This is a genomic window from Flavobacterium sp. FG139 (genome assembly GCF_057809695.1).
Genome location: NZ_JBMDKL010000004.1, coordinates 1 through 57671, shown reverse-complemented (window position 1 = coordinate 57671; position 57671 = coordinate 1). Strand labels below are relative to the sequence as shown.

Here is a 57671-nt window from a genome sequence, read left to right as displayed (position 1 = left end):
AAATTGGTCTTGCATACATTCTGTAGTCAGGACGCAAGCGGTACATGTAAATTCTGCCGTACGTTTCTAACTCAGCTTTGAATTCAGGAATTAATTCGGCGTGATGCTTTGGTTCGAAATAGCGTAAGGCATTTTTTAATGCTAATTTTTTTTCGTCGTTAGAAAGTATTTCTTTGCGTTTTGGTGCGTGATTTATTTCAGTTTCATAAGGTTTCGGATTGGGTAATACCGATGGAATCCCTTGAAGTATTTGTTCTTGAAAAGTCATATTTTGTTAGTTCGTTGGTTTGTTATTTTGTTGGTGTTTTAATTGTTCCAGTTTTTTTGTCAAATCCATAAGGACAATGCCGGCAACCACTTTTGCAACAATAGCCTCTTTTTAGGTGGTATTTTTCAGTAAAGCATCTATAGCCTTCTGGAGTGAGATAATAATCTTCACCTTCTTTTAAATTTTTCGGATTTAAATCGTCATTCATAGCTACAAATTTAGCAACTTTGTAGCATATGATATTGATTGTTTTTAAATATTTAACGCCTAAAGGTTTTAGAGGAATTACTTTTTTTCCATTTGTTTTTATGGTTGATGCTAAAGATAAATCAAATCCTATTTTTATTAATCACGAGAAGATTCATATTAGACAGCAAATGGAGTTGTTGGTGGTGCCTTTTTTTGTTTGGTATTTTGTAGAATATGGTTTCCGACTAATTCAATATAAAGATAGAAAGAAAGCGTATTATAGTATCTCATTTGAGCGAGAAGCGTATGCCAATGAAAAAGACCTTGCGTATTGTAAAACAAGGTCTTTTTGGAGTTTTTTAAAATATCTGTAAATTTAAAAAATTACTTTTTGGGTGATTGTAATTCCGTTTTTTAATTTCACTTGAATGAGAAGTGCTGTGTTATTTTTTTCTAAATTGGTTATTGTAAATTCATTGGATTCAACATTGGTATAATGACCTAATTTTCTTCCTAGTATATCAAATACAGTTACCGAATCAATGGGTTCTAATGTTGAGTTGATGGTAATAAATTCTTTAGCGTAAACTCTAACAGAAGTATCAAATGAATGGTTTGAAGCGGCTAGTACATTGTTCAAATACACAATTTTAAAGCGCTCATTAATGGTGCCTGCTGAAGTGTAAAAGCGATATGGTGCTGCTTTGATGTCATAGGTAATATCCAATAGTTTATCTCTAAGATAAATATTTTGTGAATTAAATAAGCCATCCACTCCAGCTATAGCTATAGAGTATGAGCCAGCAGTTTGTATGTGTATTCCAATTGGAACTTCATCGTTTACATCAAATGGTAATTCTCTTCCTTGAATTAGATATTTGTCGGTGTTACTCGTTAACGAGTAAATGGACATTGAGCCTGTGTTTAATGTATTACTATCAAAAAAGCTATCTCTTCCCATAGTAGCCCCTTCAATATATCCAAATAACGTTCTGTCGGATTGATTGTTTGTATTGATTAAATCCAGCCAAATTCTATTTCTTTCAATGGTGTTAACATTAAAGGTTGTATTGGTAGCATTCAAATTTGAAAAACGATAAAAAGAGCTGTTGTCATATGTGTAGCTTCTTAAATTGTTATTGAATGTTACTACATCAGAAGCCGCAGGACCATCTTTCATTTGAACAAAGAAACCTTGTGCCGCACCAATAAAAAGATCGGCATTAGCAGCAGGACAGCAGCTGGTACCAGTGAAATTATAGGTTAAATAATCGCCTGGGCTGTAGTTGTAAGTAAAGGTATTGTAGAACGGACTCGCAATTTGAGAAGGTAAGGTTCCGTGTGTCCAAAGTTTAATATTTCCTTCAATTTTAGTGTTGTTGTCAAACAAAAATTGACTTCCTCTAATTGCCGAAGGATATGGATTTCCTACTAAGTTCCAATTATCGCTGTAGTTATTGATTTCAGTTCCGTTGGTTCCTGTATGGTAAGCTGTATTAGTGTCTGTACCTCGGGAAATAGGAAATGTTATTATTCCGTTATTAGGAACTCCAGTAAAAATTCCGTTAAGCGTTGATGGAACGGTTGCACTGAAACTACTAGGGCCTCTAGCAATATATCCCTTACCGGCAGTCATTGTATTTCCTGTTGCACTTTCCCAGTTTCCTTGACCGCCGTTTGGATTAGCTACGGTAGTATTCCATCTGTAGATTGGGCCCAATACTAATGGAGCGGCAATATTACTCACATTAAAATTTGCTACTGGTGATGACCAATACACATAATCTAAATTTCTAATGGATGCGTTACGTTTATAAGTTATGTTTCCTGTATTTGTGGTGTTGTTAATTTGAATTAAACTTGCCGTATTGTTGATTAAAAAGGTTCCCGTAGGTTCAACTGTTACCCAATCAGTCACCGTAATATTGTTGTTAGAATTAACCGTTAAAGTAGCGCCGTTTAAAACGGAAAGTGTTCCCGCTAATCCGTTGTATCCACTTCCCGAAATGATAGGGTTGTTTGCTGTTATTGGAATTATTACACAATCACTACCATTAGGAATTCCAACAGGTGTCCAGTTATTCGCTTTATTCCAATCGGTATCTACAGTACCATTCCATGTTTTTCTATTACTAATAGTGATAGTTGTTGGGTCGGTTATGTCTAAAGTGGTTCCGTTGCAAAAGGTATACGTCACTTTTGCAGTATACGTTGTTGTTGCCGAAGGACATACTGTTATGGTACTGGTATTCCCAACTACAGGGCCAGTGGTTCCTGCTCCTTGATACCAAGTTATGGAAGTAATTGATGTTCCTGATGGTACAAATCTCCATGCTTCATTGAAAGTAGTCCAGTCTGGATCCAAAGAATTTCGGTTTGGTGCTACTACTGCTTGAGTTCCGTTTGCATTTTGTAGTCCAACAACAGCATTTCCTGAATTCCAGGAAGCACAAACCCTCTTTTCTTTCATGTATACTTCAATAATGTTAGTGTTTTCATATAATACAATCATACCAGTGTACAAGAGTGAATTACAAGTGGATGAGAACATTGGAATATCACTCCATGAGGCAACTAATGCTCTACAACCCGAAGGCATGGTAACCAATTCGTAACCTACTTCACCACCAACGCTCGGATCAATATCATGATAAGCACCAAAAATAGTATTTAAGAATAGTGAAGTGCTAGGTAAATTGTTAGAAAAAGACCATGTAGAATATCCTCCTGGAGTATTAGAAGTTTGATCAAAAGTGATTGTTCCGTTTGAACCAATTAAACAACTGCTGTATGTATTTCCATAATAGCAGAAATTGAAAGGTAAAGCTATAGAAGATGACCATACATCATCAATATTTATACTTACAGAATTTTGCAAACAACCATATTGATAAGGTGGGTTATACGGAATTGATTGTGCTGTATATGTGGTGGTTTGTCCAAGCTGAATATAGTTTGCTTCTAGCGTTGTACACGTTGAAGCATTACAATTTAATATCGGATTTGGATCTGCACCACTTAAACCTAATCCACCAGCTACGTTAGTAGGACAGGCCATACTAGATAATCCGTTGCCGTTTCCTGGTGTACACGGAGTTGTAATGCATATAGAAAATGTTCCTTGTCCACTACCATTTGCATTGCTATATACACGAATAGTGTATGTTGTTCCAATTGTAAGTCCAGTTAATGTTGTTGTCTCTACAGCGGTACCTGTTGTATTGTTTATGCAGGTCATGCTTGTTAATCCGGAACATGTGCCACTAAAAACTTGAAAAACAGCATTACTTAATGTGGTAGGAGTTACTGTTATTGTATGACTGGCATCGGTTGCAGTAAATTGGAACCAAACATCGTCATCTGCAGTTCCTGTACATCCCACTTGCGATTGAGTACTGCCTAAAGTTGTTCCATTGGTGTTTATAGTACACGTGATTGTTGGGTTAACTGTTAATGTTGTTGCACCTATGCAATTATCGTTTGAAGGAGGAATAGGACTAGTAACACATATTCCGAAAGTTCCATTGTTATCGTTCCCATATTCCCACATTCTAATATAAACGGTTTGTCCAGGAGTTAATCCTGTTTGGGTAAGATAAGGCATAAGTCCGTTGGCACTTGAATCGTCGTCACAAGCTAATAAGGTTAAGCTACCACAAGTTCCTGAATATAGTGCCATACCGCCGTCTGTCATTATTCCAGTTTGTGTATCTACATTTATTGTTCCATTGGAAGGCACTACAACTGAAAACCAAACATCACCTCCAGCATAATTAGCACACCCTGGTGCAGGTACCCCAGAAGATGCTGTGGCTCCAGAGTTTGTATAAGTTGAATAGGAGCAAGTAGAATTTGCGGTTAAGGTTATTGCTCCAGAACAGTCATCATTAGTTGGAGCTACTATAGGGCAATTTAGTGTAAAATTAACGCTACCTCCGGACGAACTTTCTGGATCTAAAAGTAAGTAATAGGGAGTTCCTGCAGTAAGCGTAAAAAAAGTACTCAATGAAGAGCCAGTTAATGCGCTAATACAAGTCCAACCTGTTGCATTACATCCAGAGGACACAGGTTTGAACTGATAATCAATACTAGAAAATGAGCTGGTTTGTTGAATAGCATAATTGCCAGTGATAGTAGGGGTAAAGGTATACAGCTGTTCATTTCCAGGAGTGGAAAATCCACAAGAAGAAGTATTATAAGCTCCTATTCCTGAAGTTATTGTTGCGCTGGTAGCCGTTCCGCAACTGGTGATGGTAGGAATCGAGGCGCAAGGATTAAATGGAGTTGTACATGTTCTTGATATTGTAAAAGTTCCAGTGCTTGTTCCGCCCGTGAGCCAATAAGCGACGTAAACATAATAATTTACACCAACTGTTGTAGTGAATGTATAGGTTTCTGTCCCGCTTGATAGTGCTGAATCTTGACATGAAATATTTGTTTGCGAGGCACATGATCCGCTTGATATGGCCATTTCAATATCAAAACTAGTAGTGGTCACTGATATAGTTGTTTGATTACCATCTCCGGTAAATGTGTACCAAACACCGTAATCTGCAAGGCTGCATCCAGAATTATTTACAATACTTGATGTTCCTACTGTGGTTCCCGCTAAATTAGAAGTGGTACAAGGTAATGAGGTTGCATTACTACACAGGTTATTTGCTGGAGCCACAGTAAGAGTGGTAAAACTTCCAGTCACATAAGCGCTGCTACAACTATTTTTAGCAAGAATTCTATAGTAATATGTGGTTGAAGAGTTTAATCCAGTTAGATTTAATGTTGTAGTTGGTGCTACTATCGTAAATGGAGATCCTGAAATGTTTGTAGTGTAACCAGCATCGGTTGTAACTTGAACGGTATATGTTATTGCCGAAGCTGAACCTCCAGTTGGAGCTGTCCAATTCAAATTAGCACCATTTATGGTAATGCCAGATGTAGTTACAGCGTTTGGAACTGCTGGACAGGTGATTCCGTTTCCAGTTAAAGGGCCCAGTGCATTGTAAAGTGGTCCTCCAGAGCAACTGGTATTGTTATAAGCATAAATAAAGTAGTAATATTGGGTGTTACCTGCTAAACCTGTTCCAGCAATACTTGTTGATGAGGAAGATTGTACAAAAGTTAAACCCGCTCCAAGTGTAGCTATATTAGCTGCCGAATAGGTCGTGCCATTTACGGGTTGGCTAGGTGGCGTGTTGGTTAAAGAACGGATTACTAAATAGCCATCTGCAGTACCAGAAAATGATGCTGGAATTGCTGTTGAAGTTATTGTTCCTAAAGAGAATGAAGAAGCTTGAGAAGCAGGAGTTGTACACGGAACAGATGAGGTTACACAAAGACTTGTAAGTGTTAAATTTCCATTACTTCCCACATTTGCAACCTTGATGTAGTAAGTACCTGTTGCTAATGAAGTGCTAATCGTTTCGGTTTGTGTGCCATTTGTAGTGGTAGTATTAGCACAATTTATTTGGGTTAAACCCGCACAACTTCCAGTGGTAGAAATTAACTGTAGGTATATGTTTCGGTTATTACCAATACCAGTTATTGTTATGTTAAGCGGACCACCTGCTACATTAAAAGTGTACCAGCCTTCACGGTTAAATGTAGCGGCACATGAACCTCCAATATTTGGTAGATCTTGAGTAGTGTCGGTAATTGTTCCTGAAGCGCAAGCACCATTAACAGTAATAGGAGTGGCAGTTAAACAGCTTGTTCCTTGAGCATTAGAATAGTTGGAGGTTAAAAGAAATACACTCAATAAAGAAAAAACAGTAAAACTACTTTTCTTTAATTGTGTTTTTGCTTTGAATGCTAGAATTAAAAATTTTAAAAAAAAATCCATATTTTTAATAATTTTAACATAAAAACGTGTTTTGCGAATAAATCAAACTATTATTTAATTTTTAATTAAAATGTAGTGATAATTTGACTTACTCAACAAGTTATGCTGTTTTTTTTGATAATTTTTTATAAATATAAAAAATTAAGTTAAACAGAATAAGTTAAAATTAAAAAAATATTAAAAATAAATAAATTTATAGTTGATAACACATTATCGTTGAGGTTTTTCTGCAGTTATTCCCAAGGTATATTTCCCATTTCCTAATTTTATTTTTCCTTTATTTGGTCCTACAGGAATAACATCCCCAATGGCTACAAAGTCTTCTGGATTGTATTTGTACACTTCTGAATCGGAAGGCCACTGGAAAATTTTTCGGCCATCATTAGGTTGGTTTGTTGCTTTAGCTGCCAAAGGTTCTTTTTCAGCTTTTAAAAAGGCAGGACCAGGTGCTTGAGGAAAACGACCTTCACCATAATTTGTTTTTGGTTTTAGTACGAGTTGGTATTGTAGTTTGCCTGTATGATTACCTCCATTAAGTTCCAAAATTTCAACAGAATTTTTAGTTTGACTCATGATGGTTATACCATTAAAGTAAGGCATGCCAACAGGTGTGCAAATTACCCGAATGGGATTGTCTTCATCTACAACAATTACATCCGCTAAAATTGCATCTAGAACTATTGTTGCCTTGCCATTGGTCATTTGAACAGTACCATAATCTTGATACCAATATTCTGGTGATTCAGGGCATGTTAAGGTAACACGACCATGGTGTTCTGTTGGAATAATTTCAGAAACGGATCCTGTTCCTATGATTTTTCTTAGTGTAGCCCCTGCATTTGTGGAGCCACCAACATAAGCGTAGGCTTGGCTTACTCCAGTATAACTCAAGCCTTCAAAATATCCACCGATTCGCACATTTCCATTCGAATATGAAATTCCTTGAGCTCCCATAGAATCTTGATTTTGTGCGTCAGCTATTCCTTGTAATCCAACTGTATAGCCTGGATTTCCTGATGTTGTGCTTCTTTCGTTCCAACCTCTTAGTGCAATTTGAGTTCCGCCCAAACTAGCATTGGTTACATTCAATTGATTGTAATTTGCAGATGGATTGTATGTAGCGGAGGCATTGTCTACATAATTATAACTACCAATCCAAACGTTTGAATAGCTTATACTTGCAGCAACTGTTGCAGCCCCAGTGGATTGAGAAAATATACTCGTATATCCTGCCGAAGGATTGTTTGCATATACGCCAGCACCTAATAATGTTTGTGTCGGAGTTCCAAATGAAAAATTTACTTCTTTTCCTAAAGTACCTCCAACATTATTGGAATGTCCAAAAATAGCATCGCTTGTAGCGCCACTACTAACTTCAAATTTTGTGGTAGCAGAAATTGTTGGTGTTCCTATTACAACATTGCCATTAGTTCCATCAATTGTTAGTCGTTCGGTTGCTCCAGTTCTAAATTGTAAGTTTTGTGTGTCATTGGTACCAACATAATTTGTTCCCGCTGTAGTTCCTGAATTTCCAACTAGAGACCAATCTTTACCGCCCGTTCCTGCTATAGCAATCCACATGCTTCCATCCCAATAATAATATCCGGGAGATACATTGTTGGGCGAAGATCCAGCTGTTGCAGTATTCCAAACTAAAGTACCTGCTAATAAAGCACCACCATTAGGATTAACTACTGGAGCAGCTGTGTTTCTGGAAGTTAGAGATACATTTGAGATTAAAACTCCATTAGTAGAAGAACTTACATCAAGAGCACCATTTGGTGTTGTTGTTCCAATTCCTACTTGTGCATAACTAGTACCTAATCCTATTAAGGATAAAATAAAAAAACGAAAGAGGTATTTTTTTTTCATAGCATTAAGTTTATCTGGTTACTAATCAGTTAATTAAAATATGAATTTATAGAATTTTATTCATTTAGGTTTTTTTAATCGATTAAAAACTTAATTACTCGATAAAAGGGTGTGGGATTGTTTTTTTTAAATTTTTCTAATGTTTGTTACTTTATTTTTTTTACTTTTATGTCATAAAAATATGATTATGAAGAAGATTGAAGTAATTATCGCCATATTATTAATTGTATTCACAACAAGCAATTTACTTGCCCAGTTGTATGTTGGTAATAACAGTTATGTTTTTAATAAAGGAGCATTGGTTTATGTTAAGGGAAATATAGAACTTAACACAGCAACTAGTAATTTTTATTTGAGAAATGAAGGGCAATTGTTGCAAGGAACTACCGTTGGTTCTGCTAACAAAGGCATTGGTAAATTATCTGTTTTTCAAGAAGGAACCGTAAATAATTATGCTTATAACTATTGGTGTTCACCAGTTGGTAACGCTTCAGCAACAGTTGGAAACGAAGATTTTGGTATAACTATGCTAAATGTGCCAACAACAAATACTGCTAGTACTGCGGCAACAATGCTTCCAATGAATAATTATGACGGTGTTTCGGGCGCTGGAACTTTATCTATTGCTCCTTATTGGATTTGGAAGTTTCTTTCTTCTTCAACGTATTCACAATGGTTTCAATCGGGATCAACAACCAATATTTCAGCTGGACAAGGGTTTACCATGAAAGGGACAAGCGGTTCTGATGCCACTAATCCGGGTGAAGCTGTAGCCAACAACCCAGGAAGTAAACAGCGTTACGATTTTAGAGGAAAACCTAATGATGGCGATATCACTATAAATGTGGCCAATACCAAGCTTACATTAACAGGCAATCCTTATCCTTCGGCCATAGATTTGTCTGCCTTTCTGACTAATGCTACTAATTGTACTGGTGTTGCTTATTTTTGGGAACATGATAAGTCGGTGAACTCACATCTTTTAGTGAATTATAGAGGTGGTTATGGAACGTATTCCCCAGTTTCAAGAGGTGGTACTGGAATTTATGTTCCAGCTAAATTTTATGCTTATGATATTAATGGGAATCAATTAGGATTAACTAGTACACCAAACAACAGTTATGCACGCTATTTTGCGCCTATAGGTCAGGGGTTTATGATTGAAGGAAACGGACTTGGAGCAACAGTTACCATGAAAAATTCGTATAGAGTATATCAAAAGGAGAATGTTGCCACTTCAGTTTTTGAAAAAAATACCCCACACGCTACTATTGGAAATCCTGGGTACCTATCCGAGATTCAATCGGTTTCTGGATTTGATTACACAACCGTAAGCACTAATGATGTGCCTCAAATTCGATTCAATACCTTACTGAATAATGATGCAATTAAACAAGTGGTTTTAGCTTTTGATCCAACTGCAACAGATGGTGTTGATCATGCAAAAGACGCTAAAAACCCTAGTGATAGTGCTCCAATGGACATGTATTTTGTTTTGGATAATAATGAGTATATTATTTCTGTAATTGATTACGATGAATATAAAAGACTTGATGTTGGATTTAGATCTAATGCTGCCGCCAGTGTAAAAATTACCGTAGCCGACATGCTTAATTTTAATCAAGCAAATAATGTGTATTTATATGATAAACAAACTCAAATTTATCATGATATCAAAAATGCAGAATATGCGTTTCCAATTGCTGCAGGTGTTACTAATGATCGATATGCTATAACTTTTAGAAATGATGCTTTAGGCGTGAGCTCCAATATTAAAGAGAGTTTTGCCATAGTTCAAAATAATGAAAATCAATTGTTATCTGTGGCGAATCCAAATTTATTAGAAGTAAAAACAGTAACGTTGTATGACGTTTTAGGAAAACTGATTTTTGATAAAGCTGATTTAGGAACAAAATCAATGTATGAATTTTCAACCGCTTCGTTAAGTGAGGGAATTTACATTGTTAAGTTAAAAACGAATGATGGTCAGAGTATAGCTCAGAAAATAGTTGTTGAACGAGTAAAATAATTTGAATACAACTAATTTAGAAAAGGCGTTTGCAATAATTGTAAGCGCCTTTTTTACATCATCTACCTAAGATTCGTACCTTTGTAAAAAAGAGATAACTTGAAAGTTTTAACTCAAGAAATACTATTAAAAAACTCCTCTGTTAGGTTGTTCATTAGGCGTGAAGATTTAATTCATCCTTTTGTGTCTGGAAATAAATATCGAAAACTTAAATATAATTTATTGGAAGCCAAAGCAGAAAAGCATACTCAAATAGTCACTTTTGGAGGTGCTTTTTCAAACCACATTGCCGCTACAGCTTATGCAGGAAGAGAAAATGGATTTCAAACTATTGGTATAATTCGTGGAGAAGAACTAGAGTCTAAGATTGATGAAAATCCAACCTTGAAATTTGCGCAAGAATGTGGTATGAAATTTGACTTCGTGACAAGAGAACAATACCGATGGAAAGATTCTGATCAATTCATCAATTTGTTACAACAGAAATACGACGCTTTTTATTTAATTCCAGAGGGCGGAACTAATGATTTTGCAGTAAAAGGATGTGCTGAAATTTTAGCAGAAGTGGATATCGATTACAATTATATCTGCTGTGCTGTTGGTACTGGTGGAACTCTATCGGGATTGATAAACGCGGCTAAATCCCATCAAAAAGTTTTGGGATTTCCGGCTTTAAAAGGTGATTTTTTACAAAAAGATATTCGTAAATTTGCACCAGTTGCTACCAATTGGGAATTAATTTCCGATTACCATTTTGGAGGTTATGCAAAAGTGTCCAACAAGTTGATTGCCTTTATTAATACATTTTATAAAGAAAATGCAATTCCGTTGGATCCAATTTATACTGGAAAGATGGTTTTTGGCGTTATGGATTTAATCGAAAAAAACTATTTTCCTGAACATTCAAAAATAGTAATGATTCATACTGGCGGTATTCAAGGGGTTGAAGGAATGAATCTCAAATTAAAAAACAAAAACTTACAAACGATACATTTTGATGATTAAGAAGATAATCCTTTATTTATGCATTAGTTTTTTTATTGCTTGTGGCTCTAGCAAACCTGTAGTTCGCACCTCTAAAAGTCCTAATGCACCAACCAAAACTGTAGTTAGAACAGTTAGAAAGTCAGTAGCAAAACCAGTAGCAAAGCCAGTGACTAAGGCTGCAGCTAAAACTCAAGAAACAAAGCCGACTACCAAAAATCAAGAGGTAAAGCCTGTTGAACAAAAAGAACCACAAGTAGTGACTTCAACAGAAACCAAACCCATAGTAGTTGCTCAAAATCAAGATAATGCTACAGAAATTTTGGAAGCCACTACACGAGTTAAAGTAACCACAGCAATGGTTTTGGTTTACATTGATAAGTATAAAGAAATCGCCAAAAAAGATATGGTTGAATACGGAATTCCAGCGAGTATTACACTGGGTCAAGGCATTTTAGAATCGGGTGCAGGAACAGGTCCTTTGAGTGTCCAAGCCAATAATCACTTCGGAATCAAATGCCACAAAGAATGGACGGGTCCAAGTGTGAAATATGATGATGATTCAGAGCAAGAGTGCTTCAGAAAATACAGTGAGCCTAATGAATCGTATCGTGATCATTCCTTGTTTTTAATCACCAGAGAACGCTATTCTAGTTTGTTTACTTTAGATAAAAAAGATTATAAGTCGTGGGCTAAAGGATTGAAAGATGCAGGTTACGCTACAGACCCTACCTATCCAACAAAACTGATAGCACTAATTGAACGCTACCAATTACAACAATTTGATGCTGAAGTTCTTGGTGTTGATTATGTACCGACAAAGCCAATTCAGTCACAGCAAACTAAAGAAGTTATAGTTTCTAATGTAGCATCACATCAAGTCATGAAAGGCGATACCTTATATTCAATTTCAAAAAAATATAACATCTCAATTGATGATTTGAAAAAGAAAAACAATATTTCCGATTCAGGAATTTCGGTAGGACAACAATTAATAATTCGATAATTACTAAATAAATATAATGTTATATAAAAGAAGCAGTCAGCTTTTTGCAGATGCAGAAAAAGTAATACCTGGTGGCGTGAATTCACCAGTGAGAGCCTTTAAAGGCGTAGGAGGAACACCAATTTTTGTAAAAAGCGCTAAAGGTGCTTATTTGTATGATGAAGAGGGTAATACGTTAATTGATTACATCAATTCTTGGGGTCCAATGATATTAGGTCATGCGTATCCGACAGTTATTGAGGCTATTACTGAAAGAGCTAAACTCGGAACTTCATTTGGGATGCCGACAGAATTAGAAACTAAAATTGCGGAGTTAGCGGTTTCAATGGTTCCTAATATTGATAAGATTAGATTTGTAAATTCAGGTACTGAAGCGTGTATGAGTGCGATTCGTTTGGCTAGAGGGTATACTAAAAGAGATAAAATTATAAAATTTGCAGGATGTTACCATGGTCATTCTGATTCTTTTTTAATTCAGGCTGGAAGTGGTGCTAGTACTTTTGGAACACCCAACAGTCCGGGAGTTACTCAAGGAACTGCAAAAGATACTTTGTTGGCAAGTTATAATGATATTGAAAATGTTAAAGCATTATTTGAGGCTAATAAGAACGAAATTGCTGCCATAATTGTAGAGCCTGTAGCAGGAAATATGGGTTGTGTGCCACCAATCAAAGGTTTTTTAGAGGGATTAAGAGAGGTTTGCTCTGCAAATGGAACCTTGTTGATATTTGATGAAGTAATGACGGGATTTCGTTTGGCAAAAGGTGGTGTGCAAGAATTATACAATATTAAAGCAGATATCGTTTGCTTCGGAAAAGTTATTGGTGGCGGATTACCCGTTGGAGCATTTGCAGCACGTAGTGAGATTATGAATTATTTAGCGCCTTTGGGGCCGGTTTATCAAGCAGGTACTTTGTCGGGTAATCCCTTGGCTATGGCGGCTGGATTGGCTATGTTGGAATCGTTGAATAATGATGATCAGATTTTTCAAAGATTAGAGGAAAAAACAGCTTATTTGGAGCAAGGCATTCGAAAAGTTCTGACCGATAATGAAGTTGAATTCACAATCAATAGGGTTGGATCAATGATCTCTGTGCATTTTGATGCCAATCCTGTAATTGATTTTGAAACCGCTAAAAAAGGAGATAATGAGATGTTTAAAAAATTCTTTCACGGATTACTAAACGAAGGAGTTTATATTGCACCATCAGCTTATGAAACTTGGTTTATTACTGATGCTTTAACCTATAAAGATTTAGATTTTACCATAGAAGCTATTAATAGAGTTACTAAAAGATAAACAAAAAAAGCTCCGAGAAATCGGAGCTTTTTTTATATTGATGAGTGAAAATTATTTTTTCAATCTAGAAAATAATTCACTATTTGCTTCTAAAATAGACATTTGTTTTTCAGTTAATGTAGCTCTTATTTTAGCTTCAATAACTCTTTCAAGTTCAGCTTTTCTTTCTGCAGATAGGTTTTTATCCTCAAGAATTTGATATTTAGTTTCAAATAATCTGAAGAAATTTTCAGTCATATCATTGTCTAAATGAACAAGATTTGCCAATTCAACAGCATCTTTTTTTGCCGATTCTTGAACGGTCGCTGGTTTCTTATCTTGAGCATTCATAGATGCACTGAAAGCTAAAAATAAAGCAAAAACAAAAAATATTTTTTTCATAATGTTATAATTTAGGTACTTAAATAGTATTCAAAAATATAGTATTTATATGAAAAAGCAAAATTTATTTATCATTATCTTCAGTTTCCAATCTTTTTTTCTTTTTATCTTTCATTCGATCCACTAATTTTTCCTTTTTTTCGGCTCTGTTTTGTTCCCATTTGGTGTACTGTTCCTCGGTTAGGATTTTTTTCATTTCAGCTTTCATAGCCTCTTGATTTGCTTTCATTTCACTCATTTTGGCTTCCATTTCTTCTTTAGTTGGTTTAGCTTGTTCGGCTCTTTTAGCTTCCATTTCAGCTCTTTTGGCTTCTCTTTTTTCAACTTCTTTAGAGACTAAAGCTTTTACTTGTTCGGCTTGTTTATCGTTCAAATTTAAATCTTTGGTCATTTTTTTTACTTGAAAATCAACACGTTGTTCTGGCGTAAGTTTTTCTTTTCTTTCTCCTCTAGGTCTTTGAGCAAAAGTCGTCATCCCAACGAACATCAATGCTACAAAAAATAATTTTTTCATATACTTAAATTTATTATTGTTATGCTAATTTGACTTTTATCTTGCAATAAGGTTTAATCATTAACAAAAGTTTATTAAAAATTTTGAAGATTGTAAAAAAGAACAAGAATTTGATTTTTTTGACACCTAAATGGGGATTAATTTCTAATTTTGCAAGGTGAAAAAAATAGTAATTATAGTTGTACTTGCACTGATGTTAAAGCCGATATTTCCGGTAATAGACTATGTAGTTAACTATCATTACATTGCAACCGTTCTTTGTGAAAATAAAAGTAAACCCGAACTTAAATGTTGTGGGAAATGTCATTTGAAAAAAGAATTAGCCAAAGCATCTGAAGGCGAAAAACCCAATTCTTCAGATAAAAAAGATACCGCTAAGCAAGAAGTTGAAGTCTTATTTTTTCAAAAGATTGAGTCATTTGTCACTGCTTCATTTAATGATACCAATCCTAGTATAATTGGTGACAATTATTCTAATTTATACGGATATTTGAATGACCGATCGGTCTTTCATCCACCAACCATAGCTTAGATTTTATCGAAAAAAATGCGCAATTTCATCAGTTTATAAACTGGTGAAGGTTTTATTTTGTGCCTATAGTTCAACAAAATTTAAGAAATTACAAATGATACATATTTTAAAAAAGTCAATTGCTATACTAGCAGTTGCAATATCTCTTGCTTCCTGTAGTAAGAACGACGATGCTATTTCTGGAACAGGAAATTTAAAAATCGAATTTGAAAATGGTTTTGCTGATAACGCATTAGTTATAGGCAGTGCCACGGTTCCAACTTCTCAAAATGAAGTTTTAAAAATAAGCAGTGTTAAATACATTGTGAGTAATATTGTTTTAACAAAAGAAGATGGAAGTACTTTTACCTATCCAAAATCGGAAAGCTATTTTATTGTTGACGAAGCTACCCCATCAAGTTTGCTGTTAAATTTGAGCAACGTTCCTGCGGCAAATTATAAGTCGATTAAATTTGGAATCGGAGTGGACCAAGCCCAATATGATTTAGGACAAACAGGTATTGCAAATTTTTGGACTACTGCTCAAAATGCTGGGATGACCTGGAGTTGGGCGTCTGGATTTAAGTTTTTAGCTTTTGAAGGTACGTTTACATCACCAACAGTAACTTCTGATACCTCTTTTATGATTCATACGGGTAAAACAGGTACAGATTATAATTATACTGAAGTTTCTCTAAACTTGCCTACCAATGCTTTGGTTCGCACAAACATTACACCTCAAATTCACTTGAGTACTGACTTGTCGCAAATTATTGATGGAACCAATAAAATTAATCTTACATCACATAATGGAATGGGAATGGGAGCTATGATTATGGGTGGAGCAGAGTTGCCACTAATTACAGCTAATTTGTCGAATATGTTTTCGGTTGAACATGTTCACAACGATCCAAATTAACAGAAAGAAAGCAGATTGGGTATGTTTTATCGAATCTGCTACTTTTAAATTTATTCAAGATGAAAATTAAATATTTGATTTTGTTCATTTTGCCTTTGTTATGGAGCTGTTCTAAAGATGAAGTCTATGTTGACGTGCCTTTGTCATTAAATGTTCCCTCTAATTTTCCGCCATTGGTGTATAATTTAGCTCAAAATCCTCCAACTGAAAAAGGGTTTGAATTGGGTAAGAAAATTTTTTATGACGGCAGGTTATCCTCTGATGGAACGATTTCTTGCGGTTTTTGTCACATACAGCAAAATGCTTTTACCCATCACGGACATACTGTTAGTCATGGAGTAAATAATGCTTCGGGAACTCGTAATTCACCTTCCATTCAAAACATGGCATTTCAATCTCAGTTTATGTGGGATGGCGCAGCAGATAATTTAGATTTTCAACCGGTTATTCCTTTGCTTAGTTCCATTGAAATGAATGGTAATTTCGGAACTATTATTGCTATGATGAAGACCGATCCGAAGTATGTGAAATTATTCGGACAAGCATTTCCAAACAAAGAAATTAATACTGAAAACATGTTTAAGGCCTTGTCGCAGTTCATGATAATGAATATTTCATCGAATTCAAGATTTGATAAATACAGAAGAAATGAACCAGGTGGAATATTAACATCAGAGGAATTGGAGGGTTATACTCTTTTTCAAGCAAAATGCGCCACTTGTCATGCCACCGATTTGTTTACCGATAATTCCTTTAGAAATAATGGATTGGCTATAAATCCATCGGTTAACGATGTTGGTAGGTATCGATTGACTCAATTGGCTCAGGATTACTACAAATTTAAAGTGCCGAGTTTGAGGAATGTTGAACTCACAGCACCCTACATGCACGATGGGCGATTTGGAACTTTAGACGCAGTGCTCAATCATTATTCAAATGCAGTTGTCAATTCGGCCACTTTAGATCCAATTTTAAATCAAAATGGAACGTTAGGAATTGCTTTGTCAACAACGGAAAAAATACAAATAATTGCTTTTTTAAAAACCTTAACGGATTATCAATACATCTCCGATTCCAGATTTTCGGAATAAATACATTATATAAATATGAAAAAAATAGTTTGTTTAATGATAGCGCTTTTTGTGTTGTCAAGTTGTAAAAAAGAAACAATCAAAAATGAAAAAAAGGCGAGTTTTATTAAGCCATCAAATCCTCTAAATACCCTGAAATATGATAATAAAATTGATTTTTATTGTCAAATGGATATTGTTAAATATGGTGTTAGTGATACGGTTACTTACAAAGGAAAATTGTATGGATTTTGTTCTAAAATGTGCAAGGACGAGTTTTTAAAAACACCAGAAAAATATTTAGCAAAAAAATAATAGTAGATGAAAAAAATAATAATAGATGAAAAAAATAATAATAGTAATAGCAATTTTTCTCATTCAATATACTAACGCCTCAATTAAAGATACGTTGCAATATCCAAATCCATTTCAAAAATATTATTTGTTGATGGAAGAAGAAGATTGCGATGCGTGTGGATGTTCTGCCAATGGCGGTAGCATGGGATTCAGTTCGATGTTGAATAATAATTTTATCGGAATACGGTATATGTATCAAAGTTATACCACTAAAGAAGGAGTTTTTAACAATTCACCTTGGATTGATGAACAGTTTAATACTATTCAAATATGGTCTAGAATTCCGATTACAAAACGAATTCAATTGACGGCTTTGTTACCTTATCATAACAATAGTAGAGCACTGGTTTCGGGTAAAGAAAGCATTTCCGGACTAGGAGATTTTACAGTGATGGGCATGTATAATTTGATTCAACCCAAAATAGATAGCACTTCTTATTATTCTCACAAATTACAATTTGGTGGTGGCATAAAAGCACCTACTGGAAAATACAATGTAGCCAATAATGGGACATTAAATCCGAGTTTTCAGTTAGGAACTGGGAGTTGGGATTATTTGTTGGTTTCTGAGTATGTGGTAAAAAGAAAGCAATTGGGTTTGAATACGGCCATGAGTTATACCATTAAAACTGAAAATCAAAAGCAATATCAATTTGGAAATCAATTCAATTACGGAGGTACCTTATTTTATTTGTTGGATTTTAATAAGGTAAAAGTTGTCCCGCAATTAGGAGTTGCAGGCGAGGTATATGCTTCTAACAAACAAGTCAAACAAGAAGTGATTGGTACTAAAGGAGCTATTTTGTTTAGTAAATTTGGTCTAGAATTAGGAAAAGATAAATGGTCCTTTGGGGTTAATACGATGCTCCCATTACAGCAAAACTTAACGGGTGGTAATGTGAAATCAAATTACCGTTTGAGTCTTAATTTAAATTATAGTTTATAAAAAAAAGAGGTTGTTAGAATTAACTAACAACCTCTTTGTATTTTCTTAATGAAAAGATTACTCTTTTGTGTAAACTGTTAATTTAACATAAAGTTCTTTGTTTCTTTTTAAAATTTCTTGTTGTTCTGGAGTTAAACCACCTAAAAATTTAGTAGTATATCTTTCGAAAAGCGATTTTTTTTCTTCGTCACTTTTTGCATTACTGATTGCTTCTTGTCTCATGAATAAAATAGTAGTCAAATCTTTCTTAAGACCTTCGTTTAATTTTATTTGAGTATCCAACTCTTCAATGTCTTTGTAAAAAGCTTCTTTGAGGTTTTTATCTTTAGGAGATTCAACATTTATATTTTGTACTGGAGTTGCTTTAGAAGCTTCTTGTGCTTTAACATTAAAGCCAAAAGCCAATGATAAAGCCATTATTGCCATTATTTTTTTCATAATCTTCTTTAAATTAAATTGTTGAAAGGCGAATTTAGTAAAATTTTTAATAAATGAAACAAATTCGGTAAAAATTATGATTTCAATTCAACCGTTTTAGAATCACCATCAACAACAACTTTGGTTAATCCATGTTTTGATAAACCTTTCATAGCAGCATCCCATTTTTTGCCGCTTAAAGCCGATTTGTCTTTAAGTTGTGCTAAAGGTTGATTGTTTTCTGCTTTTAAAAGCGCTAGGATAAATTTTTCGTCTTCAGTTAATTCTAATTGTTTTTTCTCTGGACGCATTTGTGGGAAAAACAACACTTCTTGAATGGATTGATTGTTGGTCAAAAACATAATCAATCTATCCATCCCAATTCCTAATCCGGAAGTTGGTGGCATACCATATTCTAGTGCTCTTAAAAAGTCGTTGTCAATAAATTGAGTCGCTTCATCGTCACCACGTTCAGCCAATTTTAATTGGGCTTCAAAACGCTCTCTTTGATCAATTGGGTCATTCAACTCAGAATAAGCATTTGCAATTTCTTTTCCGCATACCATCAATTCAAAACGCTCGGTCAATTCGGGATTGTCTCGGTGTTCTTTACACAATGGTGACATTTCCTTAGGATAGTCGGTGATGAACGTTGGTTGGATAAAATTCCCTTCGCATTTAGCGCCAAAGATTTCGTCAATTAATTTTCCTTTACCCATGGTTGCATCAACTTCAATTCCCATAGATTTAGCGGCATCGAACAATTCAGTTTCGCTTTTCCCTGAAATATCAAAACCAGTAAATTGTTTAATGGCATCGGTCATGGTAACGCGTGCATAAGGCGCTTTAAAATTAACTTTATGTTCGCCAAAAGTAGTTTCAGTAGTGCCATTAACTTCTTTAGCACAATATTCCAATAAATTTTCGGTAAATTCCATCATCCAGTTGTAGTCTTTGTAGGCTACATAAATTTCCATTGCTGTAAATTCAGGATTATGCGTTCTGTCCATTCCTTCGTTTCTGAAGTTTTTGGAAAACTCATATACGCCGTCAAATCCACCCACAATCAATCGTTTTAAATACAATTCGTTGGCAATTCTCATATACAATGGAATGTCTAAACTGTTGTGGTGCGTTATAAATGGTCGCGCCGCCGCTCCACCAGCAATCGATTGTAATACGGGTGTTTCTACTTCCATATATCCAGCGGTGTTGAAAAAGTTTCGCATTGCCGTGAACAATTTTGTTCTTTTGATGAAAACTTCTTTCACTTGCGGATTTACTACTAAATCCACATATCGCATGCGGTAACGCAGTTCAGCATCATTAAAGGCATCATGTACATTGCCTTCTTCGTCTTTTTTGGGAAGTGGTAATGGGCGTAGCGTTTTGCTTAAAAAAGTAAATTGATCCACACGTACCGATTTTTCGCCTACTTTAGTTAAAAACAATTCGCCTTCAATACCAATGAAATCTCCTAAGTCGGTTAGTTTTCTAAAAACTTGAGTATATAATGTTTTGTCTTCACCAGGGCAAAGTACATCACGATTAAAATACAACTGAATTCTGCCTTCACTGTCTTGCAATTCCACAAAGGAAGCTTTTCCCATATCACGATCACTCATGATACGACCAGCCAAAATCACTTTCTTACCTTCTTCAAAGTGTTCCTTAACTTGCTTTGAGGTGTGATTTACAGGAAATAAATCTGCAGGATAAGGGTTGATACCAAGTGCACGCAAAGCGTCCAATTTCTCTCTTCTAATGATTTCTTGTTCCGAAAGTTGCATATGTAGTGTATTTTAAGCGTGCAAAGATAGTTATTTGTTTAAAAGTATAAAAAGTTTACCGTTTAAAGTTTTTTGGTTTAAAAGTGTTGAGCGTGAATAAATGGCATGATATACTTTTTGTATATTTGACAAAATTTTAAAAGATATGAGAATTATAAAATTACTTTCGACGATACTTTTTGTATGCACTATTTCGAGTTGCACAATTACTGAAAAAATGATTCTGAACGAAAAAGGTTCGGGTAAATTCTCATACGATATTGACGGGTCTCAAATGATGTCGATGATGGGTGGTGCTATGAAATCGCAATCCAATGATGATGCTAAAAGTGGGGATTCTAAAAAGAAGAGTAAAGACATTGATAGTACGTTTACTTTTAAACAGTTGTTAGCGAGTAAAAAAGACAGTATTGCGAAGTTGTCTCCAGAAGAACAAGAGAAAATCAAAAAGATGGAACGCTTTAGTGTTCATATGGTTATGAATGAAGAAAAAGGGATCATGAATTATTCGATGTTTACCGATTTTAATTCCATTACAGAATTGCAAGACGTTATGAATCCGGTTCAGTCTATGAAATCAATGGTGCCTGGAGGAGGAAAAAAATTATCGGGAAAAGATTCGGGTTTTCCAGAAGACAACACTTCAATTAAATTTCTATATGATGGAAAGTCATTCAAGAAAATAGTTGCTAAAAAAGAGTTGAAAAAAGAGGTAGCTGTTGCAGAAGCAGATGAAGATTCGGAAGCATCCAAAATAAAAGAGTCCTTGGAAATGGTTTATGGTCAGTCCAACTTTAAAGTGGTGTATGAATTTCCAAAAGCGGTAAAATCAATTTCTGTTCCCAATGCGCTTTTTAGTGAAGACAGAAAAACCGTCACTATAGAGTATCCGTTGAAAGATTATATGGAAAATCCTGATAAGTTAAATTTTGAAGTAGTATTTAAATAAAAATGAACAAAAAAATCCAGTTTCAAGATTTAGGCAATAGAGATTACAAAGATGTTTGGGATTATCAAGAAGAATTGTTTAAGAAAATTGTGGATGTCAAAATTCAAAATCGAAAAGATGAAACTCAATTAGAAACGCCAAATTATTTTCTTTTTGTAGAACATCCTCATGTATATACTTTAGGAAAAAGCGGTGACATCTCTAATTTACTGTTGTCAGAAAAACAATTGGAGGACAAAGGAGCGACATTTTACAAGATCAATAGAGGAGGTGATATTACCTATCATGGTCCCGGTCAAATTGTTGGTTATCCCATTCTTGATTTAGAAAATTTCTTTACGGATATTCACAAGTATTTGCGGTTTTTGGAAGAAGCTATAATTCTGACCTTAGCCGAGTACAATGTAGTAGGAGTGCGTAGTGAAGGCGAAACAGGAGTATGGCTTGATGTTGGAACTCCTTTTGCTCGAAAAATATGTGCGATGGGTGTTCGAGCTTCTCGTTGGGTGACCATGCACGGATTTGCACTTAATGTTAATGCTAATTTAGGATATTTCGATAATATTATTCCTTGTGGAATTAAAGGAAAGGCCGTAACTTCATTACATGTAGAGCTTAGAGTTGATTATGTAAATGAAGACGAAGTGAAAGCAAAAATTATAAAGCACTTTTCGGCTTTGTTTGAATCTACTTTTGTGTACTAAAGTATAAAGGTAAATTTTTCGAGTTTTTACAGATCCAATTTTAATTGTTCAGGCAACAACCGAAAGCTCATTCGGTGGTATTTTGTGGTGCCGTATTTTCGTATCGCTTCGCGATGTTCTTGCGTTGGGTAGCCTTTGTTTTTTTTCCAATTGTACATCGGAAATTCTTCATGTATGGTATTCATGTATTCATCACGATACGTTTTTGCTAAAACAGAAGCGGCAGCAATACTCATGTATTTAGCATCTCCTTTTACAATAGTGCTATAAGGAATATGGTTTACAGGTTTAAAACGATTTCCATCTACTATTATATAATTAGGAGTTGGGTTTAGTTTAACAATGCACTCTTGCATAGCCTTAATTGAGGCGTTTAAAATGTTTATCTCATCAATAATTAATGGGCTGAGATGGGTTACAGAAAACGAAATGGCTTTTTCTTCCAATAAAGGTTTTAGTTGTTCTCTAACTTTTTCTGATAATTGCTTGGAATCATTTAATAACTCCAATTCAAAGTTTTCAGGCAGTAGTATGGCTGCTGCAGTAACAGGTCCGGCCAAACAGCCTCTTCCGGCTTCGTCGGTACCACATTCTAAATCAAATTCTGAATATCTTAATTTTAACATAAAATTAATTTTGATAAAAATATAAATTTTAACGCAACCTTTTACATTTTTCTGCATCATACTTATGTGTTGCAACCACAATGTTAGTAAACATCCAAAAAATTTTAACAAAAATAAATTGTAATATTCCGAAGTATTATTTGTTTATTTAAGAAATTATTAAGAAGTTTGCGGAATAACTAACTCAAATAAATTTAATATGAGATCGAAGTTCAAATGGATTTTTACGCTTTTAATAGCGTTATCAATGCAGTTTTCGTTTGCACAAGAGAAAACTGTAACAGGTACGGTTACTGATGGTAAACTACCTTTACCGGCTGCCAATGTTGTTATTAAAGGAACAAAAGGTGGTGTTTCAACAGACATGGATGGTAAGTTTTCCATCAAAGCAAAAGCAGGAGATGTTCTTGTAGTATCTTTTACAGGGTACGATAGCAAAAGCATCACTGTAGGTTCAGCTAACAATTACAATGTAACTTTAAGTGAGGCTCCTCAAGTTTTGAGTGAGGTTGTAATCGGAGCGATGAACATCAAAAGAAATAAAGATGCTGTTGTTTCTGCACAAAAGCAAATTGGTAACAAAGAGTTGACTCAGGCTTCTAACCCTAATGCGATTCAGTCTTTGGCTGGAAAAGTGTCTGGATTACAAGTGAGTACTACTAGTAATGGTGTTTCTGCAAGTACAAGAATTGTACTTAGAGGAAATAGAACAATTACTGGGGATAACCAAGCGCTTATTGTTGTTGATGGGGCTATTTCTAGTGCAACTGTTTTAGGGCAATTGCCTCCAGATGTAATTGAAAATGTTAACATTATCAAAGGTGCTCAAGGTGCTGCATTGTACGGTTCACAAGGGGTAAATGGTGTAATCATCGTGACTACTAAAAAAGGATCTAAGAAAGATAAATTTACTTTTGGGTACAATTCATCGGTAGATTTTGAATCAGTTTCTTTTGTGCCAAAAAGACAAAGCTCATATGGTCAAGGTTGGGCAACTGATAATGCTCCTGGGTTTGAAGGTCCTGGTATTCCTACTTCTGGTGGTTTGTCAACAGGATTTGTGCCATGGGAAAATGGTTCTTGGGGTCCTGCGTTTAGTAACCCAAACATGCCGGCTTACATTCCTGAAGGATTGCCTCAAGCTGATGGTCAATTTTTAACAACTAAATGGGAGCCTATTAAAGATAATATTAAAAAATTCTTTAAAACGGGTACTATTTATCAAAATGGTTTCAACTTTAATGTAGGTGGTCCAGATTCATATGCTTTCTTGGCAATCAATAGACAATCAACTGATTTCGTTGTACAAGATGATAAATTAGTTAGAAACTCTTTCTTGTTCAAAGCAGGTAAAAAAGTTGGTAAATTTAGTATTGATGGTAACGTTAACTATATTACTCAAAAAACATCTGAAACTAGTAGTGATTTGTTTGATGATTTGTTGCAAACAGCTATCAATATTCCAGTTGAAAGATTTAATTCAGGTTTGAATGAGCACCACTGGTCAGTGTATACAACTTCACCATACTGGACAATCAATCACAACAGAACTGATAATGCTTCAAATATCATGAATGGTATTTTAACATTAGGGTATGATTTTAACAAACACATCAATGTAACTTACACTGCTAACGTGCAAGTAAGAAATACAGAGTATCAAAACCATATTGATGCATTCAGTAATCCTGATTATTTATATTCTATGGCTCCATATACTTACTATGGTGCAACTGATAATACATATCAAGATTTGGGTGGTCAGCCAATTACTTCTCAGTACTATGCTAACCAATCTGCTACAAGAAATATCTATGGAGATTTGTTGATTAACTTTAACTATGATTTAACTAAAGATATTAACTTGAAATTAAACGTTGGTAACAACGTTCAAGATAGAATGTTTAGAGAAATGTCTCAAGGAGGAACAAATTTAGACGTACCTGGTTTCTATAACATCAGTAACGTTCTTAATCCAGCAACTCCTGCAGGGCTTATCGCACTTGGCTATAATAATAGAACGGTTCGTTCTAGAATAGTGGCTGGTTTTGCAAATGCTGACTTGGCTTATAAAGATTACTTATTCTTGAATGCAACAGGTCGTATTGAACAGACTTCATTCGTTAAAAATTCATACTTCTATCCATCTGTTGGGGTTTCGTTTATTCCAACTAAAGCGATTGATGCGTTAAAAGCGAACAAAGTATTGAACTATGCTAAATTAAATTTATCATATACTTCTGTAGGTAATACCTCTGCAGTGTCTCCATATGATATCAATAACTTAACAAGAATTCCACAAGGATTCCCATTCGGAAATATTGCTGCTTTAGCTTACAATTTTACTCCGACTTATTCTGGAATCAAACCTGAGTTTGTTAACACTCTTGAGTTTGGTGGTCAATTAGGATTCTTTAAAGACAGAATTACTTTAGAAGGATCTGTTTATAAAGCAAATACTAAAGATTTGATTACAAGAGCAACTGCTTCTTCAGCTTCAGGTAATACTTCTGTTTTAACAAACGTTGGTGAGTTAGAAAACAAAGGTTTTGAAATTGATTTAGGAGTTACTCCAATCAAAACGAATAGTTTCAAATGGGACATGAGAGCTAGTTACTCTACTTACAAAACTAAAGTAATCAAATTAGCAGATGGATCGTCAAGTGTAAACTTACAATCTAATTCACAAGTAGGTATTTTTGCTGAAGTAGGTGAAGAATTTCCTTTAATTAAAGGTACTGCCTTTGTAAGAGATGCTAACGGTAATGTTATTGTTGATGCAAATGGTCTTCCACAAAGATCTTCTACTTTCCAAAAATTAGGTAAAGGTGTGCCAGATTATATCATTGGATTCACTAACTCTTTTGAGTACAAAGGATTCAAATTAACAGCGGTTGCTGATTTAAGAATGGGTGCTTCGGCTTACTCTTTTGCTAAAAACATCTTGTTGTTTACAGGAGGTGATTTAGAAACAGCTAACTTCGACAGAACTCAAGGGTATGTTTTCCCTGGTGTAACTGGTACTGGTGCAGTTAATACAACTCCTGCTTTAACTGGAGATTATGCTGGTACTCTTAACTACTTTACAACTACTCATAGAGCAGTTGGTGAAGCTAACGTTATTGATGCTTCTGCTTTAAAAATTAGAGAGTTATCTTTAAGCTATGCGTTACCTAAGAAAATGATCGAAGGTGCTGGTTTAGAATCTTTCAGAATTGGTGTTAATGCAAGAAATCCATTCGTTTTCTTGGCTGATGGAAAATTATTGAAAGCTAAACATGGAATTGAAAACCATGGTTATGCTGATCCTGAGGCTGCTAATACAACTGGAAATGCTCAAGGTATTATCAACATTGGTCAATACCCAACAACTAGAACATTAGGATTTACAGTTAACTTAACATTCTAAAAAAAATTATGAAAATGAAAAAATTAAAATTTTTAGTACCGATTCTAGCTTTTGCTTTTTTCTCGTGCGATAATTATTTGGATATCAACGATAGTCCAAACACCTTAACTTTTGATAAGGCTACACCTAATAAGTTATTACCAGGTGCACAAGTTTCGACTTATAGAGTTCAAGTGGGTTCAATGAATCAACTAGGAAATGTTTTCATGAACTCTTGGACAAGAAACGTTCAGTCTTATGGAAATGGATTTGATAAAGAATTACAATTAAACCTTGATAATGGTTTTTATGCGACTATCTGGGATGGTTTGTATAGAAATATCATGAACTTTGATGCAATTATCAAATACCCTAATCCTAATGGACAATACGATTTATATGTAGCTGCTGCTAAAATTTGTAAAGCACACTATATGGAATGTATTGTTGATTTATATGGTGATGCTCCTTATTCTCAAGCTTGGCAAGGTAATGCAAATTTAACGCCTGCTTATGATGATGATTATGCAATTTACCAAGCTTTAATTGGTGAGTTAGAATCTGCAAGAAATTTAATCAACAACGCTGGTGCTACTGCTGAAGACATTACTCCTTATGATGTAATGTTGGGTGGTGATATGACTCGTTGGACAGAATTTGCTAACACTATTCAATTGAGAATGTGTTTACGTATGTCTGAAGTTACTGGTGCTAAAGCTACTTTCAGAGATACTAAAATCGCTGATATCGCTGCAGGTCCTTTCTTATCTGATAACGTAGCAATTAATCCTGGATTCAGTTCTGCAACTGATGATCAAGGTAATCCTGCTTTCGCAACTTACTGTTATGATGTTGCGGGTAATTTATTACAAAACAGAACTTTCATTACTATGACAGGTCACGCTTACAAAGCGTTACAGTCTTATGCAACTACTAACTGGCCAACAGGTGCTTCTTATGAAATTGTGCCTGGTTCAGGTATCAACTATGCTAACGTAACAGATCCACGTTCAGCTCGTTTGTACACTGCTGGTTCTGGTGCAACTCAAAGACGTGGTGTTACTCAAGGTTCTACTAATGTAGACGTTGGTCCTAATCCTTTCACTGTTGGTTTACCATGTCGTTTAGGTTTAGCTGGTCAATTCAATCCTTATGGTCAATCTGATGGTACTTTACCAAGTTATTTTGCTGTTGATGGTTTTGTAATGACCTATTCTGAGTCTTGTTTCTTACAAGCTGAAGCTGCTGTTAGATACCCATCTTTATTCTCTAATGAGCAATACTGGTTTGACGAAGGTGTTACTGACAACTTTGCTATGAGAAATGCAACTTTAGGGTCATACTTAACTACAATCAATACTAAACCAAACTTTGGTTTGACTGCATCTACTACTCAAAATGAGAAATTACATGCTATCATGTACCAAAAATGGGTTGCTTTAATTGGATACAATGCTATTCAATCATATATTGATTATGTAAGAACAGGATATCCAGTTACTCCACTTTCAACTACAGCTATTCAAACTCGCAAACCTTACCGTTTGGTTTATCCAGTTTCTGAATATGTAGCTAACAGTGCAAACGTACCTAATGTAACAGCAGCTGATTGTTTTTCAGTAAACTCTCACACACCTTTCTGGGTTGCTGGTGCAAACTAATAATTTAGTTATTATTATATAAATAAAGACCGTCATTTATGGCGGTCTTTTTTTTTGGATTTAATTATGAGTATCCATTAGGTTATTTAATTTACAAATACTTATTTTTGTTGCTTTCAATTTGTTATGAAAGTACTACTTACATTTTTCTTGTTGTGTTCCACTTTTTTTCTTTTTTCTCAAGAAAAAGGAAAGGATGGACAACGCAAAAGTTTTGTGAAAACAGCGGCAGAACGGGCTAAAGAGCAAGCTAAAAAAGCACCGATTTCTTCCTATAAAATAATAACATTACAACGCGATACGACCTTTGTTGATACCACTCTTTCTATTAAAAAAGAATACGATTACAATTATTTAAGAAAAGATCTTTTTGGTTTGATGCCTTTTCCTAACGAAGGTCAAACGTATACCACACTAAATTTTGGATTAACTAAATTCAATTCTTTTCCTGAATTTGGTTTTAAAGGAAAGCATTTTGCATACCAAGAAGTAAATGATATTAAGTACTATTCTGTAGCAACGCCATTAACGGAGTTGTATTTTAAAACAGTTATGGAACAAGGCCAAAATGTAGATGCATTCATTACCTTAAATACGGCTAAAAATTTTAATTTTTCAATTGCTTTTAAAGGTCTTCGTTCCTTAGGAAAATACATTAATCAATTGTCTAGTACGGGTAATTTCAGATTTACAAGTAGTTATTTTACTTTAGATAAAAGGTATACTATCGATTTTCATTATACTGGTCAAGATTTGTTGAATGGGGAGAATGGTGGCTTGACCACACCACAAGATTTTGAAGATGGTGATCCGGCATTTAAAAACCGTCCAAGATTGCAAGTGTATTTAACAGATGCTAAAACCTTTATGAAAGGGAAACGGTTTTTTATAAATCACAACTTCAGAGTCAATTCCAAAGATACTGAGAACAACCTATTTGTGTTACACCAACTGAATTTTGAACATAAATTTTTCGAATTCAATCAAGTTACTTTAAACTCTGCTATCGGAACTTCTGGCAGCTCTTTTCAACGTTTTGGAAAATCATGGGTACCTTCTAAAATAATTGATCAAACCATTTACGACCGACTTTACAACAAAGTAGGCTTGGTTTATGAAAATAAAACCATAGGTAAGTTTCAGTTTTTTATAGAGAATTTCAATTACAAATATCATTACAATACCGAAAGAACAGTAACAACAATTGCATCAGGAATCACCACAAGTGTAACCTATCCAACACAACTTAAAGCAACCATCAATACTATTGGTGGGCAATACGATTACCGAAAGAATAAATGGAATGGAACTGCAATGCTTTCTAACTCCATCTCTACGCAACCGATGCGTAATTTTGATGCCAATCTAACTTACACCATAAATCCTAAAAATAGCCTGTCATTTCAATATCAGAACATCAGTAAACTGCCTAATCATAATTATAACTTAAATCAAAGCAGTTATGACCGATACAATTGGAATAACGATTTTAACAATGAAAAAATTAATAATATCGTTGTTACTGCCAATACGCAATATGTCACCGCGTCGCTGCAATTATCAACACTCAAAGATCATTTGTATTTCAGTAATGATACCACGGGTGTATATCAGCAATACGTTACCCCAAAACAATTTTCGGGTACGCTCAATTACATTTCTTTGAAAATAGCCAGAGAATTCAAATACAAAAAATGGGCTTTAGACAATACTTTTCTATATCAAAAAGTATCGCAAACCGATACTATTTTGAATGTGCCTCAAGTAACCTTGCGAAATACCCTCTATTATTCTGATGAAGTGTTTAAAAAAGCCATGTTTCTTCAAACAGGTATCACAATAAACTATTTCACCAAATATTATGCCGATGATTATAATCCTGTTTTAGCCGAATTTTTTGTGCAAAAAAAGCAACAAATTGGCGCTTTCCCAATGCTCGATTTCTTCATCAATGCGCGTGTAAAGCAAACCCGAATTTACCTTAAAGCAGAACATTTTAATTCAAGCTTTACGGGAAATAAATACTATTCGGCACCCAATTTGCCGTACCACGATTTTATGATTCGATTTGGTTTGGTTTGGAATTTCTTTCAGTAACGAATCGCTTGCGCCTCTTTGCTTTCCGTTTTCCTACTGTTCGTTCTATCTTTTTTGACAGCTAAAGCGCTTAATTGAAGCCTTTCTTTCAAAAAAGGATGCCACTTCCATCAGGGTTAGTGTGCTATCCATTTACACTAAATTTGTAGTATTGGAAAACGTTTTTTTAATCAATATCTTTGTCCTCACAAACAAATAAAAATGAACTACTCAGAAAACATATTAGGAACTATTGGAAATACGCCTTTAGTGAAACTAAACAAAGTGGTAGAAGGAATTGACGCTTTAGTATTGGCTAAAGTAGAGACCTTCAATCCGGGAAATTCTACCAAAGACCGTATGGCTCTTAAAATGGTAGAAGATGCCGAAGCAGACGGAAGATTGAAACCAGGCGGAACCATCATTGAAGGAACTTCTGGAAATACCGGAATGGGTTTGGCTTTAGCCGCAATCGTAAAAGGATACAAACTAATTTGCGTAATCTCCGACAAACAATCCAAAGAAAAAATGGATATTCTTCGTGCGGTAGGCGCTAAGGTTGTAGTATGTCCAACCGATGTAGAACCAACCGATCCACGTTCATATTATTCGGTTTCTAAACGATTGGCAGAAGAAACACCAAACGGATGGTACGTTAATCAATATGATAATCCAAGTAATGCTCAAGCCAACTACGAACAAACGGGCCCTGAAATTTGGGAGCAAACCGATGGTAAAATCACACATTTTGTGGTTGGAGTAGGAACAGGTGGCACCATTTCGGGTATCGGTAAATATTTAAAAGAGAAAAATCCAAATATTAAAGTCTGGGGAATCGATACCTACGGTTCGGTTTTTAAAAAATACCACGAAACAGGTATCTTCGACGAAAACGAAATTTATTCCTACATCACCGAAGGAATCGGAGAAGACATTCTTCCTAAAAATGTTGATTTTTCGATCATTGATGGCTTTACCAAAGTTACCGATAAAGATGCAGCCGTTTATACGCGTAAAATTGCCCTAGAAGAAGGAATCTTCGTTGGAAATTCCGCGGGTTCGTGTATCAAAGGATTGCATCAGTTGAAAGAGCATTTCACTAAAGACGATGTGGTGGTGGTGTTATTCCACGATTCAGGTAGTCGATATGTGGGCAAAATGTTCAACGACGATTGGATGCGTGAACGCGGTTTCTTAGAAGAAGAAGTAACCAAAGCAGAAGACGTAATCAAAGATCATTTAGACAAATCATTAGTAGTAGTGCGTACCGAAGAATTAGTATCGCATGCTATCGATAGAATGAGAAAATACAAAATCTCTCAAATCCCAGTTATTGACATCAATGGTTTTGTAGGTTCGGTAGACGAATCGGATTTGTTTCAAAGTTATGTAGCTGATAAAAATGTAGCCGACAAACCCATTAAAGAGGTGATGGGAAAACCTTATCCAATTGTTAAAGCAGGTACTTTAATTGAAGAAGTTTCTAAATTATTTACCAAAGACAATCAAGCCGTTTTGGTTGATTTAGGAAATGGAAAGCACCACATCATTACGAAATACGACATCATTGGTTCTATTAAGTAAGATATAGTATATAGAAAAAAAGAGTCAAGATAGTTTCTTGACTCTTTTTTATTTGGTCTAATTTCCAATCAATACTCCCGAAACATTCCATGCGCTAAAACTAGTGCCTTCTGGAGCGCCTTGTGGAATTTTTACTTGCACCGTATGCATTCCGGCTTTTATATCGCCTAGGTCAATATACACTGGATTTGTAGCCATTCCTGGGCACCAATTGGAACGACTGTAATCAGATGATGACAATCCGTTTGGAAAATTGCCAGAAGCTGGATTGTACAGTCGGTACGAGCCACAATCTTCTCGCCAAGGTGTAAAATGAAAAACTTCTTTTTCATCTAGATAAACCGTGTTTTTCTTCGGTACAAATTCATCACCATTTTCCCAACCTCCATGACCCGTTGAGATGTAACGCAATTTGGCATTTTTCAAATCTTTCTCTAAAGTAAAAGTAACCGTCAATCCTTTCTCCGAATTGAATAAAGTGCCATATTCTTGTCCGGCCATTTCCATCACATTAGTCGTATTGAACAGCGGAATTACTTGCGAAGATTTACCAACCGCATTTTCCTCAGGATGAATAGTGAGGTTTACACTCACTTTATGGCCACCTTTGTCATAGTTGCCAATAAAAGTTCCGATGTAAATTTCTTGATTATTTAGGGAAGCAGTTAATTCAGAAATGTCTTGACGGTAACTTACTTTTTCTTCCCAAGTCTTGTCTTTCAGTTGAATGGTATTGTATTGCTTGATTCCAAACGGAGTAAAAAAGCGCATTAACTCCACAAGTGGCGAATATTCGTCAGTAGCAGTAATACCTTGGTATGATTTTCCATTTCCATTTTCAAAAAGCGGTAAGGTTTTCACGCCATTTTGCAATCCGTCTAAAAAAGTTGTTTTTTTAGTTGTCGGAATTACAAAAACTGAACCTGTTCTATCGTAAGCATCACCATTTGATTGCTCAGTAACCTCAATAAACACTTGACTTCCTGTGGCAATTAGCGGAATTTTTACTTTTTTTACGATAATGGTTCCGTTGGCAAATCGCATGATGCTGTCATTCGATTTTGAAGCATCAGAGAAATTAATGATTTCGTCTTTAAAGATTGAAATTGTTGTAAATCGACTTTTCCAAAGTACATCGCGATAGGTTAATAAATCAGTTGTTTTTGTTTGCTCTATTTTTAGAACAGGCACTTGTTTTACTTTTTCTACCTTGGTTGCAGCAACCACAAAATTGCCGTTACGAACCGTTTCTAAAACCAATCCTAAGGTGCATCCTAATACTGATGGTGCGCCTTTTACTTTTAAGTCGGTGGTATACCAAATTTCAATAGTATTGGAATTGATGATGGTTTTGGCTTTTTTGCAAGTATATCCTAATATTTTTCGAGTCTCGGGTAAGAATTCAAAATTTTGTTTCGCAATTGTTGTACTGTCTTTGGTTGCAATGGTTTTGTTTGCATTCAAATGTGCTGAAAGTAAGTAATCGTTGCCTTTAATTAGAGTTTGTTCATACGGAAATACAGCTTTCCCATTTTCTATGGCAACCGATGAAATTACAGATTGCTCTTCGCTAGAAAATACTAAAATAGGATCTTGATTTTCAACCAATGTACCGTTAGAGGTTCGGGTGTAAGTAATTTTGTATTGAGCTTGCCCGAAGGAATGCAGTGTAAAACCCAATAGTATTAGCAAAAGAGAAGTTTTCATAGTGTGTTTTTTGTTTTACAAATATAAAATTTTGATGGGATATTGAAATTTTTATTATTTTAGTATCATCTAAGCCATACCGATATTATTTATGAAAGAAGATTTTCTACACTACATTTGGTTGTATAAGAAATTGGATGTTACCAATTTAAAAACCACAAACAACGAGTTGTTGTCAATTCTCAACTTCGGACAATACCTTCAACAAGCCGGTCCTGATTTTTTTAATGCGCAAATTGTTATTGCCAATCAAAAATGGGCTGGTAACATAGAAATCCATGTGAAATCCTCCGATTGGTATGTGCACCATCACGAGAAAGATGCCAATTACAACAATGTAATTCTTCATGTGGTTTGGGAACACGATACTCCTATATTCAGGAAAGACAATTCTGAAATTCCAGTTTTAGAACTAAAAAAATATGTGTCAAAAGAAGCACTTCAGAAATATTATGAGTTAAGTGCTCAGAAAACATGGATATTTTGTGAAAATCAAATTAAAGAAACAACGAATTTTGTGTGGTCTAATTGGCAAGAACGATTGTTTTTTGAACGACTCGAACGCAAATCACAGTTCATACAACAATTATTACAAGAAACCGAAAATGATTGGGAGTCTGTATTGTTTGGTATGCTGGCCAAAAACTTCGGATTGAATACCAATGGAGAAATGTTCTTCAAAGTAGCGCAATCCATTTCGTTTTCTCTCATTCGAAAAGAAGCATTAGAAGTCAAATACCTTGAAGCCATACTTTTTGGTCAAGCCAATATGTTTCCAGAAGTTTTAGAAGAGGCTTATTCACTAGAACTAAAATCGTGGTACGATTATATTGTAGTTAAATATAAACTGACCAAGCCAATATTAGAACCGATTCAGTTTTTTAAGCACCGACCCGATAATTTTCCTACGATCCGGATAGCGCAATTGGCAATGCTGTATCACGTGCATCGAAATTTATTTTCATTGGTAATAGGAGTTAAGAATTTAGATGATATCTATCAAATATTTACAGTATCGGTAAGTGATTATTGGAAAATACATTACAATTTTGACAAAGTAAGCCCTAGAAAAGATAAGACCACTTCAAAAGCATTTATTGATTTGATTACTATCAATACCATAATTCCAATTCAGTTTGCTTACGCCACGAGTCTCGGAAAGGATAATATAGAACAATTGATGAATCTTTTGTCAAAATTATCACCTGAGAAAAATAGCATTATTGAAAAGTTTAGTACTTTTGGTATTCCATCTAAAAACGCTTTTCAAACGCAATCTTTATTACAGCTTAAAAATGACTACTGCAATCATAAAAAATGTTTGCACTGCGCCATCGGATTAGAATTATTAAACGATACCATATGATTACCAATATTCGCTATTTTTTTGAAAAACACGGATTTCACGTTTCGTCACGATTAGCCGATAAATTGGGTATGCGCGCTACTAATGTGCGTTTATTTTTTATCTATATTTCCTTTGTAACGGTCGGACTCGGATTTGGGTTTTACCTCACGCTTGCCTTTTGGATTAAATTAAAAGATTTGATTCGGGCCAAGCGAACCTCCGTTTTCGACTTATGACATAAACAACTTTCACTCTATACGCCAAAATACCATGTCAAAAGCCAATCAAAACCATCAGTCATTTTTACATTTTTCTAAAAGCCAACGAAAAGGATTACTTGCATTATTCATAATCATTGTAGGAATACAAATTGCAAGTTCTACGCTTGACTTGACTTCAAAATCCAAGCCTACATCAGAAGAACAACAATGGTTGTCTGTTCAGAACGAAATTGATTCGTTGAAATCTGAAAAGCCCAAAGCGGTGTATCAAATGTATCCGTTCAATCCTAATTTTATTACCGATGCTAAAGGCTATAAACTCGGAATGACTTTGGAACAAATAGATCGTTTGTTAGCATACAGAAAAAAAGGAAAATTTGCGAATTCGGCAGAAGAATTTCAAAAAGTTACTGGTATTTCCGATTCATTACTTAATGCAATCTCACCCTATTTCAAATTTCCAGATTGGGTGAACAAACAAAAAGCTGGAGATTATCAAAATTCATTTAAGAAATCCAATTGGAAAGAGTTTCCAAAGAAAGAAAAGATGAAAGTTCTCGACATCAATCAAGCTACCAAAGAAGATTTGATGAAAGTATACGGAATAGGCGATGCCATTTCTGACAGAATTTTAAAACAAAGAGAACTTTTAGGAGCTTTTGTCTCTATGGAACAAATGGATGATGTTTGGGGTTTATCGCCCGAAGTAGTTGGTAAACTTAATCAAGATTTTAAAATAGCAAATCCGCCAAAGCCTAATAAAATCAATATAAATAATGCGTCAATCAAAGAGTTAGGACAATTTCCATATTTCAGATATCCTATTTCTAAGAATATTGTTACGTATAGAAGTATGAATGGGGATGTGAAAATTGAGGATTTGTCAAAAATAAAGGGTTTTCCTGTTGATAAAATAAAAATAATTGCCTTATATTTGGAATTCTAAAATAATAACCTAAAAAAGGCTTGTATATGAATTCTATATATTTTACTGAAGAGCACGAATTGTTTAGAAAAAGTCTGAAAGATTTTTTGCAAAAAGAAGTTGTGCCACATATCGAAAAATGGGAAAAAACCGGAACCATTGAGCGATTTATTTGGAAGAAATTTGGTGAGATGGGTTTTTTTGGAATTGCATATCCTGAGGCTTATGGTGGCTTGAATCTCGATTTGTTTTATACCGTGATTTTTTTAGAAGAACTTCAAAAAATAAATTCTTCTGGATTTGCGGCGGCCATGTGGGCACACGCCTATTTAGCCATGACGCATTTGAATGCAGAAGGTGATGAGCGAATCAAACAAGAGTATTTAGCGCCAAGTATTTCTGGGGATAAAATAGGTGGGTTGTGTATTACGGAACCTTTTGGAGGAAGTGATGTAGCGGGAATGCGCACCACAGCTGTAAAAAAAGGTGATAAGTATATCATTAATGGATCTAAAACATTCATCACCAATGGTGTTTATGCCGATTATTATGTGCTGGCTGCTAAAACAAGTCCAGAATTAGGAAATAAAGGAATTAGCATCTTTTTGATGAATACTAATTCAAAAGGAATCTCTGCGACTAAATTGGATAAACTAGGTTGGAGAGCTTCTGACACGGCCGAAATTGCTTTTGACAATGTAGAAATACCTGTAGAAAATCTAATGGGTGAAGAAGGAAAGGGCTTTCCTTACATTATGCAACATTTTGCTTTAGAACGTTTGATTATGGCTATCAACGCCCATGCTAGAGCCGAATACGCTATCGAATACGCGGTTGATTATATGTCGAAACGAGAGGCATTCGGTACCACTATTAATAAATTTCAAGCATTACGACATACTATGGTAGACCATGCTACAGAAGTGGAGCATTGTAAAATATTCAATTATGCTGCGGTCGCCCGATTGAATCAAGGAGAGTACGTGGTTAAAGAAGCGACTATGGCCAAATTAAAATCAACTAAAGTAGCCGATGAAGCCATATATAGTTGTTTACAAATGCTAGGAGGCTATGGGTATATGGAAGATTATCCAATGGCACGATTATTAAGAGACAGTCGTTTGGGGCCTATTGGCGGAGGAACTTCTGAGATTTTGAGAGAAATTTTATCCAAAATGATTATTGATAAACAGAATTATCAACCCGCAGTAAAATAATTGATGATTCATAATTGATAATTCGAAATTATTATTACTTTTGCACCCACTAAATGAGAGGAGGTGTCTAGATTATGTTAATTATACCAATTAAAGACGGAGAAAATATCGATAGAGCATTAAAGCGCTATAAAAGAAAATTTGACAAAACAGGAACTGTTCGTCAGTTAAGAGCACGTCAAGCGTTCACTAAGCCATCTGTAACCAGAAGAGCTCAAGTTCAAAAAGCAGCGTATATTCAAAACCTAAGAGACTCATTAGAGAGCTAGTATTTTTTTGAATTAAAATATAACCGCCAGTCCATAAAGTTTTATAACTTTGTTGATGGCGGTTTTTTATTGCTGTTAACTTATATGAACAATCTTAAAGCATTTCAAGAATATCTTCAACTCGAAAAAAACTATTCGATACATACCGTAAATAATTATGTAAAGGATTTATTGTTCTTTCAGGAATTTCTCAAAAACGATTTTGATCACGAAGGTTTGGAAGTAGTAAATTATAGCATGATTCGGAGTTGGATTGTTTTAATGGTTGACAATGGCGTTTCAAACAGTTCTATAAATCGTAAAATATCTTCGTTGAAATCCTTTTATAAGTTTTTGCTTAAGATAAAGCAAATAGAGTCCAGTCCATTACTAAAGCACAAGTCGTTAAAAACCCCTAAAAAAATTCAAATTCCTTTTTCGGAAAAAGAATTGGATAAAGTGTTAAATCATATTAATTACCCTGATGGATTTGATGGAATTCGGGATAAATTGATTATTGATTTGTTTTATACCACTGGTATAAGAAGAACCGAATTAATTAATTTGAAAATGCAAAACATTGATTTGTCGAATAATACAATCAAGGTTTTAGGAAAAAGAAATAAGGAGCGTATTGTTCCAATATTGCCAATTATTTCTAAACAGATTAGTTTGTATTTGTCTGAACGAGTTCAAATAGAGCAAATTAAAGATGTGGATTATTTTTTTTTAATGTTAAAAGGCGTTAAATTGAATGATTCGTTTGTTTATCGTTTAATAAATTATTACTTTAGTAATGTCTCCGAGAAGGTAAAAAAGAGTCCGCATATATTGCGTCATACGTTTGCAACTCATTTATTAAACAACGGAGCCGATCTAAATTCAGTTAAAGAACTTTTAGGACATTCTAGTTTGGCCTCAACACAAGTCTACACTCATAATAGTTTGGCAGAACTTAAAAAAGTATATGGAGATGCACATCCTAGAAATCAGAAATAGTTCTCAAGTGTAACCATTAATATAAAAATTATGAAGGTAAATGTAAATGCAGTAAATTTTACAGTTGACAGAAAATTGGTTGATTTTGTTCAACAAAGAATGGATAAATTAGAAAAGTATTACGATAAAATTGTTTCTGCTGACGTTTTTTTGAAAGTTGAAAACACGAGTGACAAAGAAAATAAAATTGTTGAGATAAAAATTTTGGTTCCTGGCGATGATTTTCTAGTGAAAAAACAATGTAAAACTTTTGAAGAAGCAGTTGAATTATCAGCAGAATCATTAGAAAGATTATTGGTAAAAAGAAAAGAAAAAACTAGAACGCACATTTAATAAAATTTTTTACAAAAAATATTTTGATTAAAAAATAAAATGCCTACATTTGCAGTCCGTTAGAAATAGCGGACTTTTTTTATTGAATATGCCAGCGTAGCTCAGTTGGCTAGAGCAGCTGATTTGTAATCAGCAGGTCGTGGGTTCGAGTCCCTCCGCCGGCTCTTTTAAGGTATTGAATAATAATGGTTTGGGGAGATACTCAAGCGGCCAACGAGGGCGGACTGTAAATCCGCTGACTACGTCTTCGCAGGTTCGAATCCTGCTCTCCCCACAAAAGTTTTGATTGGAGTACTTTTCAAAAGTTTGCTTTTGTAAATGTGCGAAAAGCAAAATTTTCGTAAGGAGCCACCCTTGCGGATCACCGAAGCACAGCGAGGTAATCCTGAAAGTGGTTCTTTTGAAGGTTGTGCTAAAGTCAGAATTCCTTGCCGACTTAGCTCAGGGGTAGAGTGCTTCCTTGGTAAGGAAGAGGTCACGGGTTCAATTCCCGTAGTTGGCTCAAAATTTGAAAATTTGAACACTAATAAATATATAACTAAGATTAAAAATTAAGTAAAATGGCAAAAGAAACCTTTAACCGTTCGAAACCACACTTAAATATTGGTACGATCGGACACGTGGATCACGGTAAAACAACTTTAACAGCAGCAATCACAAAAGTATTATCTGATGCTGGTTACTGTCAAGCAAAATCATTTGATCAAATTGATAATGCACCTGAAGAAAAAGAAAGAGGTATTACAATTAATACGTCTCACGTTGAATATGAAACTGCTAACCGTCACTATGCGCACGTAGACTGTCCAGGTCACGCGGATTACGTTAAGAACATGGTTACAGGTGCTGCTCAAATGGATGGTGCTATCCTTGTTGTTGCTGCAACAGATGGTCCAATGCCACAAACACGTGAGCACATCCTTTTAGGGCGTCAAGTAGGTATTCCAAGAATCGTTGTATTCATGAATAAAGTGGATATGGTTGATGATGCGGAATTATTAGAATTAGTAGAAATGGAAATCAGAGATTTATTATCATTCTACGAATATGATGGAGATAATGGTCCTGTTGTTCAGGGTTCTGCTTTAGGTGGATTGAATAATGATCCAGTTTGGGTTCCAAAAATTATTGAATTAATGGAAGCTGTTGATAACTGGATTGAAGAGCCAATTCGTGATACAGAAAAACCTTTCCTAATGCCGGTTGAGGATGTGTTTACAATTACAGGTCGTGGAACTGTTGCTACAGGTCGTATCGAAACTGGAGTTTGTAATACAGGAGATCCAGTAGAAATCATTGGTATGGGTGCTGAAAAATTAACTTCAACTATTACAGGTATCGAAATGTTCCGTCAAATCCTTGATAGAGGTGAGGCTGGAGATAATGCAGGTATCTTGTTAAGAGGTGTTGCTAAAGAAGATATCAAAAGAGGAATGGTAATTGTTAAGCCAGGATCTGTTAAACCACACGCTAAATTCAAAGCAGAGGTTTATATCTTGAAAAAAGAAGAAGGTGGTCGTCACACGCCATTCCACAATAACTACCGTCCACAGTTTTACGTACGTACAACTGACGTAACAGGAGTTATTTCTTTACCAGCAGGTGTAGAGATGGTAATGCCAGGTGATAACTTAACAATTGATGTAGCTTTATTAAGCCCAATCGCAATGAACGTAGGTTTACGTTTTGCTATCCGTGAAGGTGGTAGAACAGTTGGTGCTGGTCAAGTAACTGAAATCGTAGAATAATTATCAAATTAGATAAAGAGCCAGTGTTGTTTTTTTAACAACACTGGTTTTTAATAAACGGGCGTAGTTCAAGGGTAGAATAGCGGTCTCCAAAACCGTTGATGGGGGTTCGAATCCCTCCGCCCGTGCAAAAATAAATACATTATTATGTCAAAAGTATTAAATTATTTTTCAGAAGCATTTGAAGAGTTAAAGTCAAATGTTACTTGGCCAGAGTGGGCTGAAGTACAAAGATTAACAATTGTTGTTGCTCTTTTTTCTATCATATTTGCTATGGCAACATGGGGAGTTGATGAGCTTTGTTCAAGAGCAATTGCTGGTTTTTTCAAATTGATAAAAGGATAATATTTTTACCATGGCAGATAATAGTGTGAAAAAGTGGTATGTTGTAAGAGCTGTGAGCGGTCAGGAAAATAAGGTTAAGGCCTATATTGAAACTGAAATCAGCAGACTCGGCATGAGTGATTACATCTCTCAGGTTCTTGTCCCGACAGAAAAAGTTGTTCAAGTTCGTGACGGTAAGAAAATATCTAAAGATAAAGTTTATTTTCCAGGCTATGTAATGATTGAAGCTAATCTTACGGGTGAAATTCCACATATTATCAAATCGATAACAGGTGTTATTGGGTTTTTAGGTGAAGTTAAAGGTGGTGATCCTGTGCCTTTAAGACTATCTGAAGTAAATAGAATGTTAGGAAAAGTTGATGAATTGGCTGTTAATGTAGATACCCAAGCTATTCCTTACAAAATTAATGAAACAGTTAAGGTTATTGATGGTCCTTTCAATGGTTTCAACGGAACTATTGAGAAAATCAATGAAGAAAAGCGTAAACTTGAAGTTATGGTGAAAATTTTCGGAAGAAAAACGCCATTAGAATTGAGTTTTATGCAAGTTGAAAAAGTATAATATTTGTTACATACATAATTAAATCCACATCAATCGCTTCCAATGATGATGTGTTAAATTTTTAAACAATGGCTAAAGAGATTAGTAAAGTAGTTAAACTACAAGTTAAGGGAGGTGCTGCGAACCCATCGCCACCGGTTGGACCTGCTCTGGGAGCTGCTGGTGTTAACATCATGGAATTCTGTAAGCAATTTAATGCTAGAACCCAAGATCAACCTGGCAAAGTATTACCGGTACAAATTACCGTGTATAAAGACAAATCATTCGATTTTGTTGTTAAAACTCCACCTGCTGCTATTCAATTATTGGATGCTGCTAAATTAAAATCTGGTTCAGGCCAGCCTAATAGAAAAAAAGTTGCAAATGTAACTTGGGATCAAATTAAGGCTATTGCTGAAGACAAGATGGTTGATTTAAATGCTTTCACAATTGAAAAAGCGATGAGCATGATTGCTGGAACAGCTAGATCTATGGGTATAACTGTAACTGGAGATTCTCCTCTAAAATAAGGTAAGAAATGGCAAAATTGACAAAAAAACAAAAAGAGGCTGCTTCAAAAATTGAAAAAAACAAATTATATTCTTTAAAAGATGCTTCATCTTTATTGAAAGTTGTTGCTTCAGCAAAATTTGATGAGTCTGTAGATATTGCTGTTAAACTTGGAGTTGATCCTAGAAAAGCAAATCAAATGGTAAGAGGTGTTGTAACTCTTCCTCATGGAACTGGAAAAGATACTAAAGTTTTGGCTTTGGTTACTCCAGATAAAGAAGCAGAAGCGAAAGCTGCTGGAGCTGACTATGTTGGATTAGACGATTACCTTCAAAAAATTAAAGATGGTTGGACAGATGTTGATGTAATCATCACGATGCCAGCTATTATGGGTAAATTAGGTCCGTTAGGACGTGTATTAGGTCCTAGAGGTTTAATGCCAAACCCAAAAACTGGAACTGTTACTATGGAAATTGGTAAAGCAGTTGCTGAGGTAAAAGCTGGTAAAATCGACTTTAAAGTTGATAAAACAGGTATCGTTCATGCAGGAATTGGAAGAGTTTCTTTTGAAGCTGACAAACTTGTTGACAACGCTCACGAAATTATTCAAACATTAATTAAATTAAAACCAACTGCAGCGAAAGGTACTTACATCAAGTCAATTCACTTGTCTAGTACTATGAGTCCTGCTATTGCTTTAGATCCTAAAGCGGTATAATTGGTAGTTAAACAAATTTTATTATGACTAGAGAAGAAAAATCAATCGCGATAGAAGATTTAACTGCAAAGTTGGCTGAAAGTAATATCATTTACATTGCAGATACTTCTGGATTAAATGCTGAAACAACATCAAATTTAAGAAGAGCTTGTTTTAAAGCTGGTATTAAATTGGAAGTGGTTAAAAATACTTTGCTTGAAAAAGCAATGGAAGCTTCTGCAAACGATTATGGCGATTTAGCCTCTGTATTAAAAGGAAATTCTTCCGTTTTAATTGCAGATATCGCTAATGCACCAGCAAAAATCATTAAAGAATTCCGTAAGAAATCAGAAAAGCCTGCTTTTAAAGGTGCTTACATCAACGGTGAAATTTACATCGGAGATAACCTTTTAGATAGCTTAGCTTCATTGAAATCTAAAGAAGAAGTTATTGGAGAAATCATCGGATTACTTCAATCTCCTGCTAAACGCATCATTTCAGCTTTATTAAACAATGCTGAACAAAAAGGTGAAGCTGCTGCAGAATAATTCGCGCACGAATAAACAAAAATAAATTTAAAAACATTTTAAACGATAGAAAAAATGGCAGATTTGAAACAATTCGCAGAACAATTAGTTAACTTAACGGTTAAAGAAGTTAACGATTTAGCTACAATATTAAAAGATGAGTATGGTATCGAGCCTGCTGCTGCAGCTGTAGTAGTTGCTGCTGGTGGTGGAGATGCTGGTGCTGCTGAAGAGCAAACAGAATTCACTGTAGTATTAAAAGATGCTGGTGCTTCTAAATTAGCAGTTGTTAAAGCGGTTAAAGAATTAACTGGTTTAGGATTGAAAGAAGCTAAAGATATGGTAGACGGTGCTCCTGCTAACATTAAAGAAGGAGTTACTAAAGCAGAAGCTGAAGGTTTGAAAAAATCTTTAGAAGAAGCTGGAGCTGTTGTTGAGTTAAAATAACTCTTACATAGTTTTAGAACAAGGTTTAGGTCTTGAGTTTAACCGCTCAATGGCCTAAACCATTTTTCGTATAATAAAATTATACTCCAAAATTTATCTTTAGGAGTTTAAAATACGAAAAACTTTTAGTCAATACGAAGAAAGAATTGTATAGATACTGGTGCAATTTTAAAGATGTATTGATCGTAAAAGAAAGTATACATTACAAAAAACAATTACTTTTTTTTAATCAAAATTTTGTCCATTGATGATAACAAATCAGACTGAAAGATTGAATTTTGCCTCAACAAAAAACATTCCTCAATATCCAGACTTTTTGGATGTTCAGGTTAAATCGTTTAAAGATTTTTTCCAATTGGAAACTAAATCTGACGAAAGAGGCAACGAAGGGCTATACAATACCTTCATGGAAAACTTTCCAATAACTGATACAAGAAACCAATTTGTATTAGAATTCCTTGATTACTTTGTTGATCCACCACGTTACACTATTCAAGAGTGTATCGAAAGAGGTTTAACGTACAGTGTACCTCTTAAAGCACGCCTTAAATTATATTGTACTGATCCTGAACATGAGGATTTTGAAACGATAGTTCAAGACGTTTATTTAGGAACGATTCCTTACATGACGCCAAGCGGAACATTTGTTATAAATGGAGCTGAGCGTGTTGTTGTTTCGCAATTACACCGTTCTCCAGGAGTTTTCTTTGGACAATCATTCCATGCCAATGGTACTAAATTGTACTCTGCCAGAGTAATTCCTTTCAAAGGTTCTTGGATAGAATTTGCAACGGATATCAATAACGTAATGTATGCGTACATTGATAGAAAGAAAAAATTACCAGTAACTACTCTTTTACGTGCTATCGGATTTGAAAGAGATAAAGACATTCTTGAAATTTTTGACCTTGCAGAAGAAATCAAAGTTTCAAAAACGGGTCTTAAAAAATACATTGGTAGAAAATTAGCTGCGAGAGTATTGAATACTTGGCACGAAGATTTCGTGGATGAGGATACTGGCGAAGTTGTTTCTATCGAGCGTAACGAAATCATTTTAGATCGTGACACTATCTTAGATAAAGATAATGTAGAAGAAATTCTTGACGCTGATGTAAAAGTAATTTTGTTGCACAAAGAGGATAACAATCAAGTTGATTATGCAATTATCCACAATACTTTACAAAAAGATCCAACAAACTCTGAAAAAGAGGCTGTTGAACACATATACAGACAATTACGTAACGCTGAACCGCCTGATGAGGAAACGGCTCGTGGTATTATTGATAAATTGTTCTTCTCTGACCAACGTTACAACTTAGGTGAAGTAGGCCGTTATAGAATGAACAAAAAGTTAAACCTTGATATTCCAATGGAAAAACAGGTTTTAACTAAAGAAGATATCATTACTATCATTAAATATTTGATCGAATTAATCAATGCGAAAGCCGATATTGATGATATTGATCACTTATCAAACCGTCGTGTTAGAACAGTTGGTGAACAACTTTCTCAACAATTTGGTGTTGGTTTAGCGCGTATGGCTAGAACCATTCGTGAGCGAATGAACGTTAGAGATAACGAGGTGTTTACACCTATCGATTTGATTAATGCTAAAACATTATCATCGGTAATTAACTCGTTCTTTGGTACCAATCAGTTGTCTCAATTTATGGATCAAACCAATCCATTAGCGGAGATTACACACAAAAGAAGATTATCAGCACTTGGACCAGGTGGACTTTCTAGAGAAAGAGCTGGTTTCGAGGTTCGTGACGTTCACTATACACACTACGGAAGACTTTGTCCAATTGAAACTCCTGAGGGACCAAACATTGGATTGATTTCATCTCTAGGTGTTTATGCAAAAGTAAACGGAATGGGTTTCATTGAAACGCCTTACCGTAAAGTAACTAACGGACAAGTTGATTTGACATCTGAACCAATTTATTTAAGTGCAGAGGAAGAAGAAGGTAAAATGATTGCTCAAGCAAACATCGAAATGGATGCTAAAGGAAACATTACTGCTGATAAAGTTATTGCTCGTGAAGAAGGCGATTTCCCAGTAGTTGAGCCATCTGCTGTTCATTATACTGACGTTGCGCCTAATCAAATTGCTTCTATTTCGGCTTCATTAATTCCGTTCTTGGAACATGATGATGCGAACCGTGCCTTGATGGGATCGAACATGATGCGTCAAGCCGTTCCATTATTACGTCCAGAAGCTCCAATCGTTGGTACAGGTCTTGAAAGACAAGTAGCTTCCGATTCAAGAGTGTTGATTAATGCTGAAGGAAACGGAACTGTTGAGTATGTTGATGCTAATATGATTACCATTAAATACGACAGAACTGAAGAAGAGAGAATGGTAAGTTTTGACCCAGATGAAAAAACATATCAATTAATCAAATTTAGAAAAACGAATCAAAGTACGTCTATCAACTTGAAACCAATCGTTAGAAAAGGGGATAGAGTTCAATTAGGACAAGTACTTTGTGAAGGATATGCGACTCAAAACGGAGAATTAGCTATCGGTAGAAACCTTAAAGTGGCCTTTATGCCATGGAAAGGATACAACTTCGAGGATGCGATTGTAATCTCTGAAAAAGTAGTTCGCGATGATATTTTCACGTCTATTCACGTAGATGATTATTCATTGGAAGTTAGAGATACTAAATTAGGAAACGAAGAGTTGACTAACGATATTCCTAACGTTTCTGAAGAAGCAACTAAAGATTTAGATGAAAACGGAATGATAAGAATTGGAGCTGAAGTAAAACCTGGCGACATTCTTATCGGAAAAATTACACCAAAAGGAGAATCTGACCCAACTCCAGAAGAGAAATTGTTAAGAGCGATCTTCGGAGATAAAGCTGGTGATGTAAAAGATGCTTCGTTAAAAGCGTCTCCATCATTACACGGTGTGGTTTTGGACAAAAAATTATTTGCAAGAGCGGTAAAAGATAAACGTAAACGTACCAAAGATAAAGACGATTTGACGGCTTTAGAAATGGAATTCGAAACTAAATTTATCGAATTAAAAGATAAATTGATTGAGAAACTATTCGTTATTGTTGACGGAAAAACTTCGCAAGGAGTGATGAATGATCTTGGAGAAGAAGTATTGCCAAAAGGTAAAAAATATTCTAAAAAGATGCTTCAATCTGTTGAAGATTTCGCTCACTTAACTAAAGGTCAATGGGTTGCTGATGATGATACTAACCGTTTGGTTAACGATTTGATTCACAACTACAAAATCAAGTTAAACGATTTACAAGGAGCTTTACGTAGAGAAAAATTCACGATTACTGTTGGAGATGAATTACCAGCTGGAATCTTGAAATTAGCGAAAGTTTATATCGCTAAAAAACGTAAGTTAAAAGTAGGTGATAAAATGGCGGGTCGTCACGGTAACAAAGGTATTGTTGCACGTATCGTTCGTCATGAAGATATGCCGTTCCTTGAAGATGGAACTCCAGTAGATATCGTGTTGAATCCACTTGGTGTACCTTCTCGTATGAACATTGGTCAAATTTATGAAACTGTTCTTGGATGGGCAGGTCAAAAATTAGGTCGCAAGTATGCAACACCAATCTTTGATGGTGCTACTTTAGATCAAATCAATGAATTAACAGACGAAGCAGGAATCCCAAGATTTGGTCATACCTATTTATATGACGGAGGAACAGGAGAACGTTTCCACCAAGCAGCAACCGTTGGAGTAATCTATATGTTGAAACTTGGACACATGGTAGACGATAAGATGCACGCACGTTCTATCGGACCATACTCACTTATTACACAACAACCATTGGGTGGTAAAGCTCAGTTTGGAGGTCAGCGTTTTGGAGAGATGGAGGTTTGGGCACTTGAAGCATACGGTGCATCGAGTACACTACGTGAAATCTTAACTGTGAAATCGGATGACGTTATTGGTAGAGCTAAAACTTACGAAGCTATCGTAAAAGGTGAATCAATGCCAGAACCAGGATTGCCAGAATCATTCAATGTATTGATGCATGAATTGAAAGGTCTTGGATTAGACATCAGATTAGAAGAATAAATAAAAGCAGTATTCAGTTCCTTGTTTTAGGGAGCTGAATACTTATTTATAATACGTTTTTAAGGATTTATACCCGTAAACCGTTCCGATTTTTTATAAAGTTGTCCAATTTTATAACTAGCACTTCAAAAATAGTTTTTGAGGTTTAGAGAAGTAATCCGAGGTAGCGTTTTAGTCCAAAGTTATAGTGTTACAAAGTCCAATGCGACTTTTGATATTTGACTTTTTACTAAAATAAGAATCAATTTTTAATTGCAGATAAATCAATAGTAAAAACTATGATGAATAACAGAAATAACAAAGACAACAAAGGTACAGCGCCTAAAAGATTTGAGAAAATCTCTATTGGTTTGGCATCGCCAGAATCAATTTTAGCTGAATCAAGAGGCGAAGTTTTAAAGCCTGAAACTATTAATTACAGAACGCACAAGCCAGAACGTGATGGTCTTTTCTGCGAACGAATTTTCGGTCCAGTGAAAGATTTTGAGTGTGCTTGTGGAAAATATAAAAGAATTCGCTACAAAGGAATCGTTTGTGACCGATGTGGTGTTGAAGTAACTGAGAAAAAAGTACGTCGTGATAGAGTTGGACACATTAACCTTGTTGTGCCTATTGCTCATATCTGGTATTTCCGCTCACTTCCAAACAAAATTGGATACATTCTTGGCTTACCCTCTAAGAAATTAGACATGATTATCTACTACGAAAGATATGTAGTTATTCAGGCAGGTATTGCTAAAAATGCCGATGGAGAATCGTTACAACGTCTTGACTTTTTAACTGAAGAAGAGTATTTAAATATTTTAGATACCCTTCCAATGGAAAATCAATATCTTGATGATTATGACCCAAATAAATTTGTTGCCAAAATGGGAGCAGAGTGTATTATGGACTTATTAGCAAGAACTGATTTGAACAATTTGTCATACGAATTGCGTCATGCTGCTAATAATGAAACTTCGAAACAAAGAAAAACAGAAGCGTTAAAAAGATTACAAGTTGTTGAATCGTTCCGTGACTCTAACTTGAACAGAGAGAACCGTCCTGAGTGGATGATTCTTAAAGTAATTCCAGTTATTCCGCCAGAATTGCGTCCGTTAGTACCACTAGATGGTGGTCGTTTTGCAACTTCCGATTTGAACGACTTGTACCGTAGAGTTATCATCAGAAACAACCGTTTGAAAAGATTAATGGAAATCAAAGCTCCAGAAGTTATCTTGAGAAACGAAAAACGTATGTTACAAGAATCAGTAGATTCATTATTTGATAACACTCGTAAAGCTTCTGCTGTTAAAACAGAATCAAACAGACCGTTAAAATCGTTGTCTGATTCCTTAAAAGGTAAACAAGGTCGTTTCCGTCAAAACTTATTAGGAAAACGTGTAGATTATTCTGCTCGTTCGGTAATTGTTGTTGGGCCAGAAATGAAATTGTTCGAATGTGGTCTTCCAAAAGATATGGCTGCCGAATTGTACAAACCATTCGTTATTCGTAAATTAATCGAAAGAGGAATTGTTAAAACTGTAAAATCAGCTAAAAAAATAATTGACAAGAAAGAGCCAGTAGTTTGGGATATCCTTGAAAATGTAATTAAAGGTCACCCAGTATTACTAAACCGTGCTCCTACGTTACACAGATTGGGTATTCAAGCATTCCAACCTAAACTTATTGAAGGAAAGGCAATCCAATTGCACCCATTAGTTTGTACGGCGTTTAATGCGGATTTTGATGGGGATCAAATGGCGGTTCACTTGCCACTTGGACCAGAAGCAATTCTAGAAGCTCAATTATTAATGTTGGCTTCTCACAATATCTTGAATCCTGCGAATGGTGCTCCAATTACGGTACCATCTCAAGACATGGTTTTAGGTCTTTATTACATGACCAAAGAGCGTTTGTCTACTCCAGAACATAAAATTTTAGGTCAAGATTTGACTTTCTATTCTGCAGAAGAAGTAAATATTGCTTTAAATGAAGGAAGATTAGAATTGAATGCTCGTGTGAAAATTAGAGCTAAAGATTTTAATGAAAATGGAGAGTTAGTATATAAAATTATTCAAACTACTGCTGGTAGAGTACTTTTTAATGAAGTAGTTCCGCAAGCAGCTGGATATATTAATGAGGTATTAACTAAAAAATCTTTACGTGATATTATTGGAAAAATCCTTGCAGTAACAGATGTTCCTACAACGGCTGCTTTCCTAGATAACATGAAGGATATGGGATACAAATTTGCCTTTAAAGGTGGATTGTCATTCTCATTAGGTGATATTAGAATTCCGGAACAAAAAACGAAGTTAATTGCCGATGCAAGAGAACAAGTGGAAGGAATTTCATTAAACTATAACATGGGTCTTATTACCAATAACGAGCGTTACAACCAAGTTATTGATATTTGGACTTCTGCCAATGCGCAATTGACAGAATTAGCGATGAAAAACATTAGAGAAGACCAACAAGGGTTCAACTCGGTGTACATGATGCTTGATTCTGGAGCGCGTGGATCTAAAGAACAAATTCGTCAGTTAACTGGTATGCGTGGTTTGATGGCTAAGCCTAAAAAATCGACTGCTGGTGGTGGTGAAATTATTGAAAATCCAATTCTTTCTAACTTTAAAGAAGGACTATCGATTTTGGAGTACTTTATCTCTACTCACGGTGCTCGTAAAGGTCTTGCGGATACGGCTCTTAAAACGGCAGATGCGGGTTATTTAACTCGTAGATTACATGACGTTTCTCAAGACGTAATTGTAAACTCAGTAGATTGTGGTACTTTAAGAGGAATTGAAGTTTCTGCTTTAAAGAAAAATGAAGAAATTGTTGAAACATTAGGAGAACGTATTTTAGGACGTGTTGCATTACAAGATGTGATTAATCCATTAACTTCTGATGTATTAGTTCATGCAGGTGAGCAAATCACGGAAGCTATTGTTAGAGCCATCGAAGAATCTCCAATCGAAAGAGTGGAAGTGCGTTCGCCTCTTACTTGTGAAGCTAAAAAAGGTATTTGCGCTAAATGTTATGGACGTAACCTAGCGACGGGTAAAATGACTCAAAAAGGTGAAGCTGTTGGTGTTATCGCTGCACAGTCTATTGGAGAGCCAGGTACACAGTTGACACTTCGTACATTCCACGTGGGTGGGGTTGCAGGTGGGGTTTCTGAAGAGTCTAGTATTATTGCAAGATTCGGAGGTAAATTAGAAATTGAAGATCTTAAAACTGTTGTTGGTGAAGATGCTGATGGTAACAAAGTAGATATTGTTGTTTCTCGTTCAACGGAATTAAAATTAGTTGATGTTAAAACAGGAATTCTATTAAGTACGCATTACATTCCTTACGGTTCTGTTATCAGTGTTAAAGACGGTGATGTTGTTGAAAAAGGCGCTGCTATCTGTAAATGGGATCCTTATAATGGTGTAATTGTTTCAGAATTTACAGGAAAAATTGCTTACGAAGATTTAGAACAAGGACAATCGTTCCAAGTTGAAATTGATGAGCAAACAGGTTTCCAAGAAAAAGTAATTTCGGAAGGAAGAAATAAAAAATTAATTCCGACCTTATTGGTTTATGGTAAAGATGGCGAATTAATTCGTTCTTACAACTTACCAGTTGGAGCGCACCTTATGGTAGAAGATGGAGAGAAAATTAAAGCAGGTAAAATTCTTGTGAAAATTCCTCGTCGTTCTTCTAAAGCAGGTGATATTACTGGAGGTTTGCCAAGAATTACTGAGTTGTTAGAGGCTCGTAATCCTTCTAATCCAGCAGTAGTTTCTGAAATTGATGGAGTAGTTTCTTTTGGAAAAATTAAAAGAGGTAATCGTGAAATCATCATCGAATCTAAATTTGGTGAGGTTAAGAAATATCTAGTGAAATTGTCAAGTCAAATTCTTGTTCAAGAAAATGACTTCGTAAAAGCTGGAGTTCCTTTGTCGGATGGCGCTATTACACCAGATGATATTTTAAGAATTCAAGGACCGTCTGCTGTTCAACAGTATTTGGTTAATGAAATTCAAGAAGTATACCGTCTTCAAGGGGTGAAAATTAACGACAAACACTTTGAGGTAGTAATTCGTCAAATGATGCGTAAAGTAAGAGTAGAAGATCCAGGAGATACCTTATTCTTAGAAGAGCAATTAATTCATACTAGTGATTTTATCGTTGAAAATGATAAACTATACGGAATGAAAGTGGTAGAAGATGCCGGTGATTCGGATAATTTAAAACCAGGTCAGATTGTTTCTCCAAGACAATTAAGAGATGAGAATTCGTTATTGAAACGTAATGATAAAAATTTAGTTGTGGCTCGTGATGTTATTACGGCTACTGCAACTCCAGTCTTACAAGGTATTACTAGAGCATCGCTTCAAACGAAATCATTCATCTCTGCAGCATCGTTCCAAGAGACTACTAAAGTATTAAACGAAGCAGCAGTAGCTGGTAAAGTGGATACCTTAGAAGGTCTTAAAGAAAATGTTATTGTTGGACACAGAATTCCAGCAGGAACAGGTATGAGAGATTACGATAACATTATTGTAGGTTCGAAAGACGATTACAATGAGTTAATGGCGAACAAAGAAGAATATATTTATTAATTATGAGTGATAACAATCAACAACCAGGGCAAATTAATATAGAGCTCGATGAAAAAGTGGCTGAAGGAATTTATTCCAACTTAGCCATCATCAATCATTCTCCATCTGAATTTGTGTTAGACTTTGTGACCATCATGCCTGGTGTTCCAAAATCGAAGGTGAAATCGAGAATCATTTTAACTCCGCAACATGCCAAAAGATTATTAAAGGCAATGGGAGAAAATATCCACCGATTTGAACAAGCTCATGGCGAAATAAAGGATTCGGAACAACCGCCAATTCCCTTAAATTTTGGTCCAACTGGACAAGCTTAATATTAAAAAAACTCCTCAAGAAATTGAGGAGTTTTTTGTTTTTGTCTCTTTTTATTTATTTTTTAATATAAAAATTCCGATTAAAAACCTATTTAACCGATGAACGTAAATGTTAATAATTGTTAACAAAAAGCTAACATAAAATATCCCATTTCAGGTATTTAGTTTTTAAATTTGTGATTCAAAATCAAAAAAAATCATATTTTTATGAAAAAATCTTTACAAATTATTAATCCGATGCGATTGCTCTTCTGGAGTATTGCATTTGTTTTAGTCTTGATTCCAGGTATTGGGTATGGGCAAACGTCGGTACAAAACTTTGGGACTACAACAGCTTCGCATGCAAGTCAAACAGGCTCAACTGCAATTATACCCAATCCTACTGGAAGCGGAACAACTTACGTTCGGTCTGGTATTGCAGCTGCTGCCTCGACAATTAATTTAGCTACTACACCTAATGTGTTAGGCACTACAGGAGCTTATTTAAGGGCGGTAAGTTCAACATCAACCTCTGTTGCTAAAGCTTCGCCAATAGTGAGTTATTCTACCGGCTTAGAATTTTACACATCATTCAAGATGCTTTTGGGGGATTCTAGTGGTGGTGCTACAGCTACTTCAGGAGTTTGGACATTTTACCAAGGGTTACAAGGCACTAATTATACTGATAATACCGATGTGTCTAGTGCAAATGTTTTTACGGGATTACGATTTACATTTGGTACTTCAGGAGCTTTGACGCTAACTTATAATAATGGAGGAACGTACAATTCAACTAATTTGACTACTTCGTCTTTTAGTCAAGGGACAATTTATAATGTTGAGATTGTTGGTAACAATAAATCTACAGGGACTATTAATTATACCTATAATGGAACAGCTCAAACAGTTGCTATACAAAAATTTGATTTATACATCAATGGGGTATTAATAGGTAATGATTTGTCTAAAGGAGGAGCCACTGCTAATACAAATGTAAATGCGATGACTTGGACAGGTGTTTCAAGTACATCTAATGCAGCTAACTTGTTTTTAGATGATGTTTTTGCTTACAATACTGTACCAACTTCTATTACAGGATTTGTACCTACAATTTCAGGTAGCGCAACAACCGCTGCTTTTACAACTACATACGGAACATCTTCTGCGGTTCAAAGTTTTACTGTTACAGGTTCAAACCTTAATGGAAATATATTAGCCACAGCGCCGACCAATTTTGAAGTGTCTAGCGATGGTACTACTTATGGTGCCACTGCTACCTTTACACAGTCTTTCGGGAGTGTCAGTGGATCATTAAGAATTAGATTAAAAGCAACGGCACCAGTTTCGGGAACTTACAATTCTCAAAATATAGTGCTTTCAAGTACAGGTGCTACCTCAGTTAATATTACTACTCCTTCATCTGGTAATGCAGTTTCACCAGCTACTTTAACAATTACAGCAAACAATCAAACGGTTTCCTTTGGTGATTCTGTTGCATCGGTATTGGCAGCAGGTACTTATACACCTTCTGGATTTGTAAATGGAGAAAATGCTTCTGTGATTTCGGGTTCTGTTTCTTATACAACAAACTATACCGATACTACTCCTGCATCAACTCCTGGCGTTACAATTTCGCCAGTAGTTACTTCATTAACCGCAAGTAATTATTCATTTGCTTCGGCTAATGGTACGATTACCATTGCTTCTACTCCTGTTCCGATTATTACAAGTGCCTTAAGTTTTAGTTCGGTATATGGAACTGTTGCATCAACTTATACCATTACAGCTACTAATTCGCCTACTTCTTATAGTGCTACTGGATTGCCGTCTGGGTTGTCTTTAAATACTTCTACAGGAGACATCACAGGTACGCCAACAGCAGTTCCTGGTACTTATAATGTTTCTATTTCAGCGTCTAACGGAGGAGGTTCAAGTACCATTCAGACTTTGTCTTATACAATAACTGCAAAACCATTAACAATAACTGGTGCCGTTGCTGATAATAAAGTATATGACAGAACCAATGTTGCAACTATTTCTGGTTCTACTTTAGTTGGGATTTATAATACTGACGTTGTTTCAGTTTCTAATACAGGAACTTTTACAAGCTCGTTAGTAGCTAATGGAATTACAGTTACTTCATCACAAACCTTGAGTGGTGCCGATGCAGGTAAATATTCATTGACAGTGCCAACAGGTTTGTCTGCTAATATCACAGCAAAAGCGTTAACGATTAGTGGTGTTGCAGCTCAAAACAAGCAATTTGATGGAACTACTACTGCAACTTTAACAGGAACGCTAAGTGGCGTTATTTCTCCTGATGTGGTTACCTTAACGTTGAATGGTGTTTTTGCATCTTCTGCTATCGGAAATGGTATTGCAGTTACTTCTACATCAACAATAGGAGGAGCTGATGTTGCCAATTATACATTGACACAACCAACAGGTTTAACTGCAAATATTTCTCCTGCAATTGTTCCTTTGTTACAATGGAATACTTTTGGAAATGCGGGTACTGAGACTACAGAGCCTAGTACAACAAATGATACAAATATAGTAGCTGCAGCATTGAATTACACCGGTAGTTCTGTTACTCCTGCAGGTAATGCTAATCGTTTTGGTGGTTCTAATTGGGGTGTTGGCGCAACGCTTTCTACTTCTAATTATATTCAGTTTACGGTGGCTCCAACTACAGGGTATATGTTTACACCAACTTCTTTATCTTTTATTTGGGATTTTTCTGGTTCAGGTCCATCAGCTGTTACACTAAGATCTTCAGCAGATAATTACACTAGTGATATTGCTACATTAACAGGAATGACTACTAGTACTTCTGCTTTCAAAACATTAAATATTACAGGTCTTTCGGATTTGTCTACAACTACTTTTAGACTATATGGATATGGAGCTACAGCAACCACAGGAACTGGTGGATTTGATTGTGCTGCTACTCAAAATAATGTTAAGTTTAATGGATATACTGCTCTAGCTCCACTACCAGCAATTTCTACATCAGGAACTTTGTCTGCATTGACTACGGTATATGGTACGGCTTCAGCTACAACTTCATTCACAGTGTCTGGAACTTACATGCAAGCTGGGGTTTTGGTTACACCTCCTTCAGGTTATGAAGTTTCATTGTCTTCAGGTTCAGGATTTGCTTCAACAGTTACTGTTGGTGCTTCAGGAACAATATCATCAATACCAGTTTACGTAAGATTAAAAGCAAATGCCACTGTTATCAGTTCGCCTTATTCAGGAGATATTGTATTAACAAGTTCAAATGCAACTCCAGTAAATGTGGCAACAGTTTCAAGTACGGTTACTCCAAAAACAGTAACAGTTTCAGGATTAACAGCAAGTAATAAAGTGTTTGATGGTAATACCGATGCAATATTAAACGGAACAGGTTCTTTAGTTGGTGTTATCAATAGTGATGTAGTTTCTCTAGATGGTACTCCAGTAGGAACTTTTGCAAGTTCTGCGATTGGAACGGGTATTGCTGTTACTGTAACAGGATATTCAATCAGTGGTGCAGGTGCCGGAAACTATTCGTTAACTCAGCCTACTTTATCGGCAGATATAACAAGTATGCCTTCGCCGGTAATTACAAGTGCTTTAACGGCTTCTGCAACTTATGGTGTGGTAGCTTCAACTTATACAATTACGGCTACACAAACACCTACTTCTTTTAATGCCACAGGTTTGCCAAGCGGTTTATCAGTAGATACTACTACCGGTGATATTACAGGAACTCCAACAGCCGTTCCAGGGGTATACTCTGTTACTTTGTCTGCTACAAATGCTGGCGGTACAGGTACAGCAACTTTGAGCTATACCATTTTAGCTAAAGGATTGACAGTAACTGGCGCTACGGCTGATAATAAAGTTTATAATAAATCATTAGCGGCAACCATTTCTGGTTCTACTTTAGTAGGTGTAGTAGGAACGGACGCAGTTTCAATTTCAAATACAGGAACTTTTGCATCTTTTAACGTTGCTAACGGAATTGCAGTGACCTCTACTCAAACGTTAAGTGGTGCTGATGCGGTTAAATATTCATTAACAGTGCCAACAGGTTTAGTTGCTAATATTACACCAAAAGCATTGACTATTAGTGGTGCAACAGCTCAAAATAAAGAAGTTGACGGAAATACAAATGCAGTGATAACAGGAACTCTTGTAGTTGTTGAAGCTGGAGATGTTGTTACTTTAAATGGAACAGGAACTTTTGCTAGTGCTGCTATTGCAAATGGAATTGTAGTTACATCAACAGCAACTTTAGGAGGTGCTAATGCAGGAAACTATACCTTGACACAACCTACAGGACTTACAGCAAATATTACTCCTACAACATTGTTACAATGGAATACATTTGGTAATGCTGGTACAGAAACTACAGAGCCGAGTGTGTCTAATAATGTGCATATTGCTGCTGCAAATTTAACTCAAGGGACTATTACTGCTGCTACTAATTCAAATCGTTTTGGTGGTACAGGATGGTTTGATACAGGAAATACTGCCGGAGGTAATACATTGGCTGAGGCAATTGCAGGAAACGATTACATGCAGTTTGTGGTTGCTCCAACTTCTGGATATACTTTTACCCCAACATCCTTTACTTTTATATGGGATTATTCAGGAACTGGCCCTAAGTCAGTTGCATTACGTTCTTCAGCTGATGGATATACTACAGATTTAGGGACTTTAACGTTTGCTTCAACGAGCACGTCTACCGTTAGAACAATTGCTATTTCTGGTCTTACAAATGTTTCAACTACTACTACATTTAGATTGTATGGTTATGGAGCTACTGCAACTGGTGGAGCTGGTGGATTTGATACTACTGTAAATCAAAGTAATGTTATTTTGTATGGTACTTCAGCGTTATTAACTGGGCCTACAGCTTCTGTTATATCTGGAACAAATTCTATTTGTGATGGCGATGTTGCTGCTATTTCAGTTGCAATGACAGGGGGTAAATCGCCATTTACAGTTGTTTACACTGATGGAACAACAAATTTTACAGAAACTAATTATGTGAGTGGAACAAGTATTATTGTTTCGCCTTTAGTAAATTCTACTTATACTTTGGTATCGGTAACGGATGCAAATTCTTTAGCAGGGACAGGAAATTCAGGTTCTGCTGTGATTACTCTTTTACCAAATGTAACGTATTATCAAGATGCTGATGGTGATGGTTATGGTAACCCTGCGGTATCTCAAGTATCTTGTGTTACATTAGTAGGTTATGTAACAAATGCAACCGATTGTAATGATGCTAATGCTTCAATGCATGCTACTTATACATTCTACGCTGATGCTGATGGCGACGGATATGGAAGTGTAGCTGCTTCAGCACAAACTTTGTGTGCTGCTAATGCTACAACACCTCCTGCTGCTAATTTGTCGTCTAACAACACCGACTGCGACGACACCCGAGCTAATGTTCACCCAGGTGCTGTAGATGTGTGTTACGACGGATTGGACAACGATTGTAATGGCAACATTGACAACGTAGGTCTGCCAGGAG

44 protein-coding genes and 4 tRNA genes (1 of these 48 running past the window's edge) are annotated in these 57671 nt (G+C 35.5%); 38 read left to right on the top strand and 10 right to left on the bottom strand.

Going from position 1 to position 57671, the window contains the following annotated elements:
* Nucleotides 1-268: the start of a urocanate hydratase gene (hutU, locus tag ACODSI_RS04570; protein ID WP_488915666.1), read on the bottom strand. 1709 nt of this gene lie to the left of the window's left edge; 268 of the gene's 1977 nt are visible here — the first part of the coding sequence; its start codon is at nucleotides 266-268; the stop codon falls past the left edge of the window.
* A 22-nt stretch (nucleotides 269-290) separates the two neighbouring features.
* Nucleotides 291-476 (bottom strand): C1orf53 family protein, encoded by a 186-nt coding sequence (locus tag ACODSI_RS04565; protein ID WP_488915665.1) that lies wholly within the window; start codon nucleotides 474-476, stop codon nucleotides 291-293.
* A 28-nt stretch (nucleotides 477-504) separates the two neighbouring features.
* Here ACODSI_RS04565 and ACODSI_RS04560 point away from each other — a divergent pair, with 28 nt between their 5' ends.
* Nucleotides 505-831: a hypothetical protein gene (locus ACODSI_RS04560; protein ID WP_488915664.1), complete on the top strand. Its 327-nt coding sequence runs from the start codon at nucleotides 505-507 to the stop codon at nucleotides 829-831.
* A 2-nt stretch (nucleotides 832-833) separates the two neighbouring features.
* On the opposite strand, the gene ACODSI_RS04555 is transcribed toward ACODSI_RS04560, so the two are convergent.
* Together ACODSI_RS04555 and ACODSI_RS04550 are read right to left on the bottom strand one after the other, a co-directional pair.
* Nucleotides 834-6296 (bottom strand): DUF8693 domain-containing protein, encoded by a 5463-nt coding sequence (locus ACODSI_RS04555; RefSeq protein WP_488915663.1) that lies wholly within the window; start codon nucleotides 6294-6296, stop codon nucleotides 834-836.
* Between the two features lie 210 nt (nucleotides 6297-6506).
* Complete coding sequence (locus ACODSI_RS04550; RefSeq protein ID WP_488915662.1) at nucleotides 6507-8168, bottom strand: hypothetical protein; 1662 nt, start codon at nucleotides 8166-8168, stop codon at nucleotides 6507-6509.
* 187 nt (nucleotides 8169-8355) lie between these two features.
* Between ACODSI_RS04550 and ACODSI_RS04545 the strand changes: the two genes are divergently transcribed.
* From ACODSI_RS04545 to hemL, 4 genes are all read left to right on the top strand, one after another.
* Nucleotides 8356-10197: a DUF8693 domain-containing protein gene (locus ACODSI_RS04545; protein ID WP_488915661.1), complete on the top strand. Its 1842-nt coding sequence runs from the start codon at nucleotides 8356-8358 to the stop codon at nucleotides 10195-10197.
* 99 nt (nucleotides 10198-10296) lie between these two features.
* Complete coding sequence (locus ACODSI_RS04540; protein ID WP_488915660.1) at nucleotides 10297-11202, top strand: 1-aminocyclopropane-1-carboxylate deaminase/D-cysteine desulfhydrase; 906 nt, start codon at nucleotides 10297-10299, stop codon at nucleotides 11200-11202.
* A complete protein-coding gene (locus ACODSI_RS04535; protein WP_488915659.1) occupies nucleotides 11195-12187 on the top strand; it encodes a glucosaminidase domain-containing protein in 993 nt (330 codons plus the stop codon). Before ACODSI_RS04540 ends, ACODSI_RS04535 begins: the two co-directional genes overlap by 8 nt.
* Before the next feature lie 16 nt (nucleotides 12188-12203).
* On the top strand, nucleotides 12204-13487 hold the full coding sequence (gene hemL, locus ACODSI_RS04530) for a glutamate-1-semialdehyde 2,1-aminomutase (protein ID WP_488915658.1): 1284 nt from the start codon (nucleotides 12204-12206) through the stop codon (nucleotides 13485-13487).
* Between the two features lie 51 nt (nucleotides 13488-13538).
* Here the strand turns inward: hemL and ACODSI_RS04525 are convergent, their stop codons facing one another.
* Together ACODSI_RS04525 and ACODSI_RS04520 are read right to left on the bottom strand one after the other, a co-directional pair.
* The gene (locus ACODSI_RS04525) at nucleotides 13539-13868 is read right to left on the bottom strand and encodes a hypothetical protein (protein WP_488915657.1); all 330 of its coding nucleotides are present in this window, start codon (nucleotides 13866-13868) and stop codon (nucleotides 13539-13541) included.
* Between the two features lie 64 nt (nucleotides 13869-13932).
* Nucleotides 13933-14382, bottom strand: coding sequence for a DUF4890 domain-containing protein (locus ACODSI_RS04520; protein WP_488915656.1), 450 nt, complete (start codon nucleotides 14380-14382; stop codon nucleotides 13933-13935).
* A 157-nt stretch (nucleotides 14383-14539) separates the two neighbouring features.
* Here ACODSI_RS04520 and ACODSI_RS04515 point away from each other — a divergent pair, with 157 nt between their 5' ends.
* The 5 genes from ACODSI_RS04515 (at nucleotide 14540) to ACODSI_RS04495 (ending at nucleotide 18185) form a co-directional block, all read left to right on the top strand.
* The gene (locus tag ACODSI_RS04515) at nucleotides 14540-14914 is read left to right on the top strand and encodes a hypothetical protein (protein WP_488915655.1); all 375 of its coding nucleotides are present in this window, start codon (nucleotides 14540-14542) and stop codon (nucleotides 14912-14914) included.
* Between the two features lie 94 nt (nucleotides 14915-15008).
* Complete coding sequence (locus tag ACODSI_RS04510) at nucleotides 15009-15812, top strand: MbnP family protein (RefSeq protein WP_488915654.1); 804 nt, start codon at nucleotides 15009-15011, stop codon at nucleotides 15810-15812.
* A 59-nt stretch (nucleotides 15813-15871) separates the two neighbouring features.
* On the top strand, nucleotides 15872-16903 hold the full coding sequence (locus ACODSI_RS04505) for a cytochrome-c peroxidase (protein ID WP_488915653.1): 1032 nt from the start codon (nucleotides 15872-15874) through the stop codon (nucleotides 16901-16903).
* Between the two features lie 15 nt (nucleotides 16904-16918).
* Nucleotides 16919-17197, top strand: coding sequence for a YHS domain-containing protein (locus ACODSI_RS04500; protein ID WP_488915652.1), 279 nt, complete (start codon nucleotides 16919-16921; stop codon nucleotides 17195-17197).
* A 25-nt stretch (nucleotides 17198-17222) separates the two neighbouring features.
* Nucleotides 17223-18185 carry a transporter family protein gene (locus tag ACODSI_RS04495; RefSeq protein WP_488915651.1) on the top strand — a complete coding sequence of 321 codons (963 nt, stop codon included), beginning with the start codon at nucleotides 17223-17225 and terminating at the stop codon, nucleotides 18183-18185.
* A gap of 57 nt (nucleotides 18186-18242) precedes the next feature.
* Here ACODSI_RS04495 and ACODSI_RS04490 read toward each other — a convergent pair whose 3' ends face one another.
* Nucleotides 18243-18623, bottom strand: coding sequence for a hypothetical protein (locus tag ACODSI_RS04490; protein WP_488915650.1), 381 nt, complete (start codon nucleotides 18621-18623; stop codon nucleotides 18243-18245).
* Between the two features lie 74 nt (nucleotides 18624-18697).
* The gene (gene lysS, locus ACODSI_RS04485) at nucleotides 18698-20392 is read right to left on the bottom strand and encodes a lysine--tRNA ligase (RefSeq protein ID WP_488915649.1); all 1695 of its coding nucleotides are present in this window, start codon (nucleotides 20390-20392) and stop codon (nucleotides 18698-18700) included.
* 145 nt (nucleotides 20393-20537) lie between these two features.
* Here lysS and ACODSI_RS04480 point away from each other — a divergent pair, with 145 nt between their 5' ends.
* Complete coding sequence (locus ACODSI_RS04480) at nucleotides 20538-21341, top strand: hypothetical protein (protein ID WP_488915648.1); 804 nt, start codon at nucleotides 20538-20540, stop codon at nucleotides 21339-21341.
* A 2-nt stretch (nucleotides 21342-21343) separates the two neighbouring features.
* Nucleotides 21344-22045, top strand: coding sequence for a lipoyl(octanoyl) transferase LipB (gene lipB, locus ACODSI_RS04475; protein ID WP_488915647.1), 702 nt, complete (start codon nucleotides 21344-21346; stop codon nucleotides 22043-22045).
* 26 nt (nucleotides 22046-22071) lie between these two features.
* Here lipB and rnhB read toward each other — a convergent pair whose 3' ends face one another.
* On the bottom strand, nucleotides 22072-22671 hold the full coding sequence (gene rnhB, locus ACODSI_RS04470) for a ribonuclease HII (protein WP_488915646.1): 600 nt from the start codon (nucleotides 22669-22671) through the stop codon (nucleotides 22072-22074).
* A 199-nt stretch (nucleotides 22672-22870) separates the two neighbouring features.
* Between rnhB and ACODSI_RS04465 the strand changes: the two genes are divergently transcribed.
* The 4 genes from ACODSI_RS04465 (at nucleotide 22871) to ACODSI_RS04450 (ending at nucleotide 31380) form a co-directional block, all read left to right on the top strand.
* Nucleotides 22871-26080 (top strand): SusC/RagA family TonB-linked outer membrane protein, encoded by a 3210-nt coding sequence (locus tag ACODSI_RS04465; RefSeq protein WP_488915645.1) that lies wholly within the window; start codon nucleotides 22871-22873, stop codon nucleotides 26078-26080.
* A gap of 14 nt (nucleotides 26081-26094) precedes the next feature.
* Nucleotides 26095-27720: a SusD/RagB family nutrient-binding outer membrane lipoprotein gene (locus ACODSI_RS04460; RefSeq protein ID WP_488915644.1), complete on the top strand. Its 1626-nt coding sequence runs from the start codon at nucleotides 26095-26097 to the stop codon at nucleotides 27718-27720.
* 126 nt (nucleotides 27721-27846) lie between these two features.
* Nucleotides 27847-29817 carry a putative porin gene (locus tag ACODSI_RS04455; protein WP_488915643.1) on the top strand — a complete coding sequence of 657 codons (1971 nt, stop codon included), beginning with the start codon at nucleotides 27847-27849 and terminating at the stop codon, nucleotides 29815-29817.
* A 201-nt stretch (nucleotides 29818-30018) separates the two neighbouring features.
* Nucleotides 30019-31380, top strand: a complete 1362-nt coding sequence (locus tag ACODSI_RS04450; RefSeq protein ID WP_488915642.1) for a pyridoxal-phosphate dependent enzyme — start codon at nucleotides 30019-30021, stop codon at nucleotides 31378-31380.
* 57 nt (nucleotides 31381-31437) lie between these two features.
* Here the strand turns inward: ACODSI_RS04450 and ACODSI_RS04445 are convergent, their stop codons facing one another.
* Nucleotides 31438-33087, bottom strand: a complete 1650-nt coding sequence (locus ACODSI_RS04445; RefSeq protein ID WP_488915641.1) for a GLPGLI family protein — start codon at nucleotides 33085-33087, stop codon at nucleotides 31438-31440.
* A 91-nt stretch (nucleotides 33088-33178) separates the two neighbouring features.
* Between ACODSI_RS04445 and ACODSI_RS04440 the strand changes: the two genes are divergently transcribed.
* From ACODSI_RS04440 to ACODSI_RS04335, 22 genes are all read left to right on the top strand, one after another.
* Entirely contained in the window at nucleotides 33179-34453 is a 1275-nt protein-coding gene (locus ACODSI_RS04440) for a DUF2851 family protein (protein ID WP_488915640.1), read from the top strand.
* Nucleotides 34450-34671, top strand: coding sequence for a PspC domain-containing protein (locus ACODSI_RS04435; RefSeq protein WP_488915639.1), 222 nt, complete (start codon nucleotides 34450-34452; stop codon nucleotides 34669-34671). Before ACODSI_RS04440 ends, ACODSI_RS04435 begins: the two co-directional genes overlap by 4 nt.
* A 34-nt stretch (nucleotides 34672-34705) precedes the next feature.
* Nucleotides 34706-35602: a helix-hairpin-helix domain-containing protein gene (locus ACODSI_RS04430; RefSeq protein ID WP_488915638.1), complete on the top strand. Its 897-nt coding sequence runs from the start codon at nucleotides 34706-34708 to the stop codon at nucleotides 35600-35602.
* Nucleotides 35603-35628: 26 nt separating this feature from the next.
* The gene (locus ACODSI_RS04425; protein ID WP_488915637.1) at nucleotides 35629-36798 is read left to right on the top strand and encodes an acyl-CoA dehydrogenase family protein; all 1170 of its coding nucleotides are present in this window, start codon (nucleotides 35629-35631) and stop codon (nucleotides 36796-36798) included.
* 74 nt (nucleotides 36799-36872) lie between these two features.
* Nucleotides 36873-37067 (top strand): 30S ribosomal protein S21, encoded by a 195-nt coding sequence (gene rpsU, locus ACODSI_RS04420; protein WP_488915636.1) that lies wholly within the window; start codon nucleotides 36873-36875, stop codon nucleotides 37065-37067.
* A gap of 84 nt (nucleotides 37068-37151) precedes the next feature.
* On the top strand, nucleotides 37152-38045 hold the full coding sequence (locus ACODSI_RS04415) for a tyrosine-type recombinase/integrase (protein ID WP_488915635.1): 894 nt from the start codon (nucleotides 37152-37154) through the stop codon (nucleotides 38043-38045).
* A 30-nt stretch (nucleotides 38046-38075) separates the two neighbouring features.
* Nucleotides 38076-38378 (top strand): ribosome hibernation-promoting factor, HPF/YfiA family, encoded by a 303-nt coding sequence (gene hpf / locus ACODSI_RS04410; RefSeq protein WP_488915634.1) that lies wholly within the window; start codon nucleotides 38076-38078, stop codon nucleotides 38376-38378.
* A gap of 90 nt (nucleotides 38379-38468) precedes the next feature.
* Nucleotides 38469-38542: transfer RNA gene (locus tag ACODSI_RS04405), tRNA-Thr, on the top strand.
* Nucleotides 38543-38570: 28 nt separating this feature from the next.
* A tRNA-Tyr gene (locus tag ACODSI_RS04400) sits at nucleotides 38571-38652 on the top strand.
* Between the two features lie 156 nt (nucleotides 38653-38808).
* Nucleotides 38809-38880: transfer RNA gene (locus tag ACODSI_RS04395), tRNA-Thr, on the top strand.
* A 58-nt stretch (nucleotides 38881-38938) separates the two neighbouring features.
* Nucleotides 38939-40126 carry an elongation factor Tu gene (gene tuf, locus ACODSI_RS04390; RefSeq protein ID WP_488915633.1) on the top strand — a complete coding sequence of 396 codons (1188 nt, stop codon included), beginning with the start codon at nucleotides 38939-38941 and terminating at the stop codon, nucleotides 40124-40126.
* Nucleotides 40127-40183: 57 nt separating this feature from the next.
* Nucleotides 40184-40254 (top strand) — tRNA-Trp (locus ACODSI_RS04385).
* A gap of 19 nt (nucleotides 40255-40273) precedes the next feature.
* The gene (secE, locus tag ACODSI_RS04380) at nucleotides 40274-40471 is read left to right on the top strand and encodes a preprotein translocase subunit SecE (RefSeq protein ID WP_488915632.1); all 198 of its coding nucleotides are present in this window, start codon (nucleotides 40274-40276) and stop codon (nucleotides 40469-40471) included.
* A 10-nt stretch (nucleotides 40472-40481) separates the two neighbouring features.
* Nucleotides 40482-41033 (top strand): transcription termination/antitermination protein NusG, encoded by a 552-nt coding sequence (gene nusG / locus ACODSI_RS04375; RefSeq protein ID WP_488915631.1) that lies wholly within the window; start codon nucleotides 40482-40484, stop codon nucleotides 41031-41033.
* Between the two features lie 68 nt (nucleotides 41034-41101).
* Nucleotides 41102-41542, top strand: coding sequence for a 50S ribosomal protein L11 (gene rplK, locus ACODSI_RS04370; RefSeq protein WP_344815213.1), 441 nt, complete (start codon nucleotides 41102-41104; stop codon nucleotides 41540-41542).
* An 8-nt stretch (nucleotides 41543-41550) separates the two neighbouring features.
* Nucleotides 41551-42240 (top strand): 50S ribosomal protein L1, encoded by a 690-nt coding sequence (gene rplA / locus ACODSI_RS04365; protein WP_488915630.1) that lies wholly within the window; start codon nucleotides 41551-41553, stop codon nucleotides 42238-42240.
* 23 nt (nucleotides 42241-42263) lie between these two features.
* Nucleotides 42264-42767: a 50S ribosomal protein L10 gene (gene rplJ / locus ACODSI_RS04360; RefSeq protein WP_488915629.1), complete on the top strand. Its 504-nt coding sequence runs from the start codon at nucleotides 42264-42266 to the stop codon at nucleotides 42765-42767.
* 54 nt (nucleotides 42768-42821) lie between these two features.
* On the top strand, nucleotides 42822-43193 hold the full coding sequence (gene rplL / locus ACODSI_RS04355; RefSeq protein WP_333601479.1) for a 50S ribosomal protein L7/L12: 372 nt from the start codon (nucleotides 42822-42824) through the stop codon (nucleotides 43191-43193).
* 247 nt (nucleotides 43194-43440) lie between these two features.
* Nucleotides 43441-47253 (top strand): DNA-directed RNA polymerase subunit beta, encoded by a 3813-nt coding sequence (rpoB, locus tag ACODSI_RS04350; protein ID WP_488915628.1) that lies wholly within the window; start codon nucleotides 43441-43443, stop codon nucleotides 47251-47253.
* 278 nt (nucleotides 47254-47531) lie between these two features.
* Entirely contained in the window at nucleotides 47532-51845 is a 4314-nt protein-coding gene (rpoC, locus tag ACODSI_RS04345; RefSeq protein ID WP_488915627.1) for a DNA-directed RNA polymerase subunit beta', read from the top strand.
* A gap of 2 nt (nucleotides 51846-51847) precedes the next feature.
* Nucleotides 51848-52159, top strand: a complete 312-nt coding sequence (locus ACODSI_RS04340; RefSeq protein WP_488915626.1) for a DUF3467 domain-containing protein — start codon at nucleotides 51848-51850, stop codon at nucleotides 52157-52159.
* 207 nt (nucleotides 52160-52366) lie between these two features.
* Nucleotides 52367-57671: YDG domain-containing protein (locus ACODSI_RS04335; protein WP_488915625.1), on the top strand; the 5305-nt coding region annotated here is incomplete at its 3' end.

What these genes read in the sequence shown, in the direction of transcription:
- ACODSI_RS04565 (WP_488915665.1), bottom strand. Translation starts at nt 476, where the DNA reads ATGAATGACGATTTAAATCCGAAAAATTTAAAAGAAGGTGAAGATTAT.
- ACODSI_RS04560 (WP_488915664.1), top strand. Translation starts at nt 505, where the DNA reads ATGATATTGATTGTTTTTAAATATTTAACGCCTAAAGGTTTTAGAGGA.
- ACODSI_RS04555 (WP_488915663.1), bottom strand. Translation starts at nt 6,296, where the DNA reads ATGGATTTTTTTTTAAAATTTTTAATTCTAGCATTCAAAGCAAAAACA.
- ACODSI_RS04550 (WP_488915662.1), bottom strand. Translation starts at nt 8,168, where the DNA reads ATGAAAAAAAAATACCTCTTTCGTTTTTTTATTTTATCCTTAATAGGA.
- ACODSI_RS04545 (WP_488915661.1), top strand. Translation starts at nt 8,356, where the DNA reads ATGAAGAAGATTGAAGTAATTATCGCCATATTATTAATTGTATTCACA.
- ACODSI_RS04535 (WP_488915659.1), top strand. Translation starts at nt 11,195, where the DNA reads ATGATTAAGAAGATAATCCTTTATTTATGCATTAGTTTTTTTATTGCT.
- hemL (WP_488915658.1), top strand. Translation starts at nt 12,204, where the DNA reads ATGTTATATAAAAGAAGCAGTCAGCTTTTTGCAGATGCAGAAAAAGTA.
- ACODSI_RS04525 (WP_488915657.1), bottom strand. Translation starts at nt 13,868, where the DNA reads ATGAAAAAAATATTTTTTGTTTTTGCTTTATTTTTAGCTTTCAGTGCA.
- ACODSI_RS04520 (WP_488915656.1), bottom strand. Translation starts at nt 14,382, where the DNA reads ATGAAAAAATTATTTTTTGTAGCATTGATGTTCGTTGGGATGACGACT.
- ACODSI_RS04510 (WP_488915654.1), top strand. Translation starts at nt 15,009, where the DNA reads ATGATACATATTTTAAAAAAGTCAATTGCTATACTAGCAGTTGCAATA.
- ACODSI_RS04505 (WP_488915653.1), top strand. Translation starts at nt 15,872, where the DNA reads ATGAAAATTAAATATTTGATTTTGTTCATTTTGCCTTTGTTATGGAGC.
- ACODSI_RS04500 (WP_488915652.1), top strand. Translation starts at nt 16,919, where the DNA reads ATGAAAAAAATAGTTTGTTTAATGATAGCGCTTTTTGTGTTGTCAAGT.
- ACODSI_RS04495 (WP_488915651.1), top strand. Translation starts at nt 17,223, where the DNA reads ATGAAAAAAATAATAATAGTAATAGCAATTTTTCTCATTCAATATACT.
- ACODSI_RS04490 (WP_488915650.1), bottom strand. Translation starts at nt 18,623, where the DNA reads ATGAAAAAAATAATGGCAATAATGGCTTTATCATTGGCTTTTGGCTTT.
- lysS (WP_488915649.1), bottom strand. Translation starts at nt 20,392, where the DNA reads ATGCAACTTTCGGAACAAGAAATCATTAGAAGAGAGAAATTGGACGCT.
- ACODSI_RS04480 (WP_488915648.1), top strand. Translation starts at nt 20,538, where the DNA reads ATGAGAATTATAAAATTACTTTCGACGATACTTTTTGTATGCACTATT.
- lipB (WP_488915647.1), top strand. Translation starts at nt 21,344, where the DNA reads ATGAACAAAAAAATCCAGTTTCAAGATTTAGGCAATAGAGATTACAAA.
- rnhB (WP_488915646.1), bottom strand. Translation starts at nt 22,671, where the DNA reads ATGTTAAAATTAAGATATTCAGAATTTGATTTAGAATGTGGTACCGAC.
- ACODSI_RS04465 (WP_488915645.1), top strand. Translation starts at nt 22,871, where the DNA reads ATGAGATCGAAGTTCAAATGGATTTTTACGCTTTTAATAGCGTTATCA.
- ACODSI_RS04460 (WP_488915644.1), top strand. Translation starts at nt 26,095, where the DNA reads ATGAAAAAATTAAAATTTTTAGTACCGATTCTAGCTTTTGCTTTTTTC.
- ACODSI_RS04455 (WP_488915643.1), top strand. Translation starts at nt 27,847, where the DNA reads ATGAAAGTACTACTTACATTTTTCTTGTTGTGTTCCACTTTTTTTCTT.
- ACODSI_RS04450 (WP_488915642.1), top strand. Translation starts at nt 30,019, where the DNA reads ATGAACTACTCAGAAAACATATTAGGAACTATTGGAAATACGCCTTTA.
- ACODSI_RS04445 (WP_488915641.1), bottom strand. Translation starts at nt 33,087, where the DNA reads ATGAAAACTTCTCTTTTGCTAATACTATTGGGTTTTACACTGCATTCC.
- ACODSI_RS04440 (WP_488915640.1), top strand. Translation starts at nt 33,179, where the DNA reads ATGAAAGAAGATTTTCTACACTACATTTGGTTGTATAAGAAATTGGAT.
- ACODSI_RS04435 (WP_488915639.1), top strand. Translation starts at nt 34,450, where the DNA reads ATGATTACCAATATTCGCTATTTTTTTGAAAAACACGGATTTCACGTT.
- ACODSI_RS04430 (WP_488915638.1), top strand. Translation starts at nt 34,706, where the DNA reads ATGTCAAAAGCCAATCAAAACCATCAGTCATTTTTACATTTTTCTAAA.
- ACODSI_RS04425 (WP_488915637.1), top strand. Translation starts at nt 35,629, where the DNA reads ATGAATTCTATATATTTTACTGAAGAGCACGAATTGTTTAGAAAAAGT.
- rpsU (WP_488915636.1), top strand. Translation starts at nt 36,873, where the DNA reads ATGTTAATTATACCAATTAAAGACGGAGAAAATATCGATAGAGCATTA.
- ACODSI_RS04415 (WP_488915635.1), top strand. Translation starts at nt 37,152, where the DNA reads ATGAACAATCTTAAAGCATTTCAAGAATATCTTCAACTCGAAAAAAAC.
- hpf (WP_488915634.1), top strand. Translation starts at nt 38,076, where the DNA reads ATGAAGGTAAATGTAAATGCAGTAAATTTTACAGTTGACAGAAAATTG.
- tuf (WP_488915633.1), top strand. Translation starts at nt 38,939, where the DNA reads ATGGCAAAAGAAACCTTTAACCGTTCGAAACCACACTTAAATATTGGT.
- secE (WP_488915632.1), top strand. Translation starts at nt 40,274, where the DNA reads ATGTCAAAAGTATTAAATTATTTTTCAGAAGCATTTGAAGAGTTAAAG.
- nusG (WP_488915631.1), top strand. Translation starts at nt 40,482, where the DNA reads ATGGCAGATAATAGTGTGAAAAAGTGGTATGTTGTAAGAGCTGTGAGC.
- rplK (WP_344815213.1), top strand. Translation starts at nt 41,102, where the DNA reads ATGGCTAAAGAGATTAGTAAAGTAGTTAAACTACAAGTTAAGGGAGGT.
- rplA (WP_488915630.1), top strand. Translation starts at nt 41,551, where the DNA reads ATGGCAAAATTGACAAAAAAACAAAAAGAGGCTGCTTCAAAAATTGAA.
- rplJ (WP_488915629.1), top strand. Translation starts at nt 42,264, where the DNA reads ATGACTAGAGAAGAAAAATCAATCGCGATAGAAGATTTAACTGCAAAG.
- rplL (WP_333601479.1), top strand. Translation starts at nt 42,822, where the DNA reads ATGGCAGATTTGAAACAATTCGCAGAACAATTAGTTAACTTAACGGTT.
- rpoB (WP_488915628.1), top strand. Translation starts at nt 43,441, where the DNA reads ATGATAACAAATCAGACTGAAAGATTGAATTTTGCCTCAACAAAAAAC.
- rpoC (WP_488915627.1), top strand. Translation starts at nt 47,532, where the DNA reads ATGATGAATAACAGAAATAACAAAGACAACAAAGGTACAGCGCCTAAA.
- ACODSI_RS04340 (WP_488915626.1), top strand. Translation starts at nt 51,848, where the DNA reads ATGAGTGATAACAATCAACAACCAGGGCAAATTAATATAGAGCTCGAT.